Here is a 56,841-nt window from a genome sequence, read left to right as displayed (position 1 = left end):
GTTCCGTGAACAAGGTGATCCTGGTGGGCAACCTCGGGAGAGACCCCGAAGTGCGCAGCTTCCAGAACGGCGGCAAGGTCTGCAACCTGCGCATTGCCACGTCGGAGACGTGGAAGGACCGAAACACAGGCGAGCGGAAAGAGCGGACCGAATGGCATTCGGTGGCGATTTTCCAAGAGGGTCTGGTCCGCGTGGCCGAGCAATACCTGCGCAAAGGCTCCAAGGTCTACATCGAGGGTCAGTTGCAAACCCGCAAGTGGCAGGACCAATCCGGGCAGGACCGCTATTCGACAGAGGTTGTGCTGCAAGGGTTTGGCGGCACTCTGGTGATGCTTGATGGCCGTGGCGAAGGCGGCGGCGGTGGCGGCGGTTATTCCGGCGGCGGCGGTGACTATGGCGGCGGTGGCGGCGGCTATGACGATCCGGGCTATGGCGGCGGCTCCGGCGGTGGTTCCGGGGGTGGCTCTGGCCCGTCGCGGGCACCGTCACGCGACATCGACGACGAAATCCCGTTCTGAACGGAATAGCGCATCGGGCAGACCCGGTGGCGCACAAAGATCCAAACGCCTGACGCGGCCGACCCGCCCGTCAGGCGTTTTCTTTTTCCCGGCCACGTTTCCGCAACGCCAGAACGCGGCAATGTCCCGCATCCGCTGGCGCGACGACGGTACAGATATTATCTCAACGATGACCCGGCATCCTGACAGGAGACGACATGACCTGGACCTTCCGCCTTGGCCAGTTTCTGGGATCTGAACTGCGTGTGCATGCCACCTTTTTCCTGCTGCTGGCCTGGGTGGCCGCCGCCGCATGGGCAGAAAGCGGTCCGGCGGCGGCGCTGGACAACACGCTGTTCATTCTGGCGCTGTTTGCCTGCGTGGTGGCGCATGAATATGGTCACGCGCTGATGGCGCGGCGCTACGGTATCCGCACGCCGGACATCACCTTGTTGCCCATCGGCGGCATGGCCCGGTTGGAGCGGATGCCCCAGAAACCCGGACAGGAGATCGCCGTGGCGCTGGCCGGACCGGCAGTAAACGTGGGGATCTGGGCCATCCTCATCGCGCTTGGGGCCTCGACTCAGATGGGGGCGCTGGTCGATCCGTCCAATCCGCAGGAGTTCCTTGGCCGACTGGCGGCGGTGAACCTGTTTCTCGCCGTGTTCAACCTGATCCCGGCCTTTCCGATGGATGGCGGTCGGGTGTTGCGGGCGCTGCTCTCGATGGGCACGGACCGGGTGCGCGCCACCCGGATCGCCGCCTCAGCGGGGCAGATCGTGGCATTTCTTTTTGGGTTTCTGGGCCTGACCTCTGGCAACCTGATCCTGCTGCTGATCGCGCTTTTCGTCTTTATGGCCGCTCAGGCAGAGGCCCGCGATGTGGAAAGCCGGGATCTGGCCAAGGGATTGCACCTGCGCGATGCGATGATCACCAGCTTTGAAAGCCTGTCACCGGCGGACCCGATGCATGTGGCCGCCCAGACCCTGATCCGCACCACGCAGCACGAGTTTCCGGTGCTGGATGGCGAGGGACGACTGACAGGTTTTCTGACCCGGCAAGCCCTGTTTCATGCGGTGGCAGAGGGGCAGAACACGCGCGCCGTGGGCGAAGTGATGGTTCAGGTCCCTGCCCTGCCGCTTGCCGCGCCGCTGTCGCAGGCGCTCGACGCGCTGCAACAGGCCCCCGCCGTGGCGGCGACGGACCCGACCGGGCACATGATCGGTTATGTCACCTCAGAGAATATCGGTGAGATGATGGTTCTGCGGTCACGCAGGTAGACGCTGGTCCGGGCGCAGACGAAGCGGATCAGCGCGCCGCAAGTTGATCCTGCAACAGCGTCAGGACCGCATCCGACGGGACATCGGAGGTGACAAAGGCCTGCCCGATGCCACGGGCCAGAATGAACCGCAATTGCCCGTCGACCACCTTTTTGTCCTGCCCCATCAGATCCAGCAGCGCCTCGGCCCCCGGCAGATCCCCCGGAATATCCGCAAGATCACAGCGCATCCCGCTGGTCTTCAGCAGCGCGCGCACGCGGCTGGGGTCTTCTTGCGAACACAGGCCCAGCCGCGCGGACAGTTCAAACGCCAGTGCACAGCCAATCGCCACGCCCTCGCCATGCAGCAGGCGATCTGAATAGCCGGTGGCGGCCTCCAGCGCGTGACAAAAGGTATGCCCAAGGTTCAATAGCGCGCGGTCGCCCTGCTCTGTCTCGTCCCGCAGCACGATTTCGGCCTTCATCTGGACCGAGCGTTTCACCGCATGGGCCCGCGCCGCCCTGTCGCCCCCCGCGACACTGGCCCCGTTGGTTTCGAGCCAGTCAAAGAATGCCGCATCGCCCAGCATCCCGTATTTCACCACCTCGCCATACCCGGCCAGAAAATCGCGTGTCGTCAAGGTATCCAGCACGCCGATATCGGCCAGTACCAGCGACGGCTGGTGAAAGGCCCCGATCAGGTTCTTGCCCTGCGGGGCGTTGATTCCGGTCTTGCCGCCCACCGAACTGTCGACCTGCGCCAACAGCGATGTCGGGATCTGCACGAACCGGACCCCTCGCCGCAGCACGGCGGCGGCAAAGCCCACAAGATCGCCGATCACACCCCCGCCCAGAGCCACAACGATATCGCGGCGCTCTACCTTTTGCTCCAGAAGCCATTCCACCGTGCGGGTAAATTGCGGCCAGCCTTTGGTCGATTCGCCCGGCGGCAGCGTCAACGCGACCATCGCGATTCCCTCTGCGGTCAGCGCCGCCTCCAGCGTCGCCAGATGCGCCGCGGCGACGGTGTCGTCGCTGACCACCGCCACGCGCGGGCGTCTGAGCAGCGGCGCGATCTCTGCGCCGGCCCGGACCAGCAAGTCTTCGCCGATCCGAACATCGTATTCGCGCCCCGGCAGCGGGACTTTTACCGTGTCGATCATTGTGGTTTCTCCAGCACGTCCGGGCGGCATTCCATCAGCGTCGCGGACACCCGCCGCGCCATCTGGTCCAGCGTCGTCGCCGGTTTCGAGGACACGGTCACATCCGCCTGCCGATAGATCGGCACCCGCGTCTCATACAGCCGTTTCAGGGTGCCTTTGGGGTCAGGTGTGCGCAACAAGGGCCGCGTATCCTTGTGCCGGACACGTTCCCACAACAGGTCAAGATCGGCGTCCAACCAGACAGAAACCCCCATTCGAGAGATCATTTCGCGGTTTCCGGCGGCAAGAAACGCCCCGCCGCCCGTGGACAACACGCCGGGTTCCCCTTCCAGCAGGCGTTCGATGACCTGACTTTCCTTGCGTCGAAAGAAGGGTTCGCCATCGCGGGCAAAAATCTCGGCGATGGTCATATTGGCGGCTTCTTCGATTTCGTGGTCCGAATCGCGAAAGACGACTCCCAGTTGCGCCGCAAGGGTTCGTCCCACCGCTGTCTTGCCAGCGCCCATCATCCCTACAAAGACAATTGTCTTGTGCAGGATCAATCCCTTGTGAACCGTGCCCTCGGCCATCCCTTGCCCATCGCTTAACCTGTTGCGTGAATGACGTGATCGCGACAAAAAGGCTAGGTATAAGTTCAAAAAAGACGAGGCGGGGACAGGACGACATGGGCCGACTGATCAAATGGCTATTCTATCTTCTGATCCTCGGCTTTCTTGCCTTGGTGGTCTACGCGTACATCGGCCCGATCCTCGGGGCCGATTTCGGACCGGAACAGTTCGAGCGCCGCATGCCGGTGCAACTCAATGACAGCTGACCCCTGCACGGGACATAGACGGGGTGCCGTCGCGTTTGTGATGGCCGTTTCGCTGGTTCTGGCTACAGGCCTGTGCGCCCAGGACGATCCGGTTGCGCAAAGCGCCACGCCGCCACAGGTCGAGGCCGCGCCGCTTGGCGCGCCCAACCCCGGTGCCGCCGGCCTGCTGGCGCCGCGTGTCACCGGCCTGCCAGCCACGCTTTGGTCCGGGTCAGACCCGGCCACGCTGGAGGGGCTGATCCGCGCCCTGGACCTGCCGGTTCCGGCGCTGCGGGCGCATATGCGGGTCATGATGCTGGCCGAGGCCGAACCGCCGGTGGGCGACCGGGATCTGGCCCACCTGACCGCCCGCCTGTCCTGGCTCGAAGAGCAGGGCCTTGTCGAAGAGGCGCTGGCGCTGCTGGACATCACCGGGATACAGGACCCACATCTGTTCGCCATCTGGGCCGATCTTGCGCTGTTGCTGGGCCAGTCCCAGCCGGTCTGCCGCGCCCTTGCGACACAGCCACGGCTCAGCAGCGATCTCAGCCTGCGGATCTTTTGCGCCGCCCGCAACGGTGACTGGGGCCGCGCCGCGCTGGTCCTGCACAGCGCAGAGACCCTTGGCGACATTTCCGGACGCCGCGCCGAACTGCTGACCCGGTTCCTTGATCCCGAGGCGGGCAGCGGTGAGCCGCTGTTGCCGCCGGTCCGGCCCACACCTCTGGAGTTCCGCCTGTTCGAGGCGCTTGGCGAACCCTTGCCCACCGCGCCCTTGCCGCTGCAATTCGCGGTTCTGGACCTGTCCGGCGACAACGGGTGGCGCACGCAGATACAGGCCGCTGAACGGCTGGCCCGCGCTGGCAGTCTGCCCGCCAATCGCCTGCTGGGAATCTACACGCTGCGCCAGCCCGCCGCCTCTGGAGGTGTCTGGGACCGGGTCGATGCGCTACAGGATTTCGAACGGGCGCTGGCGCGTGGGGCCCCCGATACGGTGGCGCAGGAATTGCAGCGGGTCTGGCCGCAGATGGCCTCTGGCCGACTGCTGGTGCCCTTCGCCGAACTCTACGGCGAACGGCTTGCCCGGCTCAAGCTTCAGGGTCGCGCCGCCGGGATCGCTCGCCGCATCGGGTTTTTGTCGCCGTCGTATGAAAGCCTTGCTCTGGGGTTGACGGATGACAGCCCGGAAACCCGCTTTCTGTCGGCCATCGCGCAGGGTCAGGCCCCGGCCGGGCTGGCCGACCTGCCCCATGCCCAGGCGGTCGCCGACGGATTTTCCGGTGCCCCCATGCCGCCGGTCCTGCGCGACCAACTGGCCGAAGGACGGCTGGGTGAGGTGATCCTGCGGTCCATGGTGCTGTTCGCCTCAGGCGCTGCGGGTAACGGGCAGGACCTGACCGACGCCATCGCCAGTTTCCGCAGCCTCGGGCTGGAGGATCTGGCCCGGCGCGCGGCACTGGAATTGATCATCCTCGATGCCGAAAGGGCGCGGCGGTGACCTCGACGCGCTGGGTGCCCTTGTTTCTTGAGGCGCTGGCCGCCGAACGCGGTGCGGCGGCCAACACGCTGGCCGCCTATGACCGCGACCTCGCCCATGCGCAGGACTGGCTGGCGGACATCGGCACCGACTTCGCCGGGGCGACCGAGGAAAACATAGAGGCCTATCTTGTCCATTGTGACAGGCTGGGACTGTCACGGGCCACACGCGCACGCCGTCTTTCGGCGTTGAAACAGCTTTTCCGCTTCGCCTTTGAAGAGGGGCTGCGCACGGACAACCCGGCGCTACAGATCGCAGGACCGGGCCGCGACAAACGCCTGCCCAAGACCCTGTCGGTCGAAGAGGTCGACCGCCTGCTGGTGGCCGCCGAAGCCCATGGCCGGACCGAAGCCGACCGCCTCCGCAACGCCTGCCTGATGCAACTGCTTTACGCCACGGGGATGCGTGTCACCGAACTGGTCTCGCTGCCCGTCTCTGCGGCGCGCGGCGATCCGCGGATGCTGTTGATCCGGGGCAAGGGCGGCAAGGAACGCATGGTGCCGCTGTCGCCGCCCGCCCGCGCGGCTCTGGCCAGTTGGCTGCAAACCCGCGACACGCAGGATGACACCGCCCGCGCCGAGGGCAAACCGCTCTCGCCGCAACTGTTTCCCTCGCGCGGCAAGGCCGGACACCTGACGCGCCACGCCTTTTACATGCTGATCAAGGATTTCGCGGTCGAGGCCGGTGTCTCCCCCGACAAGGTCACTCCGCATACCCTGCGCCACGCCTTTGCCACGCATCTGCTGGCCAACGGGGCCGATCTGCGCGCGATCCAGACCCTGTTGGGCCATGCCGACGTCGCCACAACCGAAATCTATACCCATGTGCTCGAAGAGCGACTGCGCGACCTTGTCCTTGAACACCACCCGCTTGCCAAAGACCTCTGAGCCTGACCGCCGGGGACGGTGGGCGGGGCGATGTTGCGGCCGCAGGCCGTGACGAGCGCCGAACAGCGCCCCGGCCCGGCACGCCCCCTTGAATGCCCCCGTCCGCAGCCCCATAACCGGTCCAAACCCAAAGGATCGCCTTCATGGACGCTACGCCCGCAACCCTTGATGCCGCCTTCTGGATCACCGCTGCGTCGATCCTTGGCCTCATCATGCTCTCCGCCTTCTTCTCGGGCTCGGAAACCGCGCTGACCGCTGCGTCGCGGGGCAAGTTGCGGGCCGCCGCCGACAAGGGATCAGCCGGGGCCGAACGCGCGCTTGAGATCACCGAAGACAACGAACGGCTGATCGGCTCTGTCCTGTTGGGCAACAACCTTGTGAACATCCTCGCCACGGCGCTGGCCACGATGATCTTTACCCAGGCTCTGGGCGAAAGCGGCGTGGTCTACGCCACCGCTGTCATGACCCTTGTTGTGCTGATCTTTGCCGAGGTTCTGCCCAAGACCTATGCCATCACCAATCCCGAAACCGCCGCCGCCCGTGTGTCGGCCCCCATCGCGCTGGTTGTGCGGCTTTTCGCGCCGATGGTCTCGGCGGTGCGCATGCTGGTGCGGGCGCTTTTGCGCATCTTCGGCGTGAAAACCGATCCCGACAGCCACATTCTGGCGGTGCGTGAAGAAATCGCCGGGGCCCTGCAACTGGGCCACTCCGAAGGGGTGGTCGAAAAGGAAGACCGCGACCGCATTCTGGGTGCGCTCGACCTCAGCGACCGGACGGTCGAGGAAATCATGCTGCACCGCTCCAAGATCGAGATGCTGGACGCCAATGCACGCCCGCAAGAGATCCTGCAACAGTGCCTTGAAAGCAGCCACACCCGCCTGCCGGTCTTCCGCGATGACCCTGAGAACATCCTTGGCGTGATCCACGCCAAGGATCTGCTGCGCGCCATGTACCGGCTGGTCGACGAGGATCAGACGATGGCGGGCGCCATTGCCGACTTCAAGGTGACGGATGTGGCGATGAAGCCCTATTTCGTCCCCGACACCACCTCACTTGATGAGCAGATGCGCCAGTTCCTGCGCCGCCGCACGCATTTTGCGCTGGTGGTGGATGAATACGGCGCGTTGCAAGGGTTGATCACCCTTGAGGACATCCTTGAAGAGATTGTCGGCGAAATCACCGATGAATTTGACCCCGACGCGGATCACCCGATCAGCAAGGCCGAGGACGGCCATTACTGGATCGACGGCCAGATGACGATCCGCGATTTCAACCGCGCGACCGACTGGAACCTGCCCGACGATGAGGCCAACACCGTCGCAGGTCTTGTGATCCACGAGGCGCAGATGATCCCGACCATGGGGCAAGTGTTCAGCTTTCACGGCTTCCGGTTCGAGGTCATGGCGCGTGAGCACAATCGCATCACCCGGCTCAAGGTGCGCCCGCTGGCGTCGGAGACGGGTTAAGCCCCGTTCCCGGCAGACGATGGGGCCACAGCGGGGCAAACCGAAGGGTTTGTCCTTTGCGCCGCATCGGCATTGCCACCTGCCCTGCCCGGCCAGTCTGGCCAGCCAGATGTTAGTGCCAATCCGTCGGCACGCCGATGCTCACTCAGGACCGCGACCTGCCCCTGCACATGGGCACGCCGCGCTTACAGGCTGGCTGGCCCCCGGTGTCAGGGGCGCGGCGAACACGACATGCCATGACGCCCCGCTCACGTCCGCAGGCGTGTGCCTTCGGGGTCAAACGGCGGCTCTGGCAGGATCACCGCACCATGGGGTTTGCCCAGCACCATGACCTGAACCCGGTCCCCCGGCCCCGCCAAGCCCGCCTTGACATAGCCAAGCGCCAGACTGCGCCCCACCGAATAGCCGTAGCCGCCCGATGTGACCCGCCCGACGCCCTGTCCGTCGCGGAAAATCGGCTCTCCGCCACTGGCGTCAGCGTCCGAGGCGCTGACCGCGTCCTCATCCAGCGCAAGGATCACCAGCGTCTCACGCGCGGGTTTGTCGATCACCTCCAGCAGCGCCGCCTTGTTCAGAAATGCCTTGTCGAGCTTGCACAACCGCGCCAGCCCCACCTCCTGCGGCCAGTATTCTGGCGAGTATTCGCGGCTCCATGAACCATAGCCCTTTTCGATGCGCAGGCTCATCAACGCCCGGCTGCCGACCGGGCCGATGCCCAGATCCCGCCCTTCGTCCAGCAACGCCTGATAGAGACGCCCCTGATCCTCGGTCGTGCAGTGCAGCTCCCATCCCAGATCGCCTGTGAAAGACACCCGCAACGCCAAGACACGCACGCCCGCAATGTCGATCCAGCGCGAAGCCATAAACGGGAAATCCTCTGTCGCCAGAGAGGTGTTCGTCATCCGTTGCAGCATCTCTCGCGCGCCCGGCCCGGCGACGTTAAAGCCGCACATGGCCACGGTCATCGACGTGAAGGTCGTCCCTTCGGGCAGCGGCACCTGACGGAAGAACCGCAGGTGATAGCGTTCCGCCATGCCAGACCCGATCACCCAGAACTCTTCTTCGCCCAGCCGTGTGACCGTGAAATCGCCCGCGATGCCGCCGCGTTTGCCGATCAGCGGCGTCAGGCAGGAGCGCCCCACCTTGCGCGGCATCCGGTTGGCGAACACGGCGTTTAGCCAATCCTCGGCCCCCGGACCGGCGACGCGGTATTTGGCGAAGTTCGAGATGTCGATGATCCCACCCGTGTCGCGCAGGGCGCGCGCCTCGCGGCCCACACTCTGCCACCAGCCTTGGCGGGTGAAGCCGGGCGTATCCGGCTGATCGGCGTCGAAATAGGCCGGATGCTCCCACCCGTAGTTGAGGCCAAACCTGGCCCCCATCGCCTTTTGCACCTCAAAAACCGGGCGCGTCCTGACGGGCCGTCCCGCGTCACGTTCCTCACCGGGGAAATGGATCGCAAAGCGGTGCGCGTACTGGTTTTTCACCCGCGCCTTGGTGAAGGCCTCATCCGCCCAGTCGCCAAAGCGCGCCATGTCCCATGGGAACATGTCGTACTGCATCTCACCCTGAATGATCCACTGAGCCGCCATCAGACCCATGCCGCCGGATTGCGAAAAACCCGGAATGATGCCGTTGCAACAGAAATAGCCCGAAAGTTCCGGCACCGGCCCCATCAGCACGTTGCTGTCCGGCGACCAGATCATCGGCCCGTTGATCACCCGTTTGATCCCCGCCGACCCTACCAAGGGCACCCGGTCGATGGCGCGCATCATGTTGTCCTCGATGCGGTCCAGATCGTCGGCGAACAGCTCATGCGCAAAGTCCAGCGGCGTGCCCTCTTCGGCCCAAAGCCGGACATCCCGCTCATAGGCCCCGATCAGCAGGCCCTTGCCCTCTTGCCGCAGGTAATATTCGCCGTCCCGGTCCGCGACCGACGGCAACCGGCGGTCCAGTGCGGCGATCTCTGCGATGGTCTCAGTCACGAAGTACTGGTGCTCTGTCGGTTGCAGCGGCAGCTTGATCCCCGCCAGCGCCGCCACCTCACGCCCCCACAGACCGGCGGCGTTGATCACCCAAGGCGTGTGGATATCGCCCTTGGGCGTGCGCACGATCCACGTCCCGTCTGGCTGCGGTTCGGTTGCCATGACGGGCGTGAAGCGGTGGATTTCCGCGCCCCGCTGGCGCGCCCCCGCCGCATAGGCCGCCGTCACGCCAGAGGGATCGACGTTGCCGCCATCGGGTTCGAACATGATGCAGCGAATGCCGGTGAAATCCACCAGAGGATGCAGGCGCTCTGCCTCATCCACGCTGACCTCATGAAAATTCATCCCGTAGAGCTTGGCCTTGGCCGCCTGAAGGCGCAGCTGATGTTCGCGCGCCTCGGTCTGTGCAAGGTATAGCGATCCGGCCTGAAACACGCCGCAGCTTTGCCCGGTCTCCGCCTCCAGATCCTTGTAGAGTGTCATGGTATAATGCTGAAGGCGCGAGATATTGGTACTGTCATGCAGACCGTGGATGTTGGCCGCCGCGTGCCACGTCGACCCGCTGGTCAGTTCGTCCCGCTCCAGCAGCACACAGTCTGTCAAGCCCAGTTTGGTCAGGTGATAGAGGATGGAACACCCGATAACGCCGCCTCCGATGACGACGGCCTGAGCGTGGCTGCGCATGACATTTTCTCCCTGTCTGGCTTGCCATTGGACGATGCGCCGGGGCCGCAGCGCAATGTTGCCGGAATCCGACATATGGCGTCGCGCCTGCACAAGGCGTGAAAGCCTTTGGTCCCGGTGCAGAACCGCCTTACGCTGCGGCACCCACCAACAGAGGATACAGTTCCATGCCCAGTCTCAAGGCCAAACTGAAGGACCCCGTGCGCCGGTTGACCTCGGTCGTTTGTACGATCCCCTCTGCCACGGTGCCACAGGCCATTGCCGCCTCGGGCGTGGATAGCGTGCTCATCGACCTTGAACACGGGGCCGTCGACTATGGATCGGCCCATGCGATGATTGCCGCGACCGCCGGAACCGATTGCGCCCCCATTGTGCGGATACCCGAGAACACCGACGCGCATGTGAAACGGGCGCTGGACCTTGGCGCGGAAGGCATTTGTTTTCCACTGATCCGCGACGCCGCCGAAACCGAATGGGCGGTGGCCTCGCTGCGCTATCCCCCTGCCGGCACCCGTGGGTTCGGACCGTTCATCGCGCAATCGCGCTGGGGCACCGACATGCCCGGATACGCGCGCGATGTGGCCCCGGAGATGGTCTGCATGCCGCTGATCGAAACGGTCGACGCGATCGACAATATCGAGTCCATCTGCGCCGTCGACGGCTTGGATGTCCTGATTGTTGCCGGTTTCGACCTGTCCACGGCGTTGGGCATATCGGGGCAGTTCGATCATCCGGATTTCAAGGCCGCCGTGTCCCGCATCGAGACGGCCGCTGCGGCGGCGGGTGTCCCGCTGGGCAACATCGCGATGACCAAGGATCAGGCCGACGCCAATTTTGCCAAGGGTTATCGCATCATCGCCGGGTTTGACCTGTTGTGGATCAGGGCAAGGGCCACGGAACTGGCCGGTTGGGCGCGGGTTTGACGGCCGTTCAGGGCCCATTTCCGACATCACCCGTCGCAGACGGTCTTGCGCGGTTCTGCGGAGGCTGCCACCGCTAGAGCAAACAAGGTCCGGGAGTCGTTCATGAAAACCACCACGCGCGTTGTCGTCATCGGGGGCGGCGTCGTCGGCTGCTCCGTGCTGTATCACCTGACCAAACTGGGCTGGTCGGATGTCATGTTGCTGGAACGGTCCGAATTGACCAGCGGCTCGACCTGGCACGCGGCGGGCGGGTTTCACACGCTGAACGGCGACACCAACATGGCAGCGCTGCAAGGCTATACCATCCGCCTGTACCGGGAGCTTGAAGAGCTGACCGGCATGTCCTGCGGTCTGCATCATGTGGGCGGCGTGACGCTGGCCGACAACAAGGACCGCTTTGACATGCTTTTGGCGGAACGGGCCAAGCATCGCTACATGGGGCTGGAGACAGAGATCGTCACCCCCGAAGAGATCGCCAAGCTGGCGCCGATCGTGAACACCGATGGTATCCTTGGCGGGCTGTATGATCCCTTGGACGGCCACCTCGATCCCTCCGGCACCACCCATGCCTATGCCAAGGCCGCGCGCATGGGCGGTGCCGAAATTCACCTGCATACCAAGGTGTTGGAAACCAATCCTCGTGCGGATGGCACTTGGGACGTTGTGACCGACAAAGGCACGATCCACACCGAACACGTGGTCAATGCCGCAGGTCTCTGGGCGCGTGAGGTCGGCGCGCTGGCGGGCGTCTACCTGCCGCTACACCCGATGGAGCATCAGTACCTCGTGACCGAGGAAACGCCCGAAATCTACACACGCGAGACAGAGCATCCGCATGTGATGGACCCGGCGGGTGAAAGCTATCTGCGGCAAGAGGGTCGCGGGTTGTGTATCGGCTTTTATGAACAGCCCTGCCGCCCTTGGGCGGTCGATGGCACGCCTTGGGGGTTTGGCCACGAACTGCTGCCAGATGACTTTGACAAGATCGAGCAAAGCATTGAATTTGCATACAAACGCTTTCCTGTACTAGAGCGCGCCGGTGTGAAATCGGTGATCCACGGGCCGTTCACCTTTGCGCCGGACGGCAACCCGCTGGTTGGCCCGATTCCGGGCTTGCGCGGCTATTGGTCGGCCTGCGGGGTCATGGCCGGGTTCAGTCAGGGTGGCGGCGTCGGCCTGATGCTCGCGCAGTGGATGATTGAGGGCGAATGCGAACGCGACACCGGCGCGATGGATGTGGCGCGCTTTGGAAGCTGGATCTCACCCGGATACACCCTGCCGAAAGTCATTGAAAACTATCAGAAACGGTTTTCCGTCAGCTACCCGAACGAGGAACTGCCCGCCGCGCGGCCCAACCGCACGACGCCGATGTATGACATCTTTGACGGCATGGGCGCGGTCTGGGGCGCGCAATACGGGCTGGAGGTGGTCAACTACTTCGCAACCGGCGATGAGCCCCGTTACGAGACGCCCAGCTTTCGCCGCTCCAACGCATTTGAGGCGACGGCGCGCGAGGTGCGCGCAGTCCGCGAGGCAGCGGGCATCAACGAGGTCCACAACTTCGGCAAGTACCGCGTGACCGGCCCGAATGCGCGGGCTTGGCTGGATCGGATCATGGCCGGGCGCATCCCCAAGGTTGGCCGCCTGTCCCTGACACCGATGCTGTCCCCGGCAGGGCGCATCATTGGCGATTTCACCGTCAGTTGCCTTGGCCAAGACACGTACCAGCTGACCGCCTCATACGGCGCGCAGGCCTATCACATGCGTTGGTTCCTGCAACATCAGGAAGATGGCGTAAGTATAGAAAATATCAGCGATAAACTGAATGGCTTTCAGATCGCGGGGCCGCGTGCGCGGGATATTCTTCAGGCGTGCACGCGGCATGATCTGTCGGACATGCGGTTCATGGATGTGCGGCGCATGGTGGTTGGCATGACCGACTGCACCGTGCAGCGGGTGTCCTACACCGGGGACCTCGGGTTTGAGATATACTGCGATCCGATGGCACAGCGACAGTTGTGGGCAACGCTCTGGGCGGCAGGCAAACCGCAAGGCATGAAACCTTTCGGGATGCGGGCGATGATGTCTCTGCGTCTGGATAAATCCTTTGGCTCTTGGGGCCGCGAGTTTTGCCCCGACTATACCTGCGCCGAAACCGGACTGGACCGGTTCATCCAGTGGTCCAAGGGCGATTTCATCGGTCGCGCCGCCGCCGAGGCAGAGCGCGCCGCACCGCCGAAACGGATCTCTGTCGCCTTCGAGGTGGAGGCGCGGGATGCAGACGTGAACGCCTATGAACCGGTCTGGATCGACGGCGAAGTCATGGGTTTCTGCACTTCGGGAGGCTACTCGCACTTCGGGCAAAAGTCGGTCGCCATCGCGTTGATTCCAAGGGAAAAAGCAAAGCCGGGGCTGAAGGTCGAAATTGAGATCCTTGGCCAGATGTGCCCCGCGCGGCAGATCGACGATCCGCTGTTTGATGCCGATGGTGCACGGATGCGGGGATAGATGCCGCAATAACACTGCCGCACCGCAGCATATAGCGCCCTGGAAATCGGGTGACACAAAAAGTTGCGCATGTGACACAACACACGCCACATTCTTGCTCTGGCTGTGTTAGTGTCTGCCACATGCATGATATCGCGATTCTCATCCCCGCCGCAGGCGCGTCCTCTCGGATGCGTGGACGTGACAAACTGACCGAAAATGTGGACGGCGTGCCGCTTTTGCGGCGGCAGGCCCTTCGCGCCAAGGCAACGGGGGCGCATGTGGCCGTCACCTTGCCCGATTGGAACCATCCGCGAGCCGAAGCCTTGCAAGGGCTGCCGGTGCAGGTGATCGAGGTGCCGGACTCAGATCAGGGCATGTCCGCATCCATTCGCCGTGGTGTGGGGTTCTTGCCGCGCGGGCCAAAGGCCCTGGTCATCCTGCCCGGAGACATGCCAGAGATTGAAACCGAGGATATTCAAAGGCTTATCCAAAGTTATCAATCCATGCCCTTTCCCATGTTGCAACAGGCCACCGCCGAGGATGGCACACCCGGCCATCCGGTGCTGTTTCCCGAGGATTGTTTCATGGCGCTACAGACCCTGACCGGGGATCAGGGCGCGCGAGATATACTGCGGATGAATGCCCACCGGTTGCGCTATGTCGCGCTGCCCGGTCGTCGTGCCCTGACCGATCTGGACACACCAGAGGCGTGGCTTGCCTGGCGCGCGGCCAATGACGACACCTGTCTGACGGGATAAACTGCGTCAAATCAGAACGTTTTAGTTTTCGGCGGACGCCATCAATGGACGACCCTGACGTGCTTTTGCACCACGCGACGCACGGCGGGGCCCACAAATTCACGTTTTGACCATACCTCACAGACATTGGCGGCCTGCGCCTTGGCGTACATGAACGGTGAGGGGAAATCGCTGACAATGATCACCGGCACGGTGCGCAGTTTCTTGTCGGTGCTCATCTCGGACAGGAAATCCACGCCCATGCCATCCGGCAAGGCATTGTCAAGAAAGAGAATCGAGACATTCTTTTCCCGCAGCCGTGCGCGTGCCTCACCCAGATTGCGGGCGACAATCAGCGGCATCTCCGGGCAATATTTGGCCATCACCCGCCGCATCATGCGTCTGTCGAATTCCACATCGTCGACGATCAAGCAGACCTGATCCACTGACATTTCCACTACCTTGAGGACACGTTCTGCCCACCCTCGCAGATGGTCCTTTACAATCTGTAAACCTCTCAATTTTCAGGAAAATCACAACAATCTGGAGACGCAAAAAACGGGGCGGCACAGGGCCGCCCCGTCTTGGTGTTTTCCATTCCGGGCGCGAGGGTCGCGGCGCCGGAACGGGCTGCATATACCGTTCCGGGAAACCCGGTTATTTCGTCAACAGCGCGGCTTCGTGCTTTTTCAAAGAGCGACGGGCCGAGGCATAAGCCTTGAGGCCTTCCGCGTGCTCCAGCTCGGGGAAAAGTTCGAGGATCTCCTGACGCTGCGCGTTGCCGATGCCCTTGAGGCTGTAGTCGCCGGGTTGAAAGCTTTCGGTCCAGGCACCGTTCGACAGGATCACCTCATGGCCTTCGAACATCACATGGATGTAGGCGACACCATTGGCCTCGACCTCATCGACGCCGTCCAGACCGGTCAGGTGCTTGGCCGCAACCAGAACTTCACGCTCTTCAAAGTAAAGCGCGGTCTTGTCGTTGGCCACCAGAACGCGGTGGTTGGGCGACACCAGCATGTCATGCTCAGGCAGGTTGTTGCCCAAGGCCCCCTGCTGGATCAGGATCGGCTTGAAGTGCGGCTTGCGCGCCAGATCAAAGCCGGTCAGATCCTTGCGGCCGACCCATTTGATCTCTTGGATGCCGTTGTCACGGGTGATCACCCGGTCGCCAACTGCCAGATCCTCGACCAGACGTTCGCCCTGCGGCGTTGCGATCAGCGTGCCGGGCGTAAAGCAGGGCACGATTTCCTCGATCTCGAAGAAGTCCATGGTGCCGGTGACATTGCCCGAGCCATCAAGGAACTCGATGGTGCCGTCCAGACCGTTGCCGTTGCTGTCCGCCACGGTGTTGACCGCGCGCCAGTCGACGCCCTCGGCCCCGACACCGGACAGATCGAGGATGTCGTAGTCCTGGTTCGGCGGATCCTCGGGGTTCACCTGATCGACAAACCCGCCAGAGCCACCGTCAACGGTGTCGCCGATGCCATCTGCCGCGCTGTCGACGATGATGACATCCCGGTCAGAGCCGCCCTCGATGCTGTCATCGCCAGCACCACCATTCAGCGTGTCGTTGCCCTGACCCCCCATCAGCACGTCATCGTCGTTGCCACCCATCAGGATGTCGTCGTCGATGCCGCCGTCCAGCGTGTCGTTGCCGGATCCGCCCTGTAGCGTGTCGTCGTCATCGCCGCCGATCAGCAAGTCGTTGCCGAGGAAGCCCTGCAATAGATCGCGGTCGTTCTCTGTGTTCGGGTCGATGTCGTCGGTCAGTTCCAGAGCGGCGATGTTGGAGCCGTCCAGCGTATCGTTGCCCTGCCCGCCATCCAGCGTGTCCGATCCGTGACCACCAATCAGCGAGTCGTCACCCTGACCGCCCATGATCAGGTCATCGTCGATGCCGCCGTCCAGCGTGTCATTCTCGCCGCCGCCGTCGATGGTGTCGGCATCGTCACCGGTGGCGATATAGTCGGCGCCCCGGTTGCCTTCGACGTAGTCGCGGCCATCTTCGGTGTTCGGGTCAGCGGTGAAGCCGAGATCGTTCAGCAGCGTTCCCGGTGCAAACGACGGATCGTCGCCTTCGTAATCCGAGAAGGTATTAGTGCCCGCGATGATCGTGTCGTCGCCTGCTCCGCCGTAGATCGTGTCGGCACCTTGCACATCAAACAACGAGTCATCGCCGCCGCCCAGTTCGACATAGTCGTTGTCGATGCCCGGATTCACGGTGTCGTTGCCGCCTCCGGCCAGGATGGTATCGGCGTCATCGCCGGTCTCGATCAGGTCGGCGCCCGAAGTGCCGACGATACTGTCGATATCGTCCAGCGGATCGGGGTCCTGGTCCAGCCCGTCCAGCGGATCAAGCGGCTGGTCGCCCGGTGCAACCGGGAAGACATCGGTGTCGATGCGCGGCTCGGCATCATCAGAGATGGTGACGGTGATAACACCGGTGTCGCTGCCGCCATCGGGATCAGCCAACTGATAGGTAAAGGTGTCGGTCCCGGTAAAGCCCGCGTCCGGCGTATAATCCACCGTCCCGTCGGCGTTCAGAACCGCCGTGCCGTTGGTCGGCTGGGTGATGCTGGCCACGGTCAGCAGAGCGTTGTCGCCATCCGGATCATCATCGTTGGCCAGCGGCGTGATTGTGACAGTGGTGCCCTCGTCCGTTTCCGCCGAGTCGTCAAAGGCCGTGGGCGGGATGTTGGGATCGTCCGTCACGGTAAAGGTTATCGTCGCCGTATCGCTCGATGTGCCATCGGTGACGGTATAGCTGATCGTATCGGTGCCGGTGAAGCCCGCATTCGGCGTATAGGTCACAGTGCCGTCACCGTTCAGCACGGCCGTGCCGTTGGACGCGGGCGTGATGCCGGTCACAGTCAGCGGATCGTTTTCCGGATCGGTGTCGTTGGCGGTCGGGTCCAGCGTCACAGGTGTGCCCACGGTGGTGGTTTCCGTGTCGTCGATCGCGTCCGGTCCGCCGTTGCCCACATCCACGGTCGAGAATTCGATGTCCGAGATGGTCACGCCCTGCTGGCTGACCGCGCCGTTGGCGTATTCGATCTGGATGCTGGCAACAGGACCCGGAATGTCCACAAGGACAGAGGTCGTTGCGCTGTCGAACCCGGTTTCGGGCGTGCCTGTCAGATCGCCGCCCGCATTGGTGACGCCGGAGCCAAGGCTCAGCGTGACCGGCAGCGGATTGCCTGCGGGGTCAAACGCGGTGACGTTGACGATGTCCTGAAAGCCACCGCCCGCCTCGGCGAAATCGCCGCCTGCGCCGGTGTCGATATCGTTGATACGGAACGACACATTTTGCGCCGCGTCCGAATACAATGAGGTGTTGGTGGCGCGAAAGTCGAGCACGGTTGTCGACGTGTCTCCTGCCGCACCGGTGCCTTCACCGAAAAGCTTGAGGAACGACTGGTTCGAAAACGTTTCGCCCGGCGCAACGTAGCCCGGCGCGTTGAAGGTGAAGGCGCTGCTGCCCGCGCTCAACCCATCAAACGAAATATCAACGGCAACACCGCCCGCATCCACGGTTGCGGAAACCCCGCCGTCTTCATCCGTCAGGTTGGTGCCAAACGGACCCAATGCACCCCATTCCAAGACCAAATCAGCCATAGTACGACCCTCTTTCACTCCAAATGGGGGCATGCCCCGTGCGCAGTAGCGCCGACAATGCGCGCAGCACCGCCCAATTCATTACGTGCTCGCCACGTTGCATCGATACGAAGTGATCGCGGTGCTCCCTGCCCGCGTCAAATCACGAACAAAGATGCCTATGCGGCACGGACGGATTCTCCATCCTCGCTTCACTTCGCATCGCAAGATGCGAGCGGTTCAGCGGCCGCCCCCGTGGCCAGCAGACTTCACCCCCCAGTTGGGCTTGGAGAAATTATTAAGGCGCGGCCCCCATTCCGAGAAGGAGAAAATTGTACGGACCGGGGCAAATCCGCCTTTTCCTCGCCAAGTTTCGGAGATTTTGCCATCAATTTGCCGCTGTTTGTTTGTGCAACATTTTCCAATTTGGAAACGTCCGGACACAACATTATGAATATTCTCGCGATATAACTACAAAATACAGCCACTCAAAAACGGCACCCATGCTCACTGTCCTCGATTCACGAACAATGGCCGGACCCGCGTTTTCCTGAGTGCCAATGCCTTCTTGTCGCCACAATTCGACCTGCACTGTCCTTCTGGACGCACCAATCCCGCAACCCCTGCGCGATTGGTCAATTCCGGCACCAAACACAGAGCGCGAATTTCGAATCATTCGAAGAAAATTCCCGCCTTTGCGCCGCACCCCGGCGCGTCGCGGTCCGCCACAGCAATTCTGCGAAATTGCCTTAGTTCGGTGCCCCATCTGACCTATCGTGCCCCCATGCCCTACTCTGACCTGCCCCCATCGGCTTTCTGGAAGCCATGCCGGGACCACCCGGACTTTCACTTGGATGCGATATACGCCCCCAAGGTCGCGCTGCGCCCCGGTCTGCGGATCGCCACGGCGGGCAGTTGCTTTGCCCAGAACATCGCCACATATGTCCGCGCGTCGCCTCTGACACTGGTCGAGGCGGAACCGGCCCCGGCCCTGATGCCGCAAGAAGTTGCGCGGCGGCACGGCTATGGCCTGTTTTCGGCGCGCTACGGCAATATCTATACCGCGCGCCAGCTTCGTCAGTTGCTGGAGGATGCCGAGACTGCGGCCCTGCACGATGAGGCGCTGTGGCGGCGCGGCGATACATGGATCGACGCCCTGCGCCCCAATATCGAGCCCGAGGGGTTCACCAGCGAGGCCGAACTGTGCGCCTTTCGCCGCGATCACCTGCGCCGGGTCCGCGCCATGTTCGCCGAGACGGATGTCTTTGTTTTCACCCTTGGACTGACCGAATGCTGGGCGGACCGACAGACTGGACGGGTCTTTCCAACCGCTCCGGGCGTTTTGGGCGGACATTTCGACCCCAACCTGCATTTTTTCGTCAACCAGAGCTTTGCCGAGGTCCACGAGGATCTGACAGAGGCCATCGCCCGGATGCGCCGATGGAATCCCGACCTCAAGGTGCTGTTGACCGTCTCCCCCGTGCCGTTAACGGCCACCGCCAGCGGCAATCACATCCTGTCGGCCACGACCTATTCCAAATCGGTCCTGCGCGCCGTGGCTGGCGAGGTGGCGGCGCTGGACCCGGACATCGACTATGTGCCGTCTTATGAAATCATCACCGCCCCCCCGTTCGGCGCGCGGTTCTACAATGACAATCTGCGCACCGTAACGGCTATGGGCGTGGCGACGGTCATGTCGGTCTTTTTCGGCGCGCACCCGGAACTGGGCGGAGTGCCCCGGCCAGACGGGCTGATCACCGCCCCGCAAACCGAGCCGTCACCGCAGGAAGAGATCTGCGAAGAGGCCCTGTTAGAGGCCTTCGCAACGCAGGAGAGCGCCCGTTGAAACTCTGCCTGATCGGCGACTCGCACGCCGCGATGTTGATTGCCGCGCACCGGCAGGACCCGGCGGATGAGGGTCTGACGGTCTTTGCCAAACCCGGACTGTCGGACGAGGATATCAGGCTGGAGGGGCCCCTGCTGCATGCGGCGTCCAATGACATGCGCGACAGAGCCGCGCGGATGGGAACACCCGACACCTTGAACCTCGCAGAGTTCGACGCGGTGGTCGTCGCCGGGCTGGCCCCCTCCGCCTTTGCTGCCGTTCGGCTGCAACAGGGGCACAGCGTCTCTGGCTGGCCATCCGGGGCAAAGGCCGTGGCACAGGCGTTGAGCGACGCGCCCCCGGCAAGGGCCCGGCCTCTGATGACACGCGCGGCCTATCTGGCGGCGCTGACATCCCTTTGTGAAACCTCTTTGTCCGCCCGCATCGCACGGGCCGCGCCCGGCCCTGTCGCCGTGATCCCGCAACCCTTTCCCTCGGACGCATTGCAGGATCAGGACGGCACCTATCCGATCATCCGTCGGCTGTTGCGCCAGCGCGATGGCGCGGCATTGGCCGCAGATCTGATCGCGGCGCATCGCGCAGGGTTTGCCCCGCTGCCACGCACCACCTACCTGCCGCAACCCGCCGACACCCTGTCCCATGGTTGCCTGACACTGGCGGCCTTCATGCGTGGCGGGCCACGGCTTTCGGGTGGGTCCGGACAGGACGGGGACGACGTGCTGCATGGCAACGCGGCACTGGGCGCGCGCCTGTTGACCGATTTGCGGACCACCTTGCGCCGACCCGCACAAACCGCCTCAAATCCTTAACACTCGTGCAGAAACTCCAAAGGCTGCGTTAAGGGCCGCTTGCCAATTTCCCCTCCGTGGGAATTTGGAGGTGAGCCGTGGGAACCCCCATTATCGTGCTGGCCGGGCAGAGCAATGCTGGCCGGATCGCTGGTGAAGTCGAGGATGCGCTGGACGCAACCTATGGTGCGGGCAATTACGTATTGGTGCGCGCCTATTCGTCGGGCGCACCGCTGACCAGCGCGCGCACCGGCAAGACCGACTGGGAAACGCCCGGAGAAATGCGCGCCGTCATCGTCAATGAGACCGTGAGCGCCCTGCGTGACACCCCCGACGGCTACGTCGCCGGGGTGATCTGGGTGCAGGGTGAGGGCGACACCGATACCTCTGGCACGCCCGCCGACTACGCGCCGGACTTTCATGCCCTGATGGCGGAGTTCCGCGCGGAGGTTGCCTCGGAGATGGGCAACCGGGCCACCGGGGTCGAGGACGCGCCCATCGTCATCTCGGGTCTGTCCGACAATGCCCCCGCCGCGTCCGAGCGCCAGCACTGGAACGCGATACAGGCCGAGCTGATCGAACTGGGCGCCGACACCCCCGGCATCGTCACCGTGCAGCCGGACGCGGTCCTGAGCGCCGCGGGCCTCACGCCCGCGCAGATGTTCGCCGACGGGCTGCATTATTCGGACGCCGCCAGCGTCGCGCTGGCCGACCGGCTGGTCGCGGTTCTGGTCGATCAGGAAACGCAGGACAGCGGCGGCGGTCCACAAAACGGCGGTGGCACCGCGGGAACCCAAGGCACCAGCGGCGCGGATCGGCTTGTGGGCACCAGTGGCGACGATGTCTTTACCGTAAACCACAGCGGCGACACCATCGTCGAGGCCGACAACGCCGGAACCGACCTTGTGCGCGCCTCTGTTTCTTTTGCGCTGCGCGACTACGGCATGGCACTGGAAAACCTCACCCTGCTGGGCAATGCCGACCTGAGCGGCACCGGCAACGGCGCGGACAACGTGCTGACAGGCAACAGCGGCAACAACGCCCTGAACGGGGCATGGGGCAATGACGTCCTCTATGGGATGGCGGGCAATGACACCCTGCAAGACACCAAGGGCACCGACACGCTGATCGGCGGCACCGGCGATGACGTCTATTTCGTGGATGACGCGAACGACGTGGTGATCGAATACCGGGGTCAGGGACACGACCTGATCAACTCGTCGGTGTCCTACCGGCTCTGGGCCGACGCGCCAGAGGTCGAGGATTTGATCCTCACCGGCAGCGGCAATATCGACGGTGCGGGCAACGGCTATGACAACCACATCGTCGGCAATTCCGGGGCCAACCTGCTGGACGGTGCGCGTGGGCGCGATCTGCTGGAGGGCGGCGGCGGGGCCGACACCCTGATCGGCCAGAGCGGCGCGGATACGCTGCTGGGTCAGGGCGGCAATGACGTGCTGTATGGCGACGGCTTGGACGGTGCCTCGACCACCTATGCCGGGCAGGCCTTTCGCCTCTATCAGGCCACCCTTGCGCGGGCACCCGACGCCAATGGCTATGGCTTCTGGACCGAACAACTGGCCGACGGGGCCAATTACTTCAACGTCATCACCGGCTTTGTCCAAAGCCCCGAGTTTCAGGCCACTTATGGGTCGCTCTCGGACGATGCCTTTATCGAGATGCTGTATAACAACGTGCTGGACCGCGCCTCTGACGCAAACGGCAAGGCGGTCTGGCAGGCGTACCTTGACGACGGGGCCACGCGGGAATTTGTTGTCTCACACTTCGCCGAAAGCCCCGAGTTCCGCCGCATGATGGGAGAGGATCTAGAGGCCTGGACCCGCGCGCTTGGCCCTGACGACGTGCTGGACCCCGGTGCCGGGGATTCCACGCTTGCGGGAGGCGACCTGTCCGACAGCTTTGTCTTCAGACCATCGTCAGACGGCACCCATGTCATCACCGACTTCGAGGAATGGGATGTTCTGGACCTTGTGGCCTTTGGCTATGCGGACACCAGCGCCGCCCGGTCGGAATTCTACCAACAGGGCGACGATCTGATCTTTGACGATGAAGGCGTGACCATCGTGTTGCAGAACATGACCATGGATGCGCTCAGCGATCAGGCGCTGGCAATCTGACCTCACGGTCAAGTCACGGGGCGGGGACGGTCAACCGCCCTGCCCGTCCATCCGGTCCTTCAGGAACTGGCGAATGTCCAACAGCGATTTCTCATCCATAGAGACATAGACCAGCGCCATGTTCACCCGCTCGCGCACCATCTCGCCGGGAAACGGCAGATAGCTGAGTTCGCGCGACCCGAACGACGGTGAGGCGGTGCCGACCTGCCATTCGGTCTTTAACTCCACATCGACCAGTTTCAGCGCCGTGTCGCTGCCGGCGCCGGGCCTTTCGAACGGCACGCCCGCCAGCCGCAGATAAGACGCCTTGTCGGCGGCCTGCACAAAGCCGTCGATGAACTGCGTCGCCAGCACCTGCACTTCCGCCGCCCTGTCCTCTGGCTTGAGATGACTGTGGAGGTGGTCGTGGTCGTGCGGGTGGTTGTGGTCGTGCGGGTGATGATGATGGCCGATGTGGCCGTTCACGATGTCATGGGGCATCGGCTGCCTCCTCTTGTTCAAAGACCGTCAGGGCGGTGTTCAGCGCATTGATCGCGGCGGGAAACCCGCCATAGAGCGACATCTGCCAGATCGCCTCGGCGATCTCTTCGCGGCTCAGACCGGCCTTGCGACCAACGGCAATGTTCACCGCCAATTGCGGCGCGGTCTGGCCGCCAAGCGCCGTCAGCGCCGCGATGGTGGCCAGATAGCGGTCGCGCAGCGGCAGGCCGGGGCGCGCGTATTGCTGGCCATAGGCATAGTCCACAACGCTTTGCGCCATCCCCGGCACGAGGTGGCCATAGCGCCGTTCCAGCGCCGCCTCCATGCCGGGGTTCAATGCCTCGACCAACTGGCGCCCGGTTTCGAGTGTGTCGGACATCGCCCTTACCTCTGGGTCCGGCCGTGCCAGCGCTTGCCCTCGAAATCGCCATGCGGGATGGCGACGGGTTTGTCGATATGCCGGGTGTGTTTGCCCAAATTGCCGCTGGCGACAAGGCTGCCCAGCACATCCACAATGACCCGTGTCCCCATCAGCGCCGTGATGTCAGAGGTGTCATAGGGCGGCGAAACCTCGACCAGTTCCATGCCGCAGATCCCCTCTGCCGCGACCTTGGACGCCAGCGCCAAGGCCTCACGCGGCAGGAAACCACCCGGTTCCGGCCAGCCGGTGCCGGGGACAAAGCCGCAATCGATGCTGTCGATGTCAAAGGACATATAGACCATGTCGACCCCGTCCCAGGCCATCTCCAGCGCCATCTCGGAGGTCTTGTCGATGCCCATCTTTTCCATGTCGCCCATGGTGATGATGTTGGTCTCGCGCTCGCGCGCGACCTTGACCGCCTCCCGCGGCACCTGCCAACCGCCGATACCCACCTGCACAAGGTTCTTGGCCGGGACATTGGGCAACAGGGTGGAATGGAACCACGGCGTCGTGTGCATCCGCTCATCCAGATCCTTTTCCTGAATGTCCGCGTGGCGGTCAAAATGGACGATGCCGATCTTTTTCGAGGTACATTCCGCGATCCCCCGCACGCAGGGAAAGCCGATGGAATGGTCGCCGCCGATCATCACCGGCAGGGAGCCAGAGCTGAACACATGGCTCACGGCGCGGCTGATCTGGTCAAAGGATTTCTCAAGGTTCGCCGGGATGGTGAACACATCGCCCGCGTCACACAGCGTCATCTGCTCGCGCAGGTCCACCCCCAGTTCATAGTTGTACGGCGTGTACAGCGCGCTGATCTTGCGCAGGCCCTGCGGGCCAAACCGCGTGCCGGGGCGGTAGGTGGTGCCGCCGTCAAAGGGTATGCCAAGGATCGTGGCGTCGTAGTCGCCGACCTCTGTCACGTCCTCGGCATAGGGGGCCTTGAGGAAGGTATTGATGCCCGCAAAATGCGGCAGTTCCCCGCGCGCGAAGGTGGGGATCGACTTGTCCTCGATGCTGTCGGCCCCGGTCAGACCCATGCGCAGCGCCCAGCGGCGCTCTTCGTCCCAGCGGCCTTCGGGCAGGTCCGCCTCGGACTTCATCGATTTCCAGCCCTGTAGCTTTGTCAGGTCCGGGTGGTGGTGGCGGCGGTCGGAACCGCGCAGGTCCGCCGGGTGGTGCGAGGGTCGCCGATCAGCGGGCGTGCAAAACATGGGTGCGCTCCTTTAGAGTCTGGAAGGGGATGCCATCGTCGCGGGCATCGAAATCATAGGTGATGGTGGCGGCGTTCTTTTCGGGGTTGTCCGTGTCCCAGACCGGCTTGTCGAAGGCCCAGACGCGGTCCCCCAACTTGAACGCCTCCCCCAGATCATGGGTGATCATGAAGATGGTCATGCCGCTTTCGTCCCGCAGTTCCTGCAAGAAGTCGTGCATGACGATCTTGGTGCCGGGGTCCAGCGCGCCAAAGGGTTCGTCCAGCAGCAGGATCTTGGGATTGCCCGCCAGCGCCTGCGCGATGGCCAGCCGTTGCAGCATCCCGCCCGACAGGTCGGCGGGGTATTGGTGGGCGACATGTTCCAGCCCGATGCGCGCCAGCGTGGCGCGCGCCTTGTCGCGTTCCTCTGCCCGATCCGCCCGGCTGAGCCGCCCCCAGAACGACGACCGAAAGGCACGCGGCGCGATCAGGTTGTCGATCACGGTCTGGTGCGGCAGCACCGAATACCGCTGAAAAACGATGCCATGGTCGCGCCCCGGCTCGCGCGCCATCGGCGCGCCGTCAATGCGGATGTCACCCCGCGTCGGCTGTTCCTGCGCCAAGAGCAGCCGCAAAAAGGTGGTCTTGCCGCAGCCCGAGGCACCGACGATGGATACGAACTGCCCCTTGGGGACGCTGACGTTGATGTTCTCGATGATGGTGCGTTTGCCGTAAACCTTGGAGACGCCCTTGACCTCGACATAGCTCATAGCGCCTCTCCATCCCAAGGGAAGGCACGTTTGGCCAACATCCGCAGACCCAGATCCAGCAGGTAGGCCAGCAAGGTGATCCAGACGACGTAGGTCAGGATCACGTCCATCGCGAGATACCGCCGCACAAGGAAGATGCGATAGCCCAACCCTTGATCCGAGGCGATGGCCTCTGCCGCGATCAGGAACAACCATGCAGGCCCTAGCGACAGCCGCACCGCGGCAATCAGGCGGGGCAGCACCTGCGGCAGGACCACATGCAGCCCGATGGCCATGGAACTGGCCCCCAGAGTCTGCGCCTTGACGAATTGTTCGCGCGGCAGGTCGATCACCCGCTGGCTCATGTCCCGCATGAGGAAGGGGGTAATGCCGATGACGATCAGCGCCACCTTGGACACCTCCCCCAAGCCCAGCAGGATAAAGAGGATCGGCAGGATCGCCAGCGGCGGTACCATGGAGACCACGGCCACGAAAGGCGCAAAACTCTTGCGCAGATAGGGCAGCATCCCGATGCCAATCCCGGCGATCAGGGCCGCCGATGAGGCGATCAGCACCCCCAGCCCAAGACGGCGCAGGCTGGCAAACGTGTCTGCCCAGAACAGGATGTCTCCGGACCGGCGGTCAGGTTCCGTCAACAACCGCTCCGCCGTCGACAGGATCGTGGTCGGCGCGGGCAGCAGTTTGTCCTGCGGGTTCACCGCCAGCCGCATTTCCGAGCCGATCATGTAGACGATCAGCACAGCGACAAAAGGCAGGGCCGCCAGCGCCGTGGCCAAGACGGCTCCCGGTTTTCGGTTGATCCAGCGCATGATAACCCTCGCAGGCAGAGGCCCCGGATCAGGTCCGGGGCGCGGTGGTCAGGGGGGATAGCGACCCGCTCCGGAACGGGCGGGCCGCAGGGAGGTTACAGTGCGCCGTCCGCCGCCATCTGCATGTAGGTGGTGTCAAAGCGGAACCTGACGTTCGCCGGATCGCCGGTGGTGCTGCCATCCGGGTAGGACACACCCACGAAATCGGCGCTTGGCGCGCCTTCACCCAAGATCCCCTTGTCGAACAGGAACCCGGCCACGTTGACCATTGTCGTGGGCAGGTCCGCGCCTTTGGTGAAGGCCACTGCCTCTGTCGGATCAAAGAACATCTCTGTCGAGTCCAGCTGCGCCTTGTAGCCTGCCAGATCGGTGCCAGAGGCCTCTGCCATCGCGGTCAGCACCTCTTCGTCACCCGCCGCCATCAGGCCCATGACCTCAAACCACGCGCCAACCATGGCTTTGCCAAAATCCGGGTTGGCCGCCAGCGTGTCGGTGTTGACCACCATCAGGTCGATGATCTCACCGGGGATGTCGGAACTGTCGAACAGCTTTTCGGCACCCGGCTCTTCGAGGATGGTGGAGACCAGCGGGTTCCAAGTCACCACCGCCTCGACATCCGGAGTGGTAAAGGCGGCGATCATGTCCGCGTCCGACGTGTTCAGCACCCCGCCCAGATCACGCTCCTGAAGGCCGACGCTGTCCAGCGCCCGCGCCAGCAGGTAATGCGACACGGACAGTTCCACCAGATTGACCGGCTTGCCCGCCAGATCGGCCAAATCACCATCACCCTTGATGATCACCGCGTCATTGCCGTTGGAAAAGTCGCCGACGATCAGCGCGGTGGTGTCCACGCCGCCGCCTGCCGGGATCGACAGGGTGTCCATGTTGGTCGCCGACACGCCGTCAAACGCCCCAGCGGTGTACTGATTGATCGACTCGACGTAATCGTTGATCTGCACGATCTCGACGGTGATGCCGTATTTCTCGGCCCATTTGTCCATGATCCCGGACTCGTCCAGATAGCCCCAAGGCATCCACCCTACGTAGATGGACCATGCGACACGAAAGTCGGTTTTTTCCTGAGCTGTGGCGGGTGCGGCCGCCGCCAGCGCCAGCGCCGCGCAGGCGGCCACGAAATGGCGTCTTGCAAACATGGGTGTCCCCTCATGCAACGTTCCGCCTTTGATTGCTGATCGAGGCACCGAGGCGGAACTTGAGAGATCGGTGAAACCCCAACGCGCAGTGCTCTCCCGGGATTTTGTCCCGCCGTGTACCGGCAGGGAATTTGCCCCGTCGGTGGCATCTCTTGGACCAGACCCTCTGGGAGGAGAGGAGAGGCGGAACCCTAGACACCCTGCTGTCCCCAGCATCGGTTGCCGGGCCATTTAGTCACGCGCGTTGCCTTCCGGACTGGAGGTACATGTCGCGTTCGCACAAAATACAGGCTCAATCGCGGGTCATTGGTGTGAAATGCAGCAGCGGACATTGCGCACGGCCCGCCCCCGCGCAACTGTCGGGCCATGACATATCCCATCGCCTCGCCGTGGTACGGCACGCAGCAGATCGACAGCCGCATCTGGTGCCTGACGGAACCGCATGTGCACCCGATCTTTTCCGCCAACATCTTTCTGGTTCTGGGATCAGAGGCCGATATGGTCGTGGACAGCGGCATGGGGATCGCGCCTCTCAGGCCCGTGGTGGACGCCCTGCGCCCCGATCCGGGCAAACCGTTGATCCTGTTCACCACCCATTGCCATGTTGACCACATCGGCGCGGCCCATGAGTTCGATACACGACTGGTGCATCCGCTGGAGGCGGATGAGCTGGCACACCCCGCGCCCTACAGCCTAAACACCGCCGGAATTTCGGATCGGTTTCGCAAGCTGTTTCTGGACGCGGGCTATCCGCCGCTCTGGCCGCAACTGATCAACGCGCTGCCCCATGAGGGGTATGACCCTGCCGCCTACACCCTCAAAGGCGCGCCTGCGACGCGCACGGTCGAGGATGGCGCTATTGTGGATCTGGGGGACTGGCAGGCAGAGGTTCTGCATCTGCCCGGCCATGCGCCCGGACAGGTCGGGCTGTGGCACGGCGACAGCGGCACCCTGTTCGGGGCCGATGCGATCTATGACGGGCCGCTGATCTACGACGGGCCGGGCATGGATGTCGCCGCCTATGCCGCGACGCTGCGACGGATCAGGGCGCTGCCGGTCCAGCGTGTTCTGGGCGGACATGACCCCGCCTTTGGCCGTGACCGCTGTCATCAGATCGTCGATCACTACCTGACGCTGTGGAACGCCTGAACCCCGCCGGGTTCAGGCCGCGTCGAACCGTGCCATCGTCGGCTGCGTCAACGGCACGTCGCGGGTTTGCCCCAGAAAATCCACCGCATGCCAGACCAGCGCGCCGTCCCCTGCGCAACTGAGCACCGGCTGTCCTTCGATCAGCGGATTGGTGCATAATTCGGCTACCCCGCAGGTCCCGTCCCAGCGCCCGAAGGCAAAGACGTGTCGCAACTGCTCTTGCAGCGCCCATGTCCGCTGCCCCGCTTCCAGTGCTGCGATGGTATTGCGTGAGTTTTCCGCCGTGGGCTGACCGACACCAAACACAAACCTCTGCCCGACCGACACGATAAAGGCATGGGCGGACCCGGCCATCAGGTGCATGGCACTGGCGGGCTGATCCGCCCGCCGGTTCCACAGTTCGGCATATTCGCCGTAGACCCCGGTTTCCATCAGCTGATCCGCCTTGTTGAATTCCAGCAGACCGCTGTCCTCTTCTTCCGGCCGACCGTGCCAGTTGATCTCACGGTGCCAGGTACAGACGTCATTGCGCAACGCGACGGTCCCGGCAAACCCTTCCGCCCGCAAGAGCCCCATCAGCGCCGCGTCCGGCAGATCCGCCAGCGCGGTCGCGCCGCGCACATCCGGTCTGTTGGGCGGAATGCGGATATCCGCATAGAGCGATCCGCATTGCATCCAGTGCACGGTTGTTTCGCAATCGTTGAACGATGGAGATTTCAGCCATGCCCGATGCCAGTGCCCCTGAATGTCCCCCGACGTGATCATTCCGCCGCCATCCTTTGTTTGCCCATCGCGCCGATGATCTCATCGGCGCTCAGAACGGCCCCTTCCTGAAGATATTCCATCGCGTTCAATGAGGCCTGATGCGCTTCGGGCGAGGTGCCACCGACGCAATCCGCCACCACCCGGCAATAATAGTCGCTTTGGTGCCCGTCGGCGAAACTGTAATGCACGCAGACATCCGTCATCCCGCCGACAAAGATCAGCGTCTCGGCCTTCAGGCCACGCAGGAGGATTTCCATCTCGGTCCCGAAAAAGCAGGAATAGCGCCGCTTGGGGACAAAATAATCGCCGGGCTTGCGGCCCATTTCCTCAAAGGCGACGGGCGTTCCCGGATCGCCCTCCATGCAGTGAATATCCTCTGATCCGTCCAGTTCGCGGCCATAGTCGATCATGTCGCGGCGGTGGATTTCCTGGACAAAGATGACCGGAATGCCGTTGTCATGCGCGGCGTCCACAACACTGCGGGCGCGCATCATGTTCTCGGCATAGCCGGGCATATGGGGAATGCCGCCTTCGGAGGCCATGAAGGCGGATTTCTGAATGTCGATCACCAGCAGAACGGTGTTGCCGACAAGAGTGGGTTGACGGGCCATGGTGTATCTCCTTCAGGTTCGGGATTGATCCGCGCCCATCAGGCGCGGCAGGTCGCCCCAGCGGGCGACAGCGGAAAACACAAGGACGGAGACGGCGATAAAGGTAATCGCCGCCACCGCCATCGTCGGCGTGTAGCCGTTTCTCAGCGAGTTAAAGATTTGCAGCGTCACGGTGGCATAGCCGGAGGCAGAGACAAAGAACATCACGATGAATTCGTTGAACGACAGCACCAGCACAAAGAAGAATCCGGAGATCGTATAAGGGATCGTCTGCGGCAGGATCACGGTGCGGAAGGTGACGGAGTCAGTCGCGCCCATCGTCGCGGCGGCGTCCAGATGCGCCCGGTCGATGCTTTGCAATCCGATCGAGATCGTCACCATCGGCAGCGCCATCAGCAGCACCGCATGGCTGACCACCCCGGCCCAGAGCGCGCCCAATCCGCCAAAAAAGCTCCAGAAGAACCCAAGGCCGACGCCAAAGACGATGGGCGGCACCGCAAAGGGCATCGACCCCAGCGCCGCAAGTGTCCGCGACAGTTTCGACCCCGTGGACCACAACAGATAGGCCAGCGGCCAGGCCAGCAGCACCGCAAGGCTGGCCGCGCCAAGCGCCACGATGACCGAATTTCCCAGTGCCTGCGTCCAGACCGGTTCAGAGACAAAGAACTCGCCAAAGCGCGCCAGCGTCGGCTCACGCGGGGGAAAGAACATGCTGCGCCCGCCGTTCAGCGCCGCGCCGCAGACCACCGCGATGGGCAGCGCCAGCAACAGCGCGCAACATGCCATGTAGAGGCCACCGATGATCCGCATCACCGCGCCTCCGCCCATGTGTTGATCCGGTGGCCAAGGGCCAGACAGACCCCCGCCGAGATCAGCAGGATCACCGCCTGCGTCGCCCCGAAGGGCGCGTTCAGACTGGCACCGCGAATGTTGGTATAGATCGCCACGGCGGTCGAATGCTGCGCGGGCGCGGCAAAGACCGTGACGGCAACGTAGGTCCCCAACAGGAACACAAACAGCAGCAGCGTCGTGCCAAACAACGGTAGTCGGATTGCCGGCAGGATCACGGTGCGCGCCACACACCACGCCCCGGCCCCCATGGTGCGCGCGGCCTCTGTTTGAGAACGGTCAAGCCGCGACAGCGCCGGATACAGCAGGATCACCGCGTAGGGCCAGACGAGGTAGCTCATGGTCAGGATGGTGGCGAACTGCGAGGTCTTGAACTTGACGTTGCGCGGGTTCGCCAGCCCCCAGTCGCGCAGCACCTGAAACCATCCACTGTCTTTCAGCCATTGGGTCAGTCCGGTGGATTTGAACAGCGCCGGCAGGCCAGAGTTGTTGGACAACAGGATGTCCCAGCCCATGACGATGAACACCTCGGACAGCGACAGGGACGACAGGATGAACACCAGCCACGCGGCCTGCGCCCCGCGCGACAGCCGCGTCAGCAACACTGTGAAGGGCAGCGCCGTCAGCACCGCCAGCAAGGACGCGATAACCGCGTACCAGAACGAAAAGCCAAGCTGTTGCAGATAGAGGAACGTCACCTCATCGGGCCAGAGCGCGCCGACAAAGAACCGCTGGTAGTTGGCAAGCGTAAAGTCCCAGACCCATGCCGCGCCTTCGATCTTGCGGCCAAAACTGATGGCGATGACCAGTACAAAGGGCACCACACAGAGCGTGACAATCACCGCCGTCAGCGCCCAGCTCAGCAGCCGGACACCGGACAGACGGGGCGTCGCGCGCGCCTCTGCGGGCTCTGTCTGGATATGCTCCGCGACGGTCATTCGGCGGCCATCGCTGGCATGTCGCGCGCCGTGGTGTCCGGAAAGATGTGCAACGACTCCGGCGGCAGGCGCACCTCTGTGGTGTCGCCGATTTGCAGGGTCTTGCCGTTCTCACCCAGCGCGTATTCCACCATCATCCGGCCCAGGACGGTCTCAAGATGATATTCCCGGACCGGGCCAAGGTCGCGCACAAATGTCACCTTCGCCGGCAACCGGTTTGCGCCAGGTTCCTCGTCCAGACAGGCGCGCTCGGGCCGGATCGCCACGCGCACCGGTGAGCCGCCAACAAAACGCGGCTCTGCCGTCAGATGCGTGGCCCCGATGCGGACGCCGCCCGGTTCTGTCACCCCGTCAAAGAAATTCGCCTTGCCGATGAAATCCGCGACAAAGGCGTTTTCGGGCTTGTGATAGATGTCCTGCGGCGGTCCCACCTGTTCCACACGCCCGTCGGACATCACCACGATGCTGTCGGCCATGGTCATGGCCTCACGCTGGTCATGGGTGACGACAATGGTGGTGATGCCAAGCCGCTGTTGCAGCAGGCGCAGTTCCACCTGCATCTCTTCGCGCAGCTTGGCGTCCAGCGCCGACATCGGTTCATCCAGCAAAAAGACCTCGGGTTCCTGCGCCAGAGCACGGGCAATCGCAACCCGCTGGCGCTGTCCACCCGACAGTTGGCCGATGCGGCGGTCGCCAAAGGCGGACAGTTGCACAAGGTCCAACAGCTTGCCCGCGCGCTCTGCGGCCTCGGCCCTGGACACCCCGGAAATGTGCAATGAATAGGCCACGTTGTCCCGCACCGTGAGGTGCGGGAACAGCGCGAAACTCTGGAACACCATGCCGAACTTGCGTTTGTGCGCGGGCAGATCGGTGATGTTGCGATCCCCCAGCAGGATCGCTCCGCCAGAGGGCGCCTCCAGCCCGGCGATCATCCGCAGAAGCGTGGTCTTGCCACAGCCCGACGGACCCAGCAGCGCGGTCAATTCTCCCTCGGCAAACCTCAGGTTCACCAGATCGACGGCACGGGTGCCGCCGAAGCTTTTGGAGATGCTCTTGAGCACAAGGCCCGACATGTCCGGTTATGCCCCGGCCAGCATCTTGTCCCAGCTTTCCTTGATAAAGGTTTCCTTATCCAGATAGGCCTCATAGGCCGGTTTGATCGCGGGCGTTCCCGAGACAAAGGCAAATTCCTCATCCGTCAAGTCGGTCTTGGATTTGTCGACCAGCGGCGCGGTGCCGATCTTGCGGCTCATGATCGCCTGTGTGGCCGGGTCGGAAGAGAAGTTGATGAACTCCGACGCCTCATCCGCCTTGTCTGAAAGCGAGGACAGGCACCACGAGCCATAGTCCTGCGGGTTGCCCTCCTTGGGGAAGATCGGCTTGATCGGGAAACCGTCCAGCGCCATCAGGTTTGCCACGTCAAGGTAATACTGCCCGCCGATGACGTCGCCGTTTTTCATCGACTGTTCCATCTGGCTTTCCGCCGACCACCAGAGCGCCACGTTGGGTTTGATCTCTGCCGCCTTTTCGATGATCGCCAGAATGCCGTCGTCGGTGGCAAAGGTCGCCTCACCGTCAAAGAAGGTCGCCGCAACGATGTCGAGGAACTGCGAATTGTAGTTGCGCGACAGGCCCAGCGAGGACTCGTAGGTCGCGCTGTCCCAGAATTCTACCCAGCTTTCGGGGGCCTCCACTTCGCCCGGATTGATGACCATGGCGGTGAACCAAGACATCGCGCCCACGCCCAGCGGCCCCTCTGTGGCCTCGAACACGAAATAGGGGTCCAGATTGGAAGCCGCCGGGATCGCCTTCAGGTTCAGCGGCTTGAGCAGACCACCAATGCGGCTGGCCTTGATCAGCGTATCGCGCGCATATAGCGACAGGTCCGCAGGCACGCTGCCCGCCGCCGTCGCCTGCTGCATCGTCACCAGCCAATCGGTCGAATTGGGCTGTGTCACGGACTCTACGGTGATACCCGTCGCCTCGGTGAAGGCGGGATAGACGAACTCTTTAAAGCTGTTTTCAAAGTATCCGCCATAGGAGCCGATCTTCAGGCTGCGGCTTTGCGCGATCAGCGGCGAGCCCAGCACGCTGGAGGCGGCAAGGCTGGCCGCGCCGGTCTTGAGCAGGGTCCGTCTGTTCAGTTTGGTCATGGTCATGTTCCTGTTTCTCGGCCATCCGCGGTCCCGGACCGGAGCACCGTGGCGACGGCCCGTGATGTCCTCATGAACGCGCCGCCGCGCCTGATCGGTCAAAGGAACTGACCGCAAAAGGACCACCCGCCCATAAAACTGATCCCTTTTTGTGCAACCGCTCCGGGCCGATGCGCTTTCTTAATCGCGGCGGATACCGCAGCCGGTTTTCCGGGCCAGCCTGACCTCAGACAAGCGACTCGGAGAGGTTACATGGCGCGCGCATCCATATCGGACGATCAAAAGGCCCTGACGGTTGAGGACGCCACCCTGCCGGTGGTGGACCTGTCGGGCCTCTTTACCGGGGACGCGGCGGACAAGGCCCGCGTCGCCGCAGAACTGGGCGACGCGGCGCGTACCTCGGGGTTTTTCTACATCAACGGCCACGGCATTTCGCAGGCGTTGATCGACGCGGTTTTCGCGGCGTCCAAGGCGTTCCACGAAAAGCCGCGCAGCTACAAGATGAGGTATTGGTCAGGCTTCACCACGCATCACCGCGGCTATGTGCCGTTTGAGGAAAACGGTGCGGATTTCCCCAAGTCGATCAACTTCAACGAAGCGTGGGACATGTCATATGAGGCCCCCGCCGATCACCCGGACCATCTGGCACAATGGCGCATGACCGGGCCGAACATCTGGCCCGATATCCCCGGCTGGAAAGCGACGGTTGGCGGCTACTACGATCAGGCCTTTGATCTTGGCCTGCGCCTGCTGGACGCGCTGGCGCTAGAACTGGGCGTCGACCCCGAGGAACTGACCCGCCACATCACCTATCCGACCTCGCAGTTGCGCCTGCTGCGCTACATCCCCAATGCCATGCCCGCCACCAAGGACCTGGTCGGCATCGCCGCGCATTCGGATTTCGAATGTTTCACCATCCTGATGACCGGCGCGCCGGGGTTGCAGGTGATGAACGCCGATGACGTCTGGATCGAGGCCCCGCCGATTCCGGGCTGTTTCGTGGTCAACATCGGCGACATCTTCGAGACGTGGTCCGGCGGGCAGTTCAAATCCACCCAGCACCGCGTCGTCAACCTTGGGACCGAACGATATTCTGTCCCGCTGTTCTTTGGTCTGGACTATCATGCGGTGGTAGAACCGCTGGAAAAGTTCCGCACGCCGGAGGTGATCGAAAAGTACCCCGCCATGAAAGCCGGGGACCATCTGATGCGCATGTCGGTCAATGCCTTTCGCTATATGGCGGACGCGCGTGCCAAGGGGGACCTGGTGCCGGACTACGAGGTGCCAGAGGAAAGCCCCTTTAAACGGGAGGCGAAACAGCCCGACCCTTAGTCAAGGAAAGAGCCAGATATGAGACTGCGCAGCCATCCCGATTTCGACAGCGATCCCCTGCCCCGCAGCGCGTCGCTGCCGGGCTTTGCCCTGACGCCGCTGACCCCCGCCGAGGTCGATGAGGATTTTGCCGCCGTCACCGGCGCGGCCCATGTGCTGAAGAACACCTTCGGTCCCTGGCCCGAGGGTCTGACGCTGACGGAAAACCTGTATGATCTGGCCTGGCACGACCGTGAGTTCGCGGCGGCCCGGTCTTTTTCATGGATCGTGCGCGACAAGGCAGGCCTCTATATCGGCTGCGCCTATCTCTTTCCCGAGATGGGGCGGCGCGGGGCGGCCAACGGGTTTGTCTGGCTCATCGACATGGCGGACCGCGTGGCGCTGTTGGACCAGCTACAGGCTGAATTGACCGACTGGTTTGCGGCGACCTTGCCGCATCCCGTCGCGGTGACATGGCACCGGCCCTCTGTCTGACCCGCTAAAACCCGACGGACAGGGCGCAGCGGGCAGGCTCTGTCCGTGCCACCACCCGCCCGTTTGAGATCACCGCCAACCGCGCGGGCCGCAGCCGCAACGCCTCTATCGGGTCGGGCGCGTCCAGCACCACAAGGCTGCCGCGCTTGCCCGGGTGCAGCCCGAAATCCAACCCCATGACCTGCGCGGGCGTCTCTGTCACCATCTCATACGCTGCGCGCATCTGGTCCGGGGCCGTCATCAGCGCCACATGCAGCCCCATATGCGCCACCTCCAGCATGTCGCCAGAGCCCAGCGGATACCAAGGGTCGCGCACGCAATCCTGACCAAAGGCCACCGTCACCCCCGCTGCGCGCAGTTCCGGCACGCGGGTCAGCCCGCGCCGCTTGGGGTAGGTATCCATCCGCCCTTGAAGGGTGATGTTGATCAGCGGATTGGGGATCGCCGCCACCTGCGCCTCGGCGATCAGCGGCAGCAGCTTGGCCACAAAGTAGTTGTCCATCGAATGCATCGAGGTCAGATGCGACCCGGCCACCCTGCCCTGCAACCCCAGACGGATCGTCTCTGCGGCCAGTGTCTCGATATGGCGGCTGAGGGGATCATCGCTTTCGTCGCAATGCAGATCGACCATCAATCCCCGATCTGCCGCCAGTTCACAGGCCGCCTGCACCGATGCCGCCCCCGCCGCCATCGTGCGTTCGAAATGAGGGATGCCGCCCACGATGTCGACACCCGCATCCAGCGCGCGGATCACCTGTTGTTCCGCGCCCGCAACGCGATACCAGCCGTCCTGCGGAAAGGCGACCAGTTGCAGGTCCAGCACCTCGCGGACATGCTCGCGCACCTCCAGCAGCGCCTCGACGGTGCGGAAAGTCGGATCGGTCACATCGACATGGCTGCGGATGGCCAGAACGCCACGACCCACCGCCTGCCGGCAGTATTCCAACGCGCGGGCCACGATCTCTTCGCGCGTTTGCTGCTGCTTCAACTCGCCCCAAAGCGCGATCCCTTCCAGCAGCGTGCCAGAGGCGTTCACCCGTGGCCGTCCATAGCTGAGCGTCGCATCCATATGGAAATGCGCATCGACAAAAGGCGCGCTGATCAGCTTGCCCCGCGCGTCGATGACCTCACCGGCCTCACCTGCAATATCCGCTTCGACCGCCGTGATGACACCGCCCGAAATGGCGACATCCGCCTGCGTGCCATCCGCCAGAACCCCGCCCTTGACCAGAATGTCGATGTCCATGCCCTGCGTCCCTGAATCTTGTCCCGTTTCGTCAAACCCTAGCAGAGGCGCACTGTCACCTCGACAGGCTATACTGCCCTACGGCCCCTCGAACACCGCCAGCATCGCGGCGCGGAGCCGGTCGACATCCTCATCCACGGATGCGGTCAGGTCGCAGACAAAGGGCGGCAGGACATCCACCCGGATGGTGCCGCTGCGCGGCACAGACGCGCCACGCGGCAACAGCAGGTCGGAATCGTGGATCACGATCGGGCGAATGGTCCTGCCGGTCTCTCTGGCCACCAGAACTGCGCCCGCCTTGAACGTTCCCAAAGTGTCGGTCCTTGCGCGCGTGCCTTCGGGGAACAGCACCACCGAGCGTCGCGCGGGCATCGCCGCCACCGCCTCGCTCAGCGTGTCCAAGGCCAGTTTGCCGCTCTTGCGGTCAATCTCGACCAGACCGGCGCCGGTGAACCCGGTGCGCAGCAAGGGGGTCTCAAACAGTTCTTTCTTGGCGGCAAAGGTGAACCACTTGCGATCCGGCACAACATCCATCAGCACAAAGCCGTCCAGATGGCTGCGGTGATTGATCACGATAAGACTGTCGGAGTCCTCGCCAAGCGCCAGCCTGTCAGCCGCCGACATGTCCGCCCGGACGCTCAGCAACCATAACAGCCGCGAACAGGCGCGTTTGACCAATCGCCAATACCACCCGGCAAAGCCCCGACGCCGGGCGCAAAGCAGCGGCACAAAGGCGATGACCCCGAAATAAAACGGCCCCAGCAGGACCAGAACCGTGCGTTTGATCACCCGCAGGGGCAAGGGGTCGATTGCGGCGCTTGCGGCCTCGCGTCGCGCGGGTTTCATCGGTTCCCCTTTTCAGGACGGGTTCAGGTAAATTTCCGGAACAGCTTGGTCTGGTCGAATATCTCTTCCAGTTCTTCCATCCGCCCTTTGGTCTGGTCCCAGTTAAGCGACTGGATCGCCGATATCATACTTTCGACCAAAAGCATCGGGGTGGCCAGAGAATCCCACGCCGACGGCACAATGATCCGGCTGGTCAGGCTGATGTCCGCAAGCCGGTGCACCGGAGAGCGCCACTGGTCGGTAAACAGAATGATCTTTGCCCCGCGTGCGCGCGCCATCTCGGCCAGCTTCAGGGTGTTGTTTTCATACCGTCTGACGTCAAAAATGATAAACACGTCGCCCGCTTCGGCATTCAGCAGGTAGTGCGGCCATGTGTTCGAGGTGGACTGCACATGGGTCAGGTTCGGGCGAATGACCTGCATGTGCAGGAACAGGTATTCGGCCAGCGTGTGGGTGATCCGGCCGCCGACAATATACAGATGCCGATTCTGATCGGCTGCCCATGCACAGGCCTCGTCAAAGGCGGCCGGGTCGATATGCGCCAGCGTGTTGCGGATGTTGTCGATCACCGCATCGGTGAAGCGGTTCAGGATATGCTCGGACGGCGCGGCCCCGGCCCATGTTTCGTGTTTGGCTATCGGCCCCTTGGCGATAGCCCCCAGTTCGTCCCGCAGGTCCGCCTGAAAATCCGGATACCCCTTGTACCCCAGCTTGTGCACCATGCGCGCCACGGTGGGCACCGAGACATTGGCCCCCTTGGCCAGCGCCGCAAGCGGGCCAAGACCGGAGGCCGGATAGTTTTCCAGTATCGACAGCGCCAACTGCCGCTCCGCACGGGTCAGGTCATCCAGCCTTTCCTGAATGCGATCCGATATGGTGCGGTCTTCGTCGGTCATTGGCAGCCTCTCATATTTGACTACAAAAATATCAGAACATACCGGCCTGAGATAAATCTTTCACAATTCTGTTGACAGGAGAGCGGCTTGGCAAGAGTTTTTCCCAAGTAGGAGCGGCGATGAATCACCGGAACGATACCTTGTTGAGCGATCTAGTCGATGTTCGAAACGCACAGTCGACGACCCCGGTGGTTGTCGTGTGCGAACATGCCAGCGCGCATATTCCTGCGTCTTTTCAAAATCTTGGCCTGCCCGCCTCGGCGCTGCTCAGCCATGTGGTCTGGGACCCCGGCGCTATGGCGCTGGCGACAAAAATGGCCGATCGCCTGAATGCCGTGCTGGTAGCCTCGAAAACCTCGCGTCTTGTCTATGACTGCAATCGCCCGCCAGAGGCACCGGACGCCATGCCCGCACGCAGCGAGGTAGTGGACGTGCCGGGCAATGCCAACCTGAGCGACGCACAACGCGCCGAACGTGCGGCCACCTACTATGCCCCATTCAGAGAGGCGCTGGCCGCCACCTTGCAAGCCAGAACCGCGCCGGTGCTGGTGACTGTTCACAGCTTTACGCCTGTCTACCACGGCCAGGCCCGCGACGTTGAAATCGGCATCCTGCACGACAGCGATGCGCGTCTTGCGGATGCCATGCTGGCCCTGACAGCGCAGCATACCACCTGCGACACCCGCCGGAATGCTCCTTACGGGCCCGGCGACGGCGTGACCCACACGCTCAGGGAACACGCGCTGCCCTATGGATATCTCAACGTGATGCTGGAGATCCGCAATGATCTGCTCGCGGACGACACAGACCAGACGGCGATGGCGCAGACCCTGTCCGAGTGGGTGTCACAGGCACTGACACAGATCGAGGCCGAAACATGCAATCCCTGATGCGCCGCTTCATCCGCGTCGTGGACGCCATGAACCACCGCATCGGGCGGATCATGATGTACGGGATCTTTGTGATGATGGCGATATTGCTGTGGTCCTCGATCTCGAAGACCTTCTTTCTGCCGTCGCTCTGGACGCTGGAAATGGCGCAGTTCGCCATGGTGGCCTATTACATGCTGGGCGGACCGTATTCGATCCAGATGGGATCGAACGTGCGGATGGACCTGATGTACGGCGAATGGTCGGATCATCGCAAAGCACAGATTGACGCGATGACGGTGCTGTTCCTGATCGTCTACCTGATCTTTCTGCTTTGGGGTGGCTGGGAAAGCCTGATGTATTCGCTGAAATACGGCGGTGAGCGCAGTTCATCGGTCTGGCGGCCCTACATGTGGCCGATCAAATCCATCATGGTTCTGGGCATCTTCCTGATGCTGTTGCAGGCCATTTCCGAGTTCTGCAAAGACGTCCTGCGCATTCAAGGGCACGACATGGGAGACAAGCTCTGATGTCGTATGAACTGATTGCCGCACTGATGTTTTCGTCGATGATGCTGATGCTGCTGACCGGGCAGCGGGTGTTTGGCGCCATCGGCTTTGTCGCGGTGATTGCCGCGTTCTTCCTCTGGGGGGATCGGGGCGGCTTTGACCTTGGGTTTGCCGCCGCGATCAAGCTGATGAAGTGGTATCCGCTGCTGACGTTGCCGATGTTCATCTTCATGGGCTACATCCTGTCGGAATCCCGCATCGCTGATGACTTGTACAAGATGTTCCACGTCTGGATGGGCGGCCTGTCCGGCGGGCTGGCGGTGGGCACCATTGGGCTGATGGTGCTGATCTCGGCCATGAATGGCCTGTCCGTCGCGGGCATGGCCATCGGGGCGACCATCGCCCTGCCCGAGCTACTTAAACGCGGCTACGACAAACGCATGGTGACGGGCGTCATCCAGGCGGGATCGTCGCTGGGTATCCTTGTGCCGCCCTCTGTGGTGCTGGTGCTGTATGCGATGATTGCGCGGCAACCCGTGGGTCAGTTGTGGCTGGCCGGTGTGGTGCCGGGGCTGATGATGGCGGCGATGTTCGTGGTCTACATCGTGATCCGCTGCCGCCTGAACCCGGCGCTGGGGCCGATCCTGCCGCCCGAGGAACGCGCCATGCCGATGGGCGAAAAGATCCGTCTGCTGGGGGCTGGTCTGCTGCCGCTGTTCATCTTCTTTGCGATGATGGTGCCGTTCGTGAATGGCTGGACCTCACTGGTCGAAAGCTCTGCCATCGGCGCGATTGCCGCCTTTGTGGCGGCCGTGCTCAAGGGACGCATGACGCGCGAAGTGTTTGAGACAAGCGTTCGCAAAACGCTGGGCATCTCCTGCATGTTCATGTGGATCATCCTTGCGGCGCTGGCTTTTGGCGCGGTGTTCGACGGGCTGGGCGCGGTCAAGGCGATTGAATCGCTGTTCACCGAGAAACTGGGTCTCAGCCCGTGGATGATCCTGATCCTGATGCAGCTCAGCTTTATCCTGATGGGCACCTTTCTGGACGACACCGCCATGCTGGTGATTGTCGCGCCGCTGTACGTGCCGCTGGTGGGCGAGTTGGGCTTTGATCTGATCTGGTACGGCGTGCTTTATACGATCACGACTCAGATTGCCTACATGACGCCGCCGTTTGGCTATAACCTGTTCCTGATGCGCGCGATGGCCCCGCCGGAAATCACGCTACGCGATATCTACGGATCGATCCTGCCCTTTGTTCTGGTGATGATTGTCGCGCTGGCCACCATCATGACCTTCCCGGAACTGGCCCTTTGGCTGCCGGGCTACGTCTACGGAAATTAACAACCCAAGAGATCCCGGCAGCGGGACGCATTTTGAGAAGAGCTTCAACAGAGAGGACACGACCATGACCACCAGACGTAAGTTCCTGACCACCGCCGGGATCGGCGGCGCCGCCGCCCTTGCCAGCCCCACCGTCGTCAAGGCGCAGTCCGCCATCAAATGGCGCTTTCAGACCTATGCGGGCGGCGCATTGGGCGAACATGTGACCAAGCCGGTCATCGACTACATCAACGCCAACTCCAACGGCGAGCTTGAGGTCGAACTGTTCTACGCCGACCAGATCGTGCCCACCGGAGAGTTGTTTCAGGCACTCCAGCGCGGCACCATCGACGGTGTGCATTCGGACGACGACTCGATGGCCTCGCCCACGCCGCTGCGCCAGTTCGGTGGCTATTTCCCCTTTGCGACCAAGCACATCCTCGACGTGCCGGTGCTGTTCAACCAGTATGGCCTGAAAGAGATCTGGGAAGAGGAATACGCCAAGGTCGGCGTCAAATGGCTGTCGGCTGCGGGTCAGGACCCGTGCAACTTCAACACCAAGAAGGAAATCACCAGCGTCGCCGATCTGGACGGGCTCAAGCTGTATACCTTCCCCACGGCGGGCCGCTTCCTGTCCAAGTTCGGCGTTGTCCCGGTCAACATCCCCTATGAGGACGCCGAGGTTGCGGTGCAAACCGGCGAGTTGGACGGCATGGCATGGTCCGGCATCACCGAGGATTACACCGTCGGCTGGGCCGATGTGACCGACTACTTCCTGACCAACAACATTTCCGGCGCATGGATCGGATCGTGGTTCGTCAATGAGGAACGCTGGGCCGAATTGCCCGATCACCTTAAATCCGTCGTCATGGCGGCGACAGAGGCAGGACACACCTACCGCAACCAGTGGTATTGGGGTGGCGAAGCGGCCCTGCGCGCCAATGGCGACAAACTGGCGCTGCGGTCCGTCCCTGCCGGTGAATGGGCAGAGGTCGAGGCCGCCGCCAAGGAGTTCTGGGAAGAAGTGGCCGAAGAAGGCGAAGTCCACCAGAAGATCGTCAACATCTTCAAGGAATACAACGGCGTCATCAATCAGGCGGGCGCGCCGTACAACTTCGAATAAGCGATCCCATAACACGACCAAATGCACCCTCGCTTTTGCGGGGGTGCTTCACCATGAAGAGGGCATGACGACATGGCTGGAAATCTGACGTTCGACGGTCTCAAAGAGGCCGTGGCAAGCGGCACAATCGACACGGTTCTGGCCTGCTTTCCCGATATGCAGGGCCGCCTGATGGGCAAACGGTTCCATGCGGTGAACTTTGTCGAAACCAGCTTTAAGGAAACGCATTGCTGCAACTACCTGCTGGCCACCGATCTGGAAATGGCCACGCCAGAGGGCTATGCCGCCTCCAGTTGGGAAAAGGGCTATGGCGACTATGTCATGGCGCCGGACCTGTCGACGATCCGCCTGCTGCCTTGGCTTGAGGGCACCGCCATGGTGCTCTGCGATATCCTTGACCACCACACCCACGCGCCGGTGCCCCATTCGCCACGCCAGATGCTGAAAACCCAGATCGCCCGGCTCAAGGCCCTTGGCTATGACGCCATGATGGCGACCGAGCTAGAGTTTTTCCTGTTCGAACAGTCCTTTGACGACATCCGCAAAGGTGGCTTCCGCGATCTGACCCCGATCAGCGGCTACAACGAAGATTATGCCATCCTGCAAACCACCAAGGAAGAAGGCGTGATGCGCCCGATCCGCAACCACCTGTTTGCTGCCGGTCTGCCGATCGAGAATACCAAGGGAGAGGCCGAGGCCGGTCAGGAAGAGCTGAACATCCGCTACGCCGAGGCGCTGGCCTGTGCCGACCATCACACCATCGCCAAGAACGCCGTTAAGGAAATCGCATGGCAACACGGGCGCGCGGCCAGCTTTTTGCCGAAATGGCACCATGACAAGGTCGGCTCGTCCAGCCACGTGCACCAGTCGCTCTGGCAGGACGGCGAACCGGCGTTCTACGACAAATCCGCCGATCTGGGCATGTCGCAACTGATGAAACACTACATGGCGGGTGTGATCGCCTATGCGCCGGATTACACCTTTTTCCTCGCCCCCTACATCAACAGCTACAAACGCTTTGCCAAAGGCACCTTTGCGCCGACGAAAACGGTCTGGTCCGTGGACAATCGCACCGCCGGGTTCCGGCTGTGTGGCGAGGGGTCCAAAGGTGTGCGCGTCGAATGCCGCATCGGTGGCTCAGACCTGAACCCCTATCTGGCGCAGGCCGCCATGCTGGCCGCCGGGATCAAGGGGATCGAGGACAAGATGGACCTTGCGCCGCCGACACGCGGCGACATCTATGAAGACGCCAAGGCGCAGGACATCCCGCAGACCCTGCGCGCCGCCACCGAAACCCTGCGCGGATCGGCTTTTCTGCGGGAGGCCTTCGGCGACGGGGTGATCGACCATTACACCCGCTGCGCCGAATGGGAGCAGGAAGAATTTGACCGCGTTGTGACCGATTGGGAAATCGCGCGCGGCTTTGAACGGGCATGAAGGCCCTGCGCGCCACACCGTCCTTGCCGGTGGCGGACATTGATGCCGCGCGGGCGTTTCTGCGCGATTGTCTGGGGTTTGACGTCTCGCACCGGGACGACCGCAGCGCCTATTGCCACCTCGACGCCGCCACGGTGCGCCTGATCCACGCCTCTCCCGATGCCGATATGGATGACCCGGCCCGCCAATTGGTCTTGTACATCGATGTCGATGACGTAGAGGCGTTCCATACGGCGCATCAGACCGCGCTGGAGGCCCTGCCGCATGATCATTTTCGCGCCCCGTTCGACCAACCTTACGGACAGCGCGAACTGCATGTCATCCATGGCCCGTTTCTGTTCATTCTGGGTCAACCCGTCCACAAGGAAACTCTATGATCCGCTGTATCTCTCCCATTGATGGCTCGGTCTATACCGAGCGTGACACCCTGAGCGCCGACAGCGCCCGCGCAACCGTTCAGAGGGCCCAGGCGGCACAATCCGCATGGGCGGCCAGACCGCTGGCGGAACGGATCGCTCTGGTGCAGGCCGGCGTTGCCAAGATCGGCGAAATGAACGACGAAATCGTGCCCGAACTGGCCCACCAGATGGGCCGCCCGGTCCGTTACGGCGGCGAATTCGGCGGTTTCAACGAACGCGCGACCTATATGGCAAAGATCGCACAGGACGCGCTGGCCGATATCGAGATCGAGAACAGCGACAGCTTTCGCCGGGTGATCAAACGGGTGCCCCACGGGGTCGTTCTGGTCGTGGCCCCGTGGAACTATCCCTACATGACGGCCATCAACACGGTCGCCCCTGCCCTGATCGCGGGCAACACGGTGGTGCTGAAACATGCCAGCCAGACGCTGCTGGTCGGTGAACGTCTGGCGGCCGCGTTTCACGCCGCCGGTATACCGGAGGACGTGTTCCAGAACGTGTTTCTGGATCACCAGACAACCAGTGACCTGATCGCCGCGAAATCCTTTGGCTTTGTGAACTTCACCGGCTCTGTCGGGGGCGGCAAGGCGATGGAACGCGCCGCCGCAGGCACCTTCACCGGCGTCGGGCTGGAACTGGGCGGCAAGGACCCCGGCTATGTCTGCGACGACGCCGATCTGGACGCCGCCGTCGATACGCTGATTGATGGCGCGATGTTCAACTCGGGGCAATGTTGCTGCGGTATCGAACGGATTTACGTCGCCGAACAGCACTTTGACGCCTTCGTCGCAAAGGCCGTTGCCATCGTCCGGGGGTACAAGCTGGGCAATCCGCTGGACCCCGAGACAACGCTTGGCCCGATGGCGCACAAACGCTTTGCCGATGAGGTCCGCGCCCAGACCGCAGAGGCGATTGCCGCCGGGGCCATCGCACATATCGACACCTTCGCGCAGGATGACGGCAGCGCTTACCTGACGCCGCAGATCCTGACCAATGTCAGCCACGACATGCGCGTCATGCGTGACGAAAGCTTTGGCCCCGTGGTCGGCATCATGCCGGTCAAGGACGATGCCGAGGCGATCCGCCTGATGAATGACAGCGACTTTGGCCTGACCGCCTCCATCTGGACCCGCGATGCCGCGCGGGCAGAGGCGATTGCCGACCAGATCGAAACCGGTACGGTGTTCATGAACCGCGCCGACTATCTTGATCCCGGCCTGTGCTGGACCGGCTGCAAGGACACCGGTCGCGGCGGTGGTTTGTCGATCATCGGCTATCACAACCTGACCCGCCCCAAATCCTACCATCTGAAAAAGGCCTGAGCCGATGACACTTACCGCAAACTGGTCTTACCCCACCGCCATCCGGTTCGGTGCGGGCCGCATTTCTGAAATCGCCGCGGCCTGCGCCGCCGCCGGGATCACCAAACCCCTGCTGGTGACAGACCGTGGCCTGAAGGACATGGCGATCACCACAAAGACGCTGGATCTGCTGGAGGCCGCCGGTCTGGGCCGTGCGATCTTTGCCGATGTCGACCCCAACCCCAACGAAAAGAACGCCGAGGCCGGTGTGCGCGCCTTCCAAGACGGGGGCCATGACGGTGTTGTTGCCTTTGGCGGCGGTTCCGGCCTTGATCTGGGCAAGCTGGTGGCCTTTCTGGCCGGGCAAACCCGCCCCCTGTGGGACTTTGAGGACATCGGCGACTGGTGGACCCGCGCCGACGCCGACGCCATCGCCCCCATCGTGGCAGTGCCCACAACGGCAGGCACCGGGTCAGAGGTGGGGCGCGCGTCGGTCATCACCAATTCGGAAACCGAGCAGAAAAAGATCATCTTTCACCCGAAATTCCTGCCGTCGGTGGTGATCTGCGATCCGGAACTGACCGTGGGGATGCCCAAGTTCATCACCGCGGGCACCGGGCTGGATGCCTTTGCCCATTGTGTCGAGGCGTTCTGCTCACCGCATTATCACCCGATGTCGCAGGGCATCGCGCTGGAAGGGATGCGGCTGGTCAAGGACTATCTGCCCCGCGCCTATGCCGATGGCACCGATCTGGAGGCGCGCGCGCAGATGATGTCCGCCGCCGCCATGGGCGCGACCGCCTTTCAAAAGGGTCTGGGCGCAATCCACGCCCTGTCGCACCCCATCGGTGCGATCTATCACACCCACCACGGCACCACGAACGCGGTCTGCATGCCTGCGGTCCTGCAATTCAACAAACCCGCCATTACCGGCGTCCTGACGCAAGCGGCCAACTACCTTGGCATCGACGGCGGGTTCGACGGGTTCTGCGGGTTTGTCGACGATCTGAACGACAGCATGGGCATTCCCAAGTCGCTCGCCGGTCTGGGGATTGAGAACCCCGATATCGACCGCATCGTGGCGGGGGCTTTGACGGACCCCAGCACCGGCGGCAATCCGGTAGAAATGACAGCAGAGAACACCCGCGACCTGCTGTTGCGGATCGTCTGAACGTGACCGCCCTTTGACCGCCCATGGGCCGCCCTCAACAGGGGGCGGTTGCCGTCAGGGCGGATCATGACCACCTGCGGTCGTCCTCTGGCGCAAAGCCGGGGACGACCGCCAGATTACATGTCCCGCACAAGGCCTGCCACCATGCGGTTTGGCCCGCAGGTCACACACCCTAGCGCAGATGGAACAGAGCCGACCTACGCGCCCGTCACCCGCCAGATCACGTCACCCACGTCATCCGCCATCAGCAGCGACTGTCCGTCGGCCCCGATCGTCACGCCGACCGGACGGCCATAGGCAATCTTTTCATCGTCGGACAGGAACCCGCTGAGGATGTCACGGGGCGGCCCACTTGGCGCGCCGTTTGTGAACGGCACAAAGATCAACTTGTAGCCGCTCAGCTTTGAGCGGTTCCATGATCCATGCTGTCCGATCACCATGCCATCACCGAAACCGGGCAAGGTACCTTCGGGCATCCAGCACAACCCAAGCGACGCCGTGTGCCCGCCCAACGCATAATCCGGCGTGATCGCGCGGGCGACCAATGCCGCGTCCTGCGGCACCCGGTCGTCAACGGTGGCGCCCCAATAGCAATAGGGCCAGCCGTAAAACCCGCCATCCTGCACAGAGGTCAGGTAATCCGGAGGCGTCTCATCCCCCAGACCATCGCGCTCATTGACAACGGTCCAAAGAACCCCGGTTGTCGGTTCCCATGCCATGCCGACGGCATTGCGCAGGCCCGACGCAAAGATACGGGCGTTTCCAGTCTCGACATCCAGTTCCCAGATCGCCGCGCGACCCTCTTCGACCGCCATGCCCTGATCCGCGATGTTCGACAAAGACCCGACGCCAGCATAGATCTTTGAGCCATTCGGCGACACGATCAGGCTGCGTGTCCAGTGCCCATGCGGTTTGAATTCCACCAGTTTTTGGCCGGGCCCATCCAGCGATGTGGCATCCGGCGTGTAGTCGAAAGACACAATGCCATCGGTGTTCCCGAGAAAGAATTTGGTCCCGATCAACGCCATGCCAAAGGGCTGGTTCTGGTTCTCGACAAACACGTCGCGGATTTCGGCGACGCCGTCACCATCGGCGTCACGCCACAGCGAAACACGGTTGGCGCTTTCGCCGATGGCCTTGGCCCGTCGCATGGTGGCCTGCGCCGCGTGGTCCATCAGGGTCTTGGGCGGTCCTGCCTGCTCTTTCGATTCCGCCACAAGGACGTCACCGTTGGGCAGGACCTCGATCCACCGGGGATGTTCCAGCCCGGTTGCAAACGCGTTGACCTTGAGGCCGGGCGCGCATGTCGGGACATGACCGTCCTTCCAGCCTTGGGCAACGGGCATCTTCAATGTCATGATACCCTGCTTCTTGGCATCCGGAATTTGCGGTTGCGCACCGACAGCCTGATGAGCAGGCGATCCCATGCGGCGCAAGAGCGCCACCGTTCCACCAACCAATGCGGTCGCCTTGGCAATTAGTTCCATATCTGGCCTCCAAGCTGATCAACGTCCAACCTAGCGTCGGTCCGAAAACCGAAACAACACCTTCTTGTCCATGCCGATAGGTCTGACGCGAAGCCCCGATGTGCAGCCCGGCAACCGGGATGTCCAGCAAAACCCTGCGGATTTCGGATGTTGTCCGCGCAATGTGAAAAGATCCGCATCCAAGGCGTGCATGCCGCGATGGCATACGCCCCCTGCCCGACGTCAAAGGATCAGAGCGGTTTGGGGGGGCATTGTTGCGCGCGGCGGACATGTTCGGCCCGAACCGCGGTGCCCGACCTGCCAACGCCGTCTGGTGGCTTTGGCAAAGGCGGTGCCCCATTCATTGCGGACACCGTCGCCGGTATTGGTGCCGTCAGGTCTTGCGGATGTGATACCGCTTCATCTTTCGGTACAGGGTCGGACGGGAAATGCCCAGAACCGCAGCCACCCGTGTCAGATTGCCGTTCTCGGCAATGATGGTACGGCGAATTGCGCTGGCTTCAATGCTTTCCAGATCGCCCGAATTGCCGCCAAGGATATGTTCCAGAGAATCCACGTCGCTGCCTTCGTAATCCTCTAGGATTTCTGGCGGCATGTCCCGTTCCGTCACCACGTTGTCCGTCTTGACCAGATAGAACCGCTGGATCACGTTGCGCAGTTCACGCACGTTGCCCGGCCACTTGTAGCCTTTCAGTTTCTCCAGCGCCTTATCGGTAAAGATGATCGGCGGGCGGTTGGTTTCCGCCGCAAAGATCGCAGAGAAGTGGTGGACCAGATCGACAACATCATTGCCACGCTCGCGCAGCGGCGGCACCTCGATCGTCATCACGCTGATGCGATAGAACAAGTCGCGGCGAAAGTTCCCATTTTCGATCTCGGTCCGCAGATCGCGGTTTGTCATCGCCACCAGCCGCACATCGACCGGGCGTCGCTGGTTGTCGCCGACCCGGTAGATCGCGCGCTGCTCCAGCGCCCGCAACAGGTAAGGCTGCAATTCGATGGGCATATCGCCGATCTCGTCCAGACACAGCAGACCCTTGTTGGCCAGTTCGAACTTGCCCACCCGTCCACCGCGCGTCGCACCGGTGAAAGCACCGTCGGCATAGCCAAAAAGCTCGGCCCCGATCAGGTCACTGGAAATGGCGGCGCAGTTGACCGGTACATAGGGCGCCTTGTCGTTCGGCAGCCGGTCATGGATCAACCGGGCAAACAGTTCCTTTCCGACCCCGGTTTCGCCGTGGATCAAGACCGACACATTGGCCATCGCGGCCCGTTCCGCCAGCCCGATTGCGTCGATCATCTTCGGCGACGATCCGACGATCTGGATCTGCTCCTCGGCCACATTTGCCCTCGGCTTGATCTTGCAGGTCTCTCCGGTCTGTCGCGGCAACTTGCGCTTGTCCTTGAGAAACAGCGCCGCGCCGCGAAATACGCCTTCGAGTTTCAGTCGTTCAATGCCCTCGGCCTCGACGTTGAGCGGCAAGAGTTTCGGTATGTCCTGATCGGACAGCCCTTCGAGTTTCGGAAGCAGCTTGTGCCCGACCGACAGTTCCCGCGCGCTGCGCAGCACACCATCTTCGAGCCCCCGGCGAAACAACACCCGCCCGGTCTGATCCACCAGCACCACGCTGTCGTGGGCGCGGCTGTAATCGGACATCAGAAAAGCTTCGAGCAATTGCGTGCGTTCCGCCTGCTTCTGCTCGGCCAGCGCGATCTCGATTTCCCGCGCCATCGCCAGCACCAGCGCCACATTGTGCTGCTGAAAGATCTGCGGCGGGCCGGACAGATCGACCACCCCGATCACCATCTGGGTCAGGGGATCGTGGATCGGCGCGCCGGCGCATGTCCACGATTGCACCCCCTCGACAAAATGTTCGCTGGCATGGACATAGGCCGGTTTTCCCGTCCGCAGGACGGTCCCGATCCCATTGGTGCCGATCATGTTTTCGTTCCAGTCGCCACCGATCTCCAGATGGATTTCCTGCCCTTCGTCCAGCACGTGTTCATCGCCGATGGCGTCGATGATGACCCCCTGATCGTCGGCAAGGATCAGGATGGTCTTGGCTTCGACAAGATGCGGTTCCAGCCGCTTGAACGCCGAAGACGCCGCCATGCGCAGGGCGGCATTCCGTTCGCGCCGCAGGAATATCTGGTTCTCGTCGACAATCTTGCGCGAGGCAGGAATGCAGGCATCGACCCCCAGTTCCATGCTGCGTTTCCAGGAATCCAAGATCTCTTCACGGACATTTACATGTCCGTCGTCGACCACTGTCCCGGAGGACACAAAGCGTTCCCATGCGTGACGGGTGTCGGTTTCCGAATAGCTGGAGTTGTCAGGCAATCACTCGGCCCTCTTGCTTTTCGATCCTGTTGGGTTGGCTTTTTTCAAAGCCGGCACATCGTTTCCTTTTAACTCGTTACGCCAGACGGCAAGAGGACAGGTGTTCAGTCCTCCGCCGGAACAAGCAGAGATTCCAGTTCCGCAGCAAGATCCACATCGGAAAATGACTCTGTCAGCTCCGCTTGGTCAAGATGTCCAATAAGGTCACGCGTCTCTGGATCGACCGGAGAAAAGAACCCGTTTTCCTTGGTACACAGCACAAAACGTTTGGACATGAAGTTGCCACGGATCTCTCCCAGCATCTGAAGCTGAAGGCCGCTGGATTTGTCGACCAGAACAACGCGGTTGTTCAGGCTGACCTTGACATAGGGTTCAGGGACATCGACCCGGTTGCGCGCCTTGAGATCGTGGATGATCAAGCCGTCAGGCTTGGGCGCTTCCTTGCGCCGCGCCTCATTGGCGCGCATCTGGGAATAGCCGCCGCCGCTGATCTGATCAGCCAGCTTGCGTATTGTACCCACGTTTTCGGACAACAGACGCTTGGCCTTCACGTCTTCCAGACGCGGACCATCGCGTTTTGAAAAAATGTCCACCACCGTTTCCTCCCGTTGCAAGAACCTACCAAGCAGGCAGGTCAATTTCCATTGTTAAAAGCGACATGTATCTTTCGGGGACACATGCCCGATCTTGATACTGTTGCGGTCGCCGTCTCGAACCGAGGCGTTTTTCCCGCCACGATCAACGGGTTCCCGAACCTCGAAGGGACCGAGGGCCGGCAAACCGGCCCCCGATATGTTCAGAAACTGAACACGTTTTTATCGACAGACCCTGAAAATGCGGTCTCAGATCAGGTCGAACCGGTCCGCATTCATCACCTTGGCCCAGGCAGATGCGAAATCCTGCGCGAACTGCCGTTCATTGCCCCGGCATGCATAGACCTCTGCCAGCGCCCGCAATTGCGCGTTGGAACCAAAGACCAGATCGACGCGCGAGGCGGTCCATTTCTTGGCCCCGCTGGCGGGGTCACAGCCGTCGAACACCCGTTCGCCGCCATTGACCGGCACCCATTCGGTGTCCATGTCGAGGATGTTGGCGAAGAAGTCGGTGTTGAGCGTTCCGGGACGGTGCGTCAGCACGCCCAGGCCCGACTGGTCATAGGTCACGCCAAGGCTGCGCAATCCACCAACCAGTGCGGTCATTTCCGGCGCGCTGAGGCCCAGAAGTTGCGCCTTGTCGATCAGCAGCGCCTCCGCCGGGACGGTATAGGCCGCCTTTTCGTAGTTGCGGAAACCGTCGGCGATTGGCTCCATCGGATCAAAGGACGCGGCGTCTGTCTGCGCCTCTGTGGCATCGGTCCTGCCGGGCGTGAACGGAATGTCGATATCCTGCTCACCGTCGCGGGCGGCCTCTTCGACAGCGGCATTGCCCCCGAGGACAATCAGATCGGCCAGTGAGACTTTCTTGCCGCCGGACGCGCCGCCGTTGAAATCCGCCGCAATGCCGCTGATGACATCCAGAACGCGGGAAAGCCGGGCCGGTTCGTTGACTTCCCAGTCTTTTTGCGGGGCAAGACGAATGCGGGCGCCATTGGCCCCGCCGCGCTTGTCCGATCCGCGGAACGTCGAGGCAGAGGCCCATGCCGCCCAGACCAGATCCGTCACCGACAGGCCCGAGCCGAGGATTTCGGCCTTCAGTTCGGCAATGTCCTTGTCGTCGATCAGCGGGTGATCGACCGCCGGAACCGGGTCTTGCCAGATCAGGTCTTCGGACGGCACCTCTTTGCCCAGATAGCAGGCTTTGGGGCCCATATCGCGATGGGTCAGCTTGAACCAAGCGCGGGCAAAGGCCTCTGCAAAGTCGTCGGGATTTTCGTGGAACCGCTTGGAAATGGGGCCATAGACCGGGTCCATCCGCATCGCCATGTCCGCGGTGGTCATCATCACCGGCACCTTGCGGCTTGATCCATCCACCTGAGGCGCGTGGTCAATGTCGCGCAGGTCCTTTGCGTGCCAGATATGCGCGCCCGCGGGGCTTTTCGTCAGATCCCAGTCATAGCCGAACAACACGTCGAAATAGCCGTTGTCCCATTGCGTCGGGTTTGCTGTCCACGGCCCTTCGATGCCAGAGGTGGTGGTGTCCACACCCCTGCCCGTCTTGTGGCCGTTTTTCCAGCCAAAGCCCATGTCCTGCAACGGCGATGCCTCGGGTTCGGCGGAGACCAGCGCCGGATCGCCCGCGCCATGCGCTTTGCCAAAGGTATGCCCGCCGGCGACCAGCGCCACGGTCTCTTCGTCGTTCATCGCCATCCGGCCGAATGTCTCGCGGATATCGCGGCCAGAGGCGATGGGATCGGGATTGCCGTTCGGCCCTTCGGGATTGACGTAGATCAGGCCCATCTGCACGGCGGCCAGCGGGTCTTCAAGTTCGCGGTCGCCCGAATAGCGCGCATCCCCCAGCCATTCGGTCTCTGTCCCCCAGTAGATGTCTTCCTCGGGTGCCCAGACATCCTTACGCCCGCCAGCAAAGCCGAAGGTCTTGCCCCCCATGCTTTCGATGGCGACATTACCGGCAAGGATCATCAGATCGGCCCATGAGATCGCGTTGCCGTATTTCTCTTTGATCGGCCACAACAGCCGCCGCGCCTTGTCCAGATTGCCATTGTCGGGCCAGGAGTTCAGCGGCGCAAACCGCTGCGTGCCGGTCGATGCGCCGCCGCGCCCGTCGGCGGTACGGTAGGTCCCGGCGCTGTGCCACGCCATGCGGACGAAGAGCGGACCGTAATGGCCATAATCGGCGGGCCACCAGTCCTTGCTGTCGGTCATCAGCGCCGTCAGGTCGGCCTTGACCGCGTCCAGATCCAGCGCCTTGAACGCCTTGGCATAGTCGAACCCGTCGGGCATCGGATCAGAGGCTGGTCCATGTTGATGCAGGATCCGCAGGTTGAGCTGGTTCGGCCACCAGTCCCGGTTGCTGCGTCCCGCGACATTTGTCGCGCCGTGCATCACGGGGCAACCGCCCCCCTGACGCATGTCATTCCCGTCCATTGTGTCACTCTCCCTTGTTCGGAATTCATGGTTTGGCTCATGTGCCAAAGCGCATTAAGGCGGCGCCCCGACTGACGGGGCACCGGTCTCTTGCGGATACGGCCCTCTCAGAGGGTCTGACGGTTCAGTTCCGAGGCGATGAAATCCGCCTGCCGAATGGCCAGCGCCACGATGGTCAGCGTCGGGTTTTCCGCCGCCCCTGTGGTGAACTGGCTGCCGTCCGACACAAACAGGTTGGCGATGTCATGGGTCTGGCCATGCGCATTGACCACCCCGTCGCGTGCGTTTGCCGACATCCGGTTGGTGCCCAGATTGTGCGTCGACGGATAGGGCGGCGTCGGAAAGACCCGCGTCGCGCCCACCGCCTCATAGACCGCGATACCCTGCTTGTAGGCATGGCTGCGCATGGCGATGTCATTGGGGTGATCGTCAAAATGCACGTCGGCCACGGGCAATCCGTGCTGGTCGGTCACGCCATGGTTCAGCGTGATGCGGTTGGTCTCCTGCGGCATGTCCTCACCGACAATCCACATCCCGGCCATGTTCTCATAGTGGTCGAGCGCGGTTGTGAACTCACGCCCCCAACCACCGGGATCAAGGAAGGCCGCCATGAACGGCAGTCCCAGCGCCAGCGTTTCCAACTCATAGCCACCGACAAACCCACGTGACGGATCGTTGACCGCCTCGTCCTGAATGATGCCCGCCATGGTGGTGCCGCGCCACATGCGCACCGGCTTGTCAAAGGTGGCATAGACCGAACCGGTCACATGCCGCATATAGTTGCGCCCCACCTGCCCTGAACTGTTGGCCAGCCCGTCCGGGAACATCGACGAGGCCGAGTTGAGCAGCAGACGCGGGCTTTCGATGGAGTTGCCCGCCACGCAGACGACGCGCGCCTTTTGCTGCTGCTGGTTGCCATCGGCGTCGACATAGACAACGCCTGTCACCTTGCCTTGCTGGTCATGCTCGATCCGCATCACGTGGCACCGCTCGCGCACCTCCAGATTTCCGGTGGCTTCGCCGCGCGGAATGTCGGTGTAGGCGGACGACCATTTGGCCCCCCACTTGCACCCCTGAAAGCAGAACCCCGTCTGCTGGCAGGCCAGCCGGTCGTCGTTGTCGGCGGAATTGATCGCCATCCGACCGGTATGGACCTTTTCATAGCCCAACGCCTTGGCGCCTTTTTCAAAGACCTTGTAGTTGTTGTTGCCCGGCAGACCGGCGCGGCCATTGGTGCGCGTCACGCCCAGCTTGTCCTCGGCCTTGGTGTAGTAGGCGTCCATCTCGCGCGGGTCGATCGGCCAGTCCAACAGGTTTGCGCCCGGCACATCGCCATAGGTCGTCCGGGCCTTCCATTCATGATCCTGAAAGCGCAGCGAGGCCCCGGCCCAGTGGGTTGTGGTGCCGCCCACCGCCTTGACGATCCACGCGGGCAAGCCGCTGAAATCCTTGGCCACGCGCCAATCGCCCGAGGTTGTCCGGGGATCGGTCCAGGCCAATTGGCCGAAACTGTCCCATTCGTCGTTGATGTAATCCTCGGGCAGATAGCGCCCGCCCGCCTCCAGCGCGACCACCGAGACGCCCTTTTGGGCAAGCTCATTGGCCAGCACACCGCCACCGGCGCCGGTCCCGATGATGACAACGACGTTGTCATCGTTCAGATCAAAAGGTGCAGTCATTGCTCAAACCCCCTCAAAGCCAATTGATGTCGTCAAAGCCACGGTCGATGTAGCCGCCTTGGGAAAAGCTCTCGCCCTCGTATCCGAAGATCGGCCAGACAGCCTTTTGGTTATAAAGACCCGTCACAAGGCCGCCCCGGATCTGCTGGAAGAAGGGGCTGCTTTCCATGCCGCGCAACAGGTCCACCCGGTCGCGTTCCCAGCCGACATCAATGTAGTTCGCATACCCGATGCCGGTTGCAGCCGCGTTCAGGGCGGCAATTCCGGCCTCTATTGCGGCGGCGGACTCGGCGGTGTCGTAGCCTTTGACCGCGATGGCGTAGAATTCATCCGCCACCTGATCATGCGGATAGATATCGCGTGCCATCTGGATCAGCGTCGCCATGGTTTCCGGCTTCAGATGCTCGACCTCGACCGCCCAGTTGGCGGCCTTGGCCTGTCCGGCGACAAAGCCGGTGCCGATGGCAAAACTCGCTCCGAACATGGCGCTTTGCGACAGCAGCTGGCGACGTGTCAGTGTTTGCTTGCGAATTGACATGGTGTCCTCCTTTTTCTTGATTGCGCCTATTGGAAGCGACCGGCCCTTTGCAGGACCTCGATTTCGTATCCGTCCGGGTCCTGAACGAAGAAGAAATGGGCCAGCGTCTGGCCGTCATGTTTGAAATCGACCAGCTTGCGCGGGGACAGTCCCGCCGCCTCAAACCGGGCATGTTCGGCGGCGACGTCCTCGACACTGACAGCCAGATGGCCGTAGCCGTTGCCCAGATCATAAGGCTCGGTCGTGCCCTTGTTGATCGTCAGTTCAAGCTCAAACCCGGTCTCGTCATTGGACAGATAGACAAGGGTGAAGCCGTCGAAATCGATCCGGTCCGCGACGGTCAGACCAAACGCCTTTTGGTAAAAGGCGACAGAGCGGTCCTCGTCCAGCACACGGATCATGGAATGTATTGCTTTGGCCATGATGTCCTCGGCGGTTGGGTGGATTGGGGGCCCTGCGGCAAAGACAGGGAGGAGCGGGCCGCAGGGCAGACGCCCTGGTCAGAGGATTGGGTCCACCAGGGCGCATCTGGATGCTGAAAGCAGGAGATCAGGGAACGATCACACCGCGTCCGGTGAACTTGCGGTCCTTGAAGTCCGAAATCGCCTGATTGATGTTGGCGAGGCTGTATTCGGTCTGGTGCATCTTCACCAAGCCGTCGGCGTTCAGCTCCATCAACTCGACCAGTTCGACGAAATCGCCCACAAGGCTGCCGCCGATC

At 62.6% G+C, this 56,841-nt stretch carries 51 protein-coding genes and 1 riboswitch (2 of these 52 cut by a window edge); of the genes, 23 read left to right on the top strand and 28 right to left on the bottom strand.

Translation table 11 applies throughout. The features are described 5' to 3' along the window. On the top strand, positions 1–518 hold the 3' portion of the coding sequence (gene ssb / locus ACN0S5_RS01370; protein ID WP_417205258.1) for a single-stranded DNA-binding protein. Its footprint begins 7 nt before the window's first position; the window shows 518 of its 525 coding nt (coding positions 8–525); its start codon lies beyond the left edge, outside the window; it ends in the stop codon at positions 516–518. Positions 519–715: 197 nt separating this feature from the next. Beyond that, positions 716–1,777: a site-2 protease family protein gene (locus tag ACN0S5_RS01365; protein ID WP_417205256.1), complete on the top strand. Its 1,062-nt coding sequence runs from the start codon at positions 716–718 to the stop codon at positions 1,775–1,777. Positions 1,778–1,805: 28 nt separating this feature from the next. Here ACN0S5_RS01365 and aroB read toward each other — a convergent pair whose 3' ends face one another. Then, the gene (gene aroB / locus ACN0S5_RS01360; RefSeq protein WP_417205254.1) at positions 1,806–2,918 is read right to left on the bottom strand and encodes a 3-dehydroquinate synthase; all 1,113 of its coding nucleotides are present in this window, start codon (positions 2,916–2,918) and stop codon (positions 1,806–1,808) included. Beyond that, positions 2,915–3,487 (bottom strand): shikimate kinase, encoded by a 573-nt coding sequence (locus ACN0S5_RS01355; RefSeq protein ID WP_417205253.1) that lies wholly within the window; start codon positions 3,485–3,487, stop codon positions 2,915–2,917. The genes aroB and ACN0S5_RS01355 overlap by 4 nt, the downstream gene beginning before the upstream one ends. Positions 3,488–3,582: 95 nt before the next feature. Here ACN0S5_RS01355 and ACN0S5_RS01350 point away from each other — a divergent pair, with 95 nt between their 5' ends. The 4 genes from ACN0S5_RS01350 to ACN0S5_RS01335 all read left to right on the top strand — a co-directional run bounded on the left by ACN0S5_RS01350 (position 3,583) and on the right by ACN0S5_RS01335 (position 7,601). Further along, positions 3,583–3,732, top strand: a complete 150-nt coding sequence (locus ACN0S5_RS01350) for a hypothetical protein (RefSeq protein ID WP_323770228.1) — start codon at positions 3,583–3,585, stop codon at positions 3,730–3,732. A gap of 40 nt (positions 3,733–3,772) precedes the next feature. Next, positions 3,773–5,209: a hypothetical protein gene (locus ACN0S5_RS01345; protein WP_417205251.1), complete on the top strand. Its 1,437-nt coding sequence runs from the start codon at positions 3,773–3,775 to the stop codon at positions 5,207–5,209. Further along, the gene (locus ACN0S5_RS01340; protein ID WP_417205249.1) at positions 5,206–6,135 is read left to right on the top strand and encodes a site-specific tyrosine recombinase XerD; all 930 of its coding nucleotides are present in this window, start codon (positions 5,206–5,208) and stop codon (positions 6,133–6,135) included. The genes ACN0S5_RS01345 and ACN0S5_RS01340 overlap by 4 nt, the downstream gene beginning before the upstream one ends. Before the next feature lie 143 nt (positions 6,136–6,278). Continuing rightward, positions 6,279–7,601 carry an HlyC/CorC family transporter gene (locus tag ACN0S5_RS01335; RefSeq protein WP_417205247.1) on the top strand — a complete coding sequence of 441 codons (1,323 nt, stop codon included), beginning with the start codon at positions 6,279–6,281 and terminating at the stop codon, positions 7,599–7,601. A 248-nt stretch (positions 7,602–7,849) separates the two neighbouring features. On the opposite strand, the gene ACN0S5_RS01330 is transcribed toward ACN0S5_RS01335, so the two are convergent. After that, positions 7,850–10,270 (bottom strand): GcvT family protein, encoded by a 2,421-nt coding sequence (locus ACN0S5_RS01330; RefSeq protein ID WP_417205245.1) that lies wholly within the window; start codon positions 10,268–10,270, stop codon positions 7,850–7,852. A gap of 167 nt (positions 10,271–10,437) precedes the next feature. On the opposite strand from ACN0S5_RS01330, the gene ACN0S5_RS01325 reads away from it, so the two are divergent. The 3 genes from ACN0S5_RS01325 (at position 10,438) to ACN0S5_RS01315 (ending at position 14,441) form a co-directional block, all read left to right on the top strand. After that, complete coding sequence (locus ACN0S5_RS01325; protein ID WP_417205244.1) at positions 10,438–11,193, top strand: HpcH/HpaI aldolase family protein; 756 nt, start codon at positions 10,438–10,440, stop codon at positions 11,191–11,193. Positions 11,194–11,295: 102 nt separating this feature from the next. Further along, a complete protein-coding gene (locus tag ACN0S5_RS01320; RefSeq protein ID WP_417205242.1) occupies positions 11,296–13,701 on the top strand; it encodes a GcvT family protein in 2,406 nt (801 codons plus the stop codon). Positions 13,702–13,823: 122 nt separating this feature from the next. After that, entirely contained in the window at positions 13,824–14,441 is a 618-nt protein-coding gene (locus tag ACN0S5_RS01315; RefSeq protein ID WP_417205241.1) for a nucleotidyltransferase family protein, read from the top strand. A 41-nt stretch (positions 14,442–14,482) separates the two neighbouring features. Here the strand turns inward: ACN0S5_RS01315 and ACN0S5_RS01310 are convergent, their stop codons facing one another. Further along, positions 14,483–14,872 carry a response regulator gene (locus ACN0S5_RS01310; RefSeq protein WP_417205240.1) on the bottom strand — a complete coding sequence of 130 codons (390 nt, stop codon included), beginning with the start codon at positions 14,870–14,872 and terminating at the stop codon, positions 14,483–14,485. Between the two features lie 205 nt (positions 14,873–15,077). Further along, positions 15,078–18,038: a Hint domain-containing protein gene (locus ACN0S5_RS01305; RefSeq protein ID WP_417205238.1), complete on the bottom strand. Its 2,961-nt coding sequence runs from the start codon at positions 18,036–18,038 to the stop codon at positions 15,078–15,080. Between the two features lie 829 nt (positions 18,039–18,867). Between ACN0S5_RS01305 and ACN0S5_RS01300 the strand changes: the two genes are divergently transcribed. The 3 genes from ACN0S5_RS01300 (at position 18,868) to ACN0S5_RS01290 (ending at position 22,789) form a co-directional block, all read left to right on the top strand. Beyond that, the gene (locus ACN0S5_RS01300; protein WP_417205237.1) at positions 18,868–19,863 is read left to right on the top strand and encodes a GSCFA domain-containing protein; all 996 of its coding nucleotides are present in this window, start codon (positions 18,868–18,870) and stop codon (positions 19,861–19,863) included. Next, positions 19,860–20,672 carry a hypothetical protein gene (locus ACN0S5_RS01295; protein ID WP_417205236.1) on the top strand — a complete coding sequence of 271 codons (813 nt, stop codon included), beginning with the start codon at positions 19,860–19,862 and terminating at the stop codon, positions 20,670–20,672. Before ACN0S5_RS01300 ends, ACN0S5_RS01295 begins: the two co-directional genes overlap by 4 nt. A 77-nt stretch (positions 20,673–20,749) precedes the next feature. Next, positions 20,750–22,789, top strand: coding sequence for a DUF4214 domain-containing protein (locus ACN0S5_RS01290; protein WP_417205234.1), 2,040 nt, complete (start codon positions 20,750–20,752; stop codon positions 22,787–22,789). Positions 22,790–22,819: 30 nt separating this feature from the next. On the opposite strand, the gene ACN0S5_RS01285 is transcribed toward ACN0S5_RS01290, so the two are convergent. From ACN0S5_RS01285 to ACN0S5_RS01260, 6 genes are all read right to left on the bottom strand, one after another. After that, entirely contained in the window at positions 22,820–23,269 is a 450-nt protein-coding gene (locus tag ACN0S5_RS01285) for a hypothetical protein (RefSeq protein ID WP_417205232.1), read from the bottom strand. Next, positions 23,259–23,648 (bottom strand): carboxymuconolactone decarboxylase family protein, encoded by a 390-nt coding sequence (locus ACN0S5_RS01280; protein WP_417205230.1) that lies wholly within the window; start codon positions 23,646–23,648, stop codon positions 23,259–23,261. The genes ACN0S5_RS01285 and ACN0S5_RS01280 overlap by 11 nt, the downstream gene beginning before the upstream one ends. Before the next feature lie 5 nt (positions 23,649–23,653). Then, complete coding sequence (locus tag ACN0S5_RS01275) at positions 23,654–24,904, bottom strand: agmatinase family protein (protein ID WP_417205228.1); 1,251 nt, start codon at positions 24,902–24,904, stop codon at positions 23,654–23,656. Beyond that, positions 24,885–25,655 carry an ATP-binding cassette domain-containing protein gene (locus ACN0S5_RS01270; RefSeq protein ID WP_417205226.1) on the bottom strand — a complete coding sequence of 257 codons (771 nt, stop codon included), beginning with the start codon at positions 25,653–25,655 and terminating at the stop codon, positions 24,885–24,887. The genes ACN0S5_RS01275 and ACN0S5_RS01270 overlap by 20 nt, the downstream gene beginning before the upstream one ends. Next, complete coding sequence (locus ACN0S5_RS01265) at positions 25,652–26,464, bottom strand: ABC transporter permease (protein WP_417205224.1); 813 nt, start codon at positions 26,462–26,464, stop codon at positions 25,652–25,654. Before ACN0S5_RS01265 ends, ACN0S5_RS01270 begins: the two co-directional genes overlap by 4 nt. A 95-nt stretch (positions 26,465–26,559) precedes the next feature. Next, the gene (locus ACN0S5_RS01260; protein ID WP_417205222.1) at positions 26,560–27,618 is read right to left on the bottom strand and encodes a putative urea ABC transporter substrate-binding protein; all 1,059 of its coding nucleotides are present in this window, start codon (positions 27,616–27,618) and stop codon (positions 26,560–26,562) included. Positions 27,619–27,709: 91 nt separating this feature from the next. Further along, positions 27,710–27,824, bottom strand: a riboswitch (guanidine-I (ykkC/yxkD leader). A gap of 160 nt (positions 27,825–27,984) precedes the next feature. On the opposite strand from ACN0S5_RS01260, the gene ACN0S5_RS01255 reads away from it, so the two are divergent. After that, complete coding sequence (locus ACN0S5_RS01255; protein ID WP_417205220.1) at positions 27,985–28,767, top strand: MBL fold metallo-hydrolase; 783 nt, start codon at positions 27,985–27,987, stop codon at positions 28,765–28,767. A gap of 12 nt (positions 28,768–28,779) precedes the next feature. Here ACN0S5_RS01255 and ACN0S5_RS01250 read toward each other — a convergent pair whose 3' ends face one another. Genes ACN0S5_RS01250 through ACN0S5_RS01225 form a run of 6 tightly spaced genes read right to left on the bottom strand, consistent with a single transcriptional unit; the run spans position 28,780 to position 34,083 of the window. Then, positions 28,780–29,532: a hypothetical protein gene (locus ACN0S5_RS01250; RefSeq protein WP_417205218.1), complete on the bottom strand. Its 753-nt coding sequence runs from the start codon at positions 29,530–29,532 to the stop codon at positions 28,780–28,782. Beyond that, entirely contained in the window at positions 29,529–30,143 is a 615-nt protein-coding gene (locus ACN0S5_RS01245) for a cysteine hydrolase family protein (protein ID WP_417205216.1), read from the bottom strand. The genes ACN0S5_RS01250 and ACN0S5_RS01245 overlap by 4 nt, the downstream gene beginning before the upstream one ends. 12 nt (positions 30,144–30,155) lie before the next feature. Beyond that, positions 30,156–30,953, bottom strand: coding sequence for an ABC transporter permease (locus tag ACN0S5_RS01240; RefSeq protein ID WP_417205214.1), 798 nt, complete (start codon positions 30,951–30,953; stop codon positions 30,156–30,158). Continuing rightward, positions 30,953–31,930: an ABC transporter permease gene (locus ACN0S5_RS01235; protein WP_417205212.1), complete on the bottom strand. Its 978-nt coding sequence runs from the start codon at positions 31,928–31,930 to the stop codon at positions 30,953–30,955. Before ACN0S5_RS01235 ends, ACN0S5_RS01240 begins: the two co-directional genes overlap by 1 nt. After that, a complete protein-coding gene (locus ACN0S5_RS01230) occupies positions 31,927–33,003 on the bottom strand; it encodes an ABC transporter ATP-binding protein (RefSeq protein ID WP_417205210.1) in 1,077 nt (358 codons plus the stop codon). Before ACN0S5_RS01230 ends, ACN0S5_RS01235 begins: the two co-directional genes overlap by 4 nt. Positions 33,004–33,009: 6 nt before the next feature. Continuing rightward, positions 33,010–34,083, bottom strand: coding sequence for an ABC transporter substrate-binding protein (locus tag ACN0S5_RS01225; protein WP_417205208.1), 1,074 nt, complete (start codon positions 34,081–34,083; stop codon positions 33,010–33,012). A 252-nt stretch (positions 34,084–34,335) separates the two neighbouring features. Here ACN0S5_RS01225 and ACN0S5_RS01220 point away from each other — a divergent pair, with 252 nt between their 5' ends. Together ACN0S5_RS01220 and ACN0S5_RS01215 are read left to right on the top strand one after the other, a co-directional pair. Next, on the top strand, positions 34,336–35,415 hold the full coding sequence (locus tag ACN0S5_RS01220) for an isopenicillin N synthase family dioxygenase (protein WP_417205206.1): 1,080 nt from the start codon (positions 34,336–34,338) through the stop codon (positions 35,413–35,415). 18 nt (positions 35,416–35,433) lie between these two features. Then, positions 35,434–35,889 (top strand): hypothetical protein, encoded by a 456-nt coding sequence (locus tag ACN0S5_RS01215; protein ID WP_417205204.1) that lies wholly within the window; start codon positions 35,434–35,436, stop codon positions 35,887–35,889. 4 nt (positions 35,890–35,893) lie between these two features. On the opposite strand, the gene ACN0S5_RS01210 is transcribed toward ACN0S5_RS01215, so the two are convergent. The 3 genes from ACN0S5_RS01210 to ACN0S5_RS01200 all read right to left on the bottom strand — a co-directional run bounded on the left by ACN0S5_RS01210 (position 35,894) and on the right by ACN0S5_RS01200 (position 38,877). After that, positions 35,894–37,135, bottom strand: coding sequence for a cytosine deaminase (locus ACN0S5_RS01210; RefSeq protein ID WP_417205203.1), 1,242 nt, complete (start codon positions 37,133–37,135; stop codon positions 35,894–35,896). 78 nt (positions 37,136–37,213) lie between these two features. After that, positions 37,214–37,981 (bottom strand): lysophospholipid acyltransferase family protein, encoded by a 768-nt coding sequence (locus tag ACN0S5_RS01205; RefSeq protein ID WP_417205201.1) that lies wholly within the window; start codon positions 37,979–37,981, stop codon positions 37,214–37,216. 23 nt (positions 37,982–38,004) lie between these two features. Then, entirely contained in the window at positions 38,005–38,877 is an 873-nt protein-coding gene (locus ACN0S5_RS01200) for a MurR/RpiR family transcriptional regulator (RefSeq protein ID WP_417205199.1), read from the bottom strand. A 143-nt stretch (positions 38,878–39,020) separates the two neighbouring features. Here ACN0S5_RS01200 and ACN0S5_RS01195 point away from each other — a divergent pair, with 143 nt between their 5' ends. The 8 genes from ACN0S5_RS01195 to ACN0S5_RS01160 all read left to right on the top strand — a co-directional run bounded on the left by ACN0S5_RS01195 (position 39,021) and on the right by ACN0S5_RS01160 (position 47,031). Continuing rightward, a complete protein-coding gene (locus ACN0S5_RS01195) occupies positions 39,021–39,767 on the top strand; it encodes an N-formylglutamate amidohydrolase (protein WP_417205197.1) in 747 nt (248 codons plus the stop codon). Then, positions 39,755–40,276, top strand: a complete 522-nt coding sequence (locus ACN0S5_RS01190) for a TRAP transporter small permease subunit (RefSeq protein WP_417205195.1) — start codon at positions 39,755–39,757, stop codon at positions 40,274–40,276. Before ACN0S5_RS01195 ends, ACN0S5_RS01190 begins: the two co-directional genes overlap by 13 nt. Then, positions 40,276–41,601, top strand: coding sequence for a TRAP transporter large permease (locus ACN0S5_RS01185; protein WP_417205192.1), 1,326 nt, complete (start codon positions 40,276–40,278; stop codon positions 41,599–41,601). Before ACN0S5_RS01190 ends, ACN0S5_RS01185 begins: the two co-directional genes overlap by 1 nt. Positions 41,602–41,665: 64 nt before the next feature. Continuing rightward, on the top strand, positions 41,666–42,703 hold the full coding sequence (locus tag ACN0S5_RS01180; protein WP_417205190.1) for a TRAP transporter substrate-binding protein: 1,038 nt from the start codon (positions 41,666–41,668) through the stop codon (positions 42,701–42,703). Between the two features lie 72 nt (positions 42,704–42,775). Further along, positions 42,776–44,140: a glutamine synthetase family protein gene (locus ACN0S5_RS01175; protein ID WP_417205189.1), complete on the top strand. Its 1,365-nt coding sequence runs from the start codon at positions 42,776–42,778 to the stop codon at positions 44,138–44,140. Further along, positions 44,137–44,517: a VOC family protein gene (locus ACN0S5_RS01170; protein ID WP_417205187.1), complete on the top strand. Its 381-nt coding sequence runs from the start codon at positions 44,137–44,139 to the stop codon at positions 44,515–44,517. The genes ACN0S5_RS01175 and ACN0S5_RS01170 overlap by 4 nt, the downstream gene beginning before the upstream one ends. After that, complete coding sequence (locus ACN0S5_RS01165; protein WP_417205185.1) at positions 44,514–45,881, top strand: aldehyde dehydrogenase family protein; 1,368 nt, start codon at positions 44,514–44,516, stop codon at positions 45,879–45,881. The genes ACN0S5_RS01170 and ACN0S5_RS01165 overlap by 4 nt, the downstream gene beginning before the upstream one ends. A gap of 4 nt (positions 45,882–45,885) precedes the next feature. After that, on the top strand, positions 45,886–47,031 hold the full coding sequence (locus ACN0S5_RS01160) for an iron-containing alcohol dehydrogenase (RefSeq protein WP_417205183.1): 1,146 nt from the start codon (positions 45,886–45,888) through the stop codon (positions 47,029–47,031). Positions 47,032–47,228: 197 nt separating this feature from the next. Here ACN0S5_RS01160 and ACN0S5_RS01155 read toward each other — a convergent pair whose 3' ends face one another. The 8 genes from ACN0S5_RS01155 to ACN0S5_RS01120 all read right to left on the bottom strand — a co-directional run. After that, the gene (locus ACN0S5_RS01155) at positions 47,229–48,518 is read right to left on the bottom strand and encodes a PQQ-dependent sugar dehydrogenase (RefSeq protein ID WP_417205181.1); all 1,290 of its coding nucleotides are present in this window, start codon (positions 48,516–48,518) and stop codon (positions 47,229–47,231) included. Between the two features lie 373 nt (positions 48,519–48,891). After that, positions 48,892–50,859, bottom strand: coding sequence for a sigma-54-dependent Fis family transcriptional regulator (locus tag ACN0S5_RS01150; protein WP_417205180.1), 1,968 nt, complete (start codon positions 50,857–50,859; stop codon positions 48,892–48,894). A 104-nt stretch (positions 50,860–50,963) separates the two neighbouring features. Beyond that, positions 50,964–51,452: a hypothetical protein gene (locus ACN0S5_RS01145; RefSeq protein ID WP_417205178.1), complete on the bottom strand. Its 489-nt coding sequence runs from the start codon at positions 51,450–51,452 to the stop codon at positions 50,964–50,966. Positions 51,453–51,701: 249 nt separating this feature from the next. Beyond that, positions 51,702–53,903, bottom strand: coding sequence for a catalase/peroxidase HPI (gene katG, locus ACN0S5_RS01140; RefSeq protein ID WP_417205176.1), 2,202 nt, complete (start codon positions 53,901–53,903; stop codon positions 51,702–51,704). Between the two features lie 107 nt (positions 53,904–54,010). Further along, positions 54,011–55,582, bottom strand: a complete 1,572-nt coding sequence (locus tag ACN0S5_RS01135) for a GMC family oxidoreductase (RefSeq protein WP_417205175.1) — start codon at positions 55,580–55,582, stop codon at positions 54,011–54,013. Between the two features lie 13 nt (positions 55,583–55,595). Further along, on the bottom strand, positions 55,596–56,120 hold the full coding sequence (locus tag ACN0S5_RS01130; RefSeq protein ID WP_417205173.1) for a Twin-arginine translocation pathway signal: 525 nt from the start codon (positions 56,118–56,120) through the stop codon (positions 55,596–55,598). Between the two features lie 26 nt (positions 56,121–56,146). Then, positions 56,147–56,542, bottom strand: coding sequence for a VOC family protein (locus tag ACN0S5_RS01125; protein WP_417205172.1), 396 nt, complete (start codon positions 56,540–56,542; stop codon positions 56,147–56,149). A 127-nt stretch (positions 56,543–56,669) separates the two neighbouring features. Further along, positions 56,670–56,841, bottom strand: the final stretch of a protein-coding gene (locus ACN0S5_RS01120; RefSeq protein WP_417205170.1) for an NAD(P)-dependent alcohol dehydrogenase. The gene runs 872 nt beyond the window's last position; only the last 172 of its 1,044 coding nucleotides appear in the window; the start codon falls outside the window, past its right edge; the stop codon is at positions 56,670–56,672.

Source organism: Antarctobacter sp., from assembly GCF_048262615.1.
GTDB lineage: Bacteria > Pseudomonadota > Alphaproteobacteria > Rhodobacterales > Rhodobacteraceae > Antarctobacter.
Note: the sequence above shows the minus strand (reverse complement) of the source record. Positions and strands in the feature narration are given on the sequence as shown.

What these genes read in the sequence shown, in the direction of transcription:
- ACN0S5_RS01330 (WP_417205245.1), bottom strand. Translation starts at nt 10,270, where the DNA reads ATGCGCAGCCACGCTCAGGCCGTCGTCATCGGAGGCGGCGTTATCGGG.
- ACN0S5_RS01180 (WP_417205190.1), top strand. Translation starts at nt 41,666, where the DNA reads ATGACCACCAGACGTAAGTTCCTGACCACCGCCGGGATCGGCGGCGCC.
- ACN0S5_RS01215 (WP_417205204.1), top strand. Translation starts at nt 35,434, where the DNA reads ATGAGACTGCGCAGCCATCCCGATTTCGACAGCGATCCCCTGCCCCGC.
- ACN0S5_RS01155 (WP_417205181.1), bottom strand. Translation starts at nt 48,518, where the DNA reads ATGGAACTAATTGCCAAGGCGACCGCATTGGTTGGTGGAACGGTGGCG.
- ACN0S5_RS01280 (WP_417205230.1), bottom strand. Translation starts at nt 23,648, where the DNA reads ATGTCCGACACACTCGAAACCGGGCGCCAGTTGGTCGAGGCATTGAAC.
- ACN0S5_RS01315 (WP_417205241.1), top strand. Translation starts at nt 13,824, where the DNA reads ATGCATGATATCGCGATTCTCATCCCCGCCGCAGGCGCGTCCTCTCGG.
- ACN0S5_RS01265 (WP_417205224.1), bottom strand. Translation starts at nt 26,464, where the DNA reads ATGCGCTGGATCAACCGAAAACCGGGAGCCGTCTTGGCCACGGCGCTG.
- ACN0S5_RS01175 (WP_417205189.1), top strand. Translation starts at nt 42,776, where the DNA reads ATGGCTGGAAATCTGACGTTCGACGGTCTCAAAGAGGCCGTGGCAAGC.
- ACN0S5_RS01210 (WP_417205203.1), bottom strand. Translation starts at nt 37,135, where the DNA reads ATGGACATCGACATTCTGGTCAAGGGCGGGGTTCTGGCGGATGGCACG.
- ACN0S5_RS01240 (WP_417205214.1), bottom strand. Translation starts at nt 30,953, where the DNA reads ATGCGGATCATCGGTGGCCTCTACATGGCATGTTGCGCGCTGTTGCTG.
- ACN0S5_RS01260 (WP_417205222.1), bottom strand. Translation starts at nt 27,618, where the DNA reads ATGTTTGCAAGACGCCATTTCGTGGCCGCCTGCGCGGCGCTGGCGCTG.
- ACN0S5_RS01135 (WP_417205175.1), bottom strand. Translation starts at nt 55,582, where the DNA reads ATGACTGCACCTTTTGATCTGAACGATGACAACGTCGTTGTCATCATC.
- ACN0S5_RS01190 (WP_417205195.1), top strand. Translation starts at nt 39,755, where the DNA reads ATGCAATCCCTGATGCGCCGCTTCATCCGCGTCGTGGACGCCATGAAC.
- ACN0S5_RS01220 (WP_417205206.1), top strand. Translation starts at nt 34,336, where the DNA reads ATGGCGCGCGCATCCATATCGGACGATCAAAAGGCCCTGACGGTTGAG.
- ACN0S5_RS01320 (WP_417205242.1), top strand. Translation starts at nt 11,296, where the DNA reads ATGAAAACCACCACGCGCGTTGTCGTCATCGGGGGCGGCGTCGTCGGC.
- ACN0S5_RS01345 (WP_417205251.1), top strand. Translation starts at nt 3,773, where the DNA reads ATGGCCGTTTCGCTGGTTCTGGCTACAGGCCTGTGCGCCCAGGACGAT.
- ACN0S5_RS01335 (WP_417205247.1), top strand. Translation starts at nt 6,279, where the DNA reads ATGGACGCTACGCCCGCAACCCTTGATGCCGCCTTCTGGATCACCGCT.
- ACN0S5_RS01230 (WP_417205210.1), bottom strand. Translation starts at nt 33,003, where the DNA reads ATGTCGGGCCTTGTGCTCAAGAGCATCTCCAAAAGCTTCGGCGGCACC.
- ACN0S5_RS01355 (WP_417205253.1), bottom strand. Translation starts at nt 3,487, where the DNA reads ATGGCCGAGGGCACGGTTCACAAGGGATTGATCCTGCACAAGACAATT.
- ACN0S5_RS01205 (WP_417205201.1), bottom strand. Translation starts at nt 37,981, where the DNA reads ATGAAACCCGCGCGACGCGAGGCCGCAAGCGCCGCAATCGACCCCTTG.
- ACN0S5_RS01250 (WP_417205218.1), bottom strand. Translation starts at nt 29,532, where the DNA reads ATGATCACGTCGGGGGACATTCAGGGGCACTGGCATCGGGCATGGCTG.
- ACN0S5_RS01365 (WP_417205256.1), top strand. Translation starts at nt 716, where the DNA reads ATGACCTGGACCTTCCGCCTTGGCCAGTTTCTGGGATCTGAACTGCGT.
- ACN0S5_RS01225 (WP_417205208.1), bottom strand. Translation starts at nt 34,083, where the DNA reads ATGACCAAACTGAACAGACGGACCCTGCTCAAGACCGGCGCGGCCAGC.
- ACN0S5_RS01185 (WP_417205192.1), top strand. Translation starts at nt 40,276, where the DNA reads ATGTCGTATGAACTGATTGCCGCACTGATGTTTTCGTCGATGATGCTG.
- aroB (WP_417205254.1), bottom strand. Translation starts at nt 2,918, where the DNA reads ATGATCGACACGGTAAAAGTCCCGCTGCCGGGGCGCGAATACGATGTT.
- katG (WP_417205176.1), bottom strand. Translation starts at nt 53,903, where the DNA reads ATGGACGGGAATGACATGCGTCAGGGGGGCGGTTGCCCCGTGATGCAC.
- ACN0S5_RS01125 (WP_417205172.1), bottom strand. Translation starts at nt 56,542, where the DNA reads ATGGCCAAAGCAATACATTCCATGATCCGTGTGCTGGACGAGGACCGC.
- ACN0S5_RS01160 (WP_417205183.1), top strand. Translation starts at nt 45,886, where the DNA reads ATGACACTTACCGCAAACTGGTCTTACCCCACCGCCATCCGGTTCGGT.
- ACN0S5_RS01305 (WP_417205238.1), bottom strand. Translation starts at nt 18,038, where the DNA reads ATGGCTGATTTGGTCTTGGAATGGGGTGCATTGGGTCCGTTTGGCACC.
- ACN0S5_RS01270 (WP_417205226.1), bottom strand. Translation starts at nt 25,655, where the DNA reads ATGAGCTATGTCGAGGTCAAGGGCGTCTCCAAGGTTTACGGCAAACGC.
- ACN0S5_RS01165 (WP_417205185.1), top strand. Translation starts at nt 44,514, where the DNA reads ATGATCCGCTGTATCTCTCCCATTGATGGCTCGGTCTATACCGAGCGT.
- ACN0S5_RS01130 (WP_417205173.1), bottom strand. Translation starts at nt 56,120, where the DNA reads ATGTCAATTCGCAAGCAAACACTGACACGTCGCCAGCTGCTGTCGCAA.
- ACN0S5_RS01285 (WP_417205232.1), bottom strand. Translation starts at nt 23,269, where the DNA reads ATGCCCCATGACATCGTGAACGGCCACATCGGCCATCATCATCACCCG.
- ACN0S5_RS01200 (WP_417205199.1), bottom strand. Translation starts at nt 38,877, where the DNA reads ATGACCGACGAAGACCGCACCATATCGGATCGCATTCAGGAAAGGCTG.
- ACN0S5_RS01235 (WP_417205212.1), bottom strand. Translation starts at nt 31,930, where the DNA reads ATGACCGTCGCGGAGCATATCCAGACAGAGCCCGCAGAGGCGCGCGCG.
- ACN0S5_RS01275 (WP_417205228.1), bottom strand. Translation starts at nt 24,904, where the DNA reads ATGTTTTGCACGCCCGCTGATCGGCGACCCTCGCACCACCCGGCGGAC.
- ACN0S5_RS01310 (WP_417205240.1), bottom strand. Translation starts at nt 14,872, where the DNA reads ATGTCAGTGGATCAGGTCTGCTTGATCGTCGACGATGTGGAATTCGAC.
- ACN0S5_RS01325 (WP_417205244.1), top strand. Translation starts at nt 10,438, where the DNA reads ATGCCCAGTCTCAAGGCCAAACTGAAGGACCCCGTGCGCCGGTTGACC.
- ACN0S5_RS01350 (WP_323770228.1), top strand. Translation starts at nt 3,583, where the DNA reads ATGGGCCGACTGATCAAATGGCTATTCTATCTTCTGATCCTCGGCTTT.
- ACN0S5_RS01170 (WP_417205187.1), top strand. Translation starts at nt 44,137, where the DNA reads ATGAAGGCCCTGCGCGCCACACCGTCCTTGCCGGTGGCGGACATTGAT.
- ACN0S5_RS01245 (WP_417205216.1), bottom strand. Translation starts at nt 30,143, where the DNA reads ATGGCCCGTCAACCCACTCTTGTCGGCAACACCGTTCTGCTGGTGATC.
- ACN0S5_RS01255 (WP_417205220.1), top strand. Translation starts at nt 27,985, where the DNA reads ATGACATATCCCATCGCCTCGCCGTGGTACGGCACGCAGCAGATCGAC.